The organism is Mycobacterium pinniadriaticum (assembly GCF_026242045.1).
In the GTDB taxonomy this organism is placed as follows: Bacteria; Actinomycetota; Actinomycetes; order Mycobacteriales; family Mycobacteriaceae; genus Mycobacterium; species Mycobacterium pinniadriaticum.
This window is the reverse complement of sequence record NZ_JAPJDO010000045.1, coordinates 1-44,167: the sequence shown is the minus strand read 5'-3', so window position 1 is coordinate 44,167 and position 44,167 is coordinate 1. Positions and strand designations below refer to the sequence as shown.

Annotated in this window: 43 protein-coding genes and 3 pseudogenes; 28 read left to right on the top strand and 18 right to left on the bottom strand. The window is 63.4% G+C overall.

Annotation, left to right across the window (positions count from 1 at the left end):
* Together ORI27_RS28890 and ORI27_RS28885 are read right to left on the bottom strand one after the other, a co-directional pair.
* A partial coding sequence (locus ORI27_RS28890) for a helix-turn-helix domain-containing protein (protein ID WP_266074034.1) occupies positions 1 to 181 on the bottom strand: 181 nt, incomplete at its 3' end.
* A 201-nt stretch (positions 182 to 382) separates the two neighbouring features.
* A complete protein-coding gene (locus tag ORI27_RS28885; protein WP_266000533.1) occupies positions 383 to 1,972 on the bottom strand; it encodes an AMP-binding protein in 1,590 nt (529 codons plus the stop codon).
* Positions 1,973 to 2,342: 370 nt separating this feature from the next.
* On the opposite strand from ORI27_RS28885, the gene ORI27_RS28880 reads away from it, so the two are divergent.
* The 6 genes from ORI27_RS28880 (at position 2,343) to ORI27_RS28855 (ending at position 7,379) form a co-directional block, all read left to right on the top strand.
* Entirely contained in the window at positions 2,343 to 3,845 is a 1,503-nt protein-coding gene (locus tag ORI27_RS28880) for an aldehyde dehydrogenase family protein (protein ID WP_266000534.1), read from the top strand.
* Positions 3,842 to 5,047 carry a thiolase family protein gene (locus tag ORI27_RS28875; RefSeq protein ID WP_266000535.1) on the top strand — a complete coding sequence of 402 codons (1,206 nt, stop codon included), beginning with the start codon at positions 3,842 to 3,844 and terminating at the stop codon, positions 5,045 to 5,047. The genes ORI27_RS28880 and ORI27_RS28875 overlap by 4 nt, the downstream gene beginning before the upstream one ends.
* Positions 5,047 to 5,487: a Zn-ribbon domain-containing OB-fold protein gene (locus tag ORI27_RS28870; protein ID WP_266074033.1), complete on the top strand. Its 441-nt coding sequence runs from the start codon at positions 5,047 to 5,049 to the stop codon at positions 5,485 to 5,487. The genes ORI27_RS28875 and ORI27_RS28870 overlap by 1 nt, the downstream gene beginning before the upstream one ends.
* Positions 5,484 to 5,681, top strand: coding sequence for a ferredoxin (locus ORI27_RS28865; RefSeq protein ID WP_266000536.1), 198 nt, complete (start codon positions 5,484 to 5,486; stop codon positions 5,679 to 5,681). The genes ORI27_RS28870 and ORI27_RS28865 overlap by 4 nt, the downstream gene beginning before the upstream one ends.
* An 89-nt stretch (positions 5,682 to 5,770) precedes the next feature.
* Positions 5,771 to 6,046 (top strand): cytochrome C oxidase subunit IV family protein, encoded by a 276-nt coding sequence (locus ORI27_RS28860; RefSeq protein WP_266000537.1) that lies wholly within the window; start codon positions 5,771 to 5,773, stop codon positions 6,044 to 6,046.
* A gap of 175 nt (positions 6,047 to 6,221) precedes the next feature.
* Positions 6,222 to 7,379: a CaiB/BaiF CoA transferase family protein gene (locus ORI27_RS28855; protein WP_266000538.1), complete on the top strand. Its 1,158-nt coding sequence runs from the start codon at positions 6,222 to 6,224 to the stop codon at positions 7,377 to 7,379.
* A gap of 422 nt (positions 7,380 to 7,801) precedes the next feature.
* Here ORI27_RS28855 and ORI27_RS28850 read toward each other — a convergent pair.
* Positions 7,802 to 8,056 (bottom strand): annotated as a pseudogene (locus ORI27_RS28850) (IS256 family transposase); the annotation flags it as partial.
* 122 nt (positions 8,057 to 8,178) lie between these two features.
* Between ORI27_RS28850 and ORI27_RS28845 the strand changes: the two are divergent.
* The 8 genes from ORI27_RS28845 to ORI27_RS28810 all read left to right on the top strand — a co-directional run bounded on the left by ORI27_RS28845 (position 8,179) and on the right by ORI27_RS28810 (position 17,669).
* Positions 8,179 to 9,285: a tyrosine-type recombinase/integrase gene (locus tag ORI27_RS28845; protein ID WP_266000539.1), complete on the top strand. Its 1,107-nt coding sequence runs from the start codon at positions 8,179 to 8,181 to the stop codon at positions 9,283 to 9,285.
* Complete coding sequence (locus tag ORI27_RS28840) at positions 9,282 to 11,351, top strand: tyrosine-type recombinase/integrase (protein WP_266000540.1); 2,070 nt, start codon at positions 9,282 to 9,284, stop codon at positions 11,349 to 11,351. The genes ORI27_RS28845 and ORI27_RS28840 overlap by 4 nt, the downstream gene beginning before the upstream one ends.
* Before the next feature lie 27 nt (positions 11,352 to 11,378).
* Positions 11,379 to 12,551, top strand: coding sequence for a tyrosine-type recombinase/integrase (locus ORI27_RS28835; protein ID WP_266000541.1), 1,173 nt, complete (start codon positions 11,379 to 11,381; stop codon positions 12,549 to 12,551).
* A gap of 51 nt (positions 12,552 to 12,602) precedes the next feature.
* Positions 12,603 to 13,873 (top strand): IS3 family transposase gene (locus ORI27_RS28830; protein WP_266000542.1). Its coding sequence is split into 2 segments (ribosomal slippage): positions 12,603 to 12,876 and positions 12,876 to 13,873, totalling 1,272 coding nucleotides; the frame shifts between segments, so codons are not numbered across the junction.
* Positions 13,874 to 13,986: 113 nt separating this feature from the next.
* Positions 13,987 to 16,500, top strand: a complete 2,514-nt coding sequence (locus ORI27_RS28825; RefSeq protein ID WP_266000543.1) for a site-specific integrase — start codon at positions 13,987 to 13,989, stop codon at positions 16,498 to 16,500.
* A 17-nt stretch (positions 16,501 to 16,517) separates the two neighbouring features.
* Positions 16,518 to 16,988 (top strand): SRPBCC family protein, encoded by a 471-nt coding sequence (locus tag ORI27_RS28820; protein ID WP_266000544.1) that lies wholly within the window; start codon positions 16,518 to 16,520, stop codon positions 16,986 to 16,988.
* Between the two features lie 11 nt (positions 16,989 to 16,999).
* Positions 17,000 to 17,242 (top strand): integrase, encoded by a 243-nt coding sequence (locus tag ORI27_RS28815; protein WP_266000545.1) that lies wholly within the window; start codon positions 17,000 to 17,002, stop codon positions 17,240 to 17,242.
* Positions 17,232 to 17,669: a DUF6262 family protein gene (locus ORI27_RS28810; protein WP_266000546.1), complete on the top strand. Its 438-nt coding sequence runs from the start codon at positions 17,232 to 17,234 to the stop codon at positions 17,667 to 17,669. The genes ORI27_RS28815 and ORI27_RS28810 overlap by 11 nt, the downstream gene beginning before the upstream one ends.
* Before the next feature lie 96 nt (positions 17,670 to 17,765).
* On the opposite strand, the pseudogene ORI27_RS28805 reads toward ORI27_RS28810, so the two are convergent.
* Positions 17,766 to 18,017, bottom strand: a pseudogene (locus ORI27_RS28805) (transposase); the annotation flags it as partial.
* Between the two features lie 166 nt (positions 18,018 to 18,183).
* On the opposite strand from ORI27_RS28805, the gene ORI27_RS28800 reads away from it, so the two are divergent.
* From ORI27_RS28800 to ORI27_RS28790, 3 genes are read left to right on the top strand one after another with little or no spacing between them, the layout of a single operon-like run.
* On the top strand, positions 18,184 to 19,395 hold the full coding sequence (locus ORI27_RS28800; protein ID WP_266000547.1) for a site-specific integrase: 1,212 nt from the start codon (positions 18,184 to 18,186) through the stop codon (positions 19,393 to 19,395).
* On the top strand, positions 19,392 to 20,315 hold the full coding sequence (locus ORI27_RS28795) for a tyrosine-type recombinase/integrase (RefSeq protein ID WP_266000548.1): 924 nt from the start codon (positions 19,392 to 19,394) through the stop codon (positions 20,313 to 20,315). Before ORI27_RS28800 ends, ORI27_RS28795 begins: the two co-directional genes overlap by 4 nt.
* A gap of 57 nt (positions 20,316 to 20,372) precedes the next feature.
* A complete protein-coding gene (locus tag ORI27_RS28790) occupies positions 20,373 to 21,293 on the top strand; it encodes a tyrosine-type recombinase/integrase (protein WP_323055690.1) in 921 nt (306 codons plus the stop codon).
* Positions 21,294 to 21,374: 81 nt separating this feature from the next.
* Here ORI27_RS28790 and ORI27_RS28785 read toward each other — a convergent pair.
* The 8 genes and pseudogenes from ORI27_RS28785 to ORI27_RS28750 form a co-directional block, all read right to left on the bottom strand.
* Positions 21,375 to 22,181 (bottom strand): annotated as a pseudogene (locus tag ORI27_RS28785) (IS256 family transposase); the annotation flags it as partial.
* A gap of 233 nt (positions 22,182 to 22,414) precedes the next feature.
* A complete protein-coding gene (locus ORI27_RS28780) occupies positions 22,415 to 22,714 on the bottom strand; it encodes a hypothetical protein (protein ID WP_266000549.1) in 300 nt (99 codons plus the stop codon).
* A gap of 16 nt (positions 22,715 to 22,730) precedes the next feature.
* Positions 22,731 to 24,227: a class I adenylate-forming enzyme family protein gene (locus tag ORI27_RS28775; protein ID WP_266000550.1), complete on the bottom strand. Its 1,497-nt coding sequence runs from the start codon at positions 24,225 to 24,227 to the stop codon at positions 22,731 to 22,733.
* 71 nt (positions 24,228 to 24,298) lie between these two features.
* Entirely contained in the window at positions 24,299 to 24,949 is a 651-nt protein-coding gene (locus ORI27_RS28770; RefSeq protein WP_266000551.1) for a CoA transferase subunit B, read from the bottom strand.
* Positions 24,946 to 25,710 (bottom strand): CoA transferase subunit A, encoded by a 765-nt coding sequence (locus ORI27_RS28765; RefSeq protein WP_266000574.1) that lies wholly within the window; start codon positions 25,708 to 25,710, stop codon positions 24,946 to 24,948. Before ORI27_RS28765 ends, ORI27_RS28770 begins: the two co-directional genes overlap by 4 nt.
* Before the next feature lie 448 nt (positions 25,711 to 26,158).
* A complete protein-coding gene (locus tag ORI27_RS28760; protein ID WP_266000575.1) occupies positions 26,159 to 26,494 on the bottom strand; it encodes an acyl-CoA-like ligand-binding transcription factor in 336 nt (111 codons plus the stop codon).
* A 132-nt stretch (positions 26,495 to 26,626) separates the two neighbouring features.
* The gene (locus ORI27_RS28755) at positions 26,627 to 27,484 is read right to left on the bottom strand and encodes an IclR family transcriptional regulator (protein ID WP_266000552.1); all 858 of its coding nucleotides are present in this window, start codon (positions 27,482 to 27,484) and stop codon (positions 26,627 to 26,629) included.
* Between the two features lie 309 nt (positions 27,485 to 27,793).
* Positions 27,794 to 28,405: a TetR/AcrR family transcriptional regulator gene (locus tag ORI27_RS28750; protein WP_266000553.1), complete on the bottom strand. Its 612-nt coding sequence runs from the start codon at positions 28,403 to 28,405 to the stop codon at positions 27,794 to 27,796.
* A gap of 407 nt (positions 28,406 to 28,812) precedes the next feature.
* Between ORI27_RS28750 and ORI27_RS28745 the strand changes: the two genes are divergently transcribed.
* The 4 genes from ORI27_RS28745 to ORI27_RS28730 all read left to right on the top strand — a co-directional run bounded on the left by ORI27_RS28745 (position 28,813) and on the right by ORI27_RS28730 (position 32,596).
* Positions 28,813 to 29,967 (top strand): acyl-CoA dehydrogenase family protein, encoded by a 1,155-nt coding sequence (locus ORI27_RS28745; RefSeq protein WP_266000554.1) that lies wholly within the window; start codon positions 28,813 to 28,815, stop codon positions 29,965 to 29,967.
* 172 nt (positions 29,968 to 30,139) lie between these two features.
* Positions 30,140 to 31,483, top strand: a complete 1,344-nt coding sequence (locus tag ORI27_RS28740) for an aromatic ring-hydroxylating oxygenase subunit alpha (RefSeq protein WP_266000555.1) — start codon at positions 30,140 to 30,142, stop codon at positions 31,481 to 31,483.
* A gap of 83 nt (positions 31,484 to 31,566) precedes the next feature.
* Positions 31,567 to 32,064 (top strand): aromatic-ring-hydroxylating dioxygenase subunit beta, encoded by a 498-nt coding sequence (locus tag ORI27_RS28735; protein ID WP_266000556.1) that lies wholly within the window; start codon positions 31,567 to 31,569, stop codon positions 32,062 to 32,064.
* Positions 32,065 to 32,176: 112 nt separating this feature from the next.
* Entirely contained in the window at positions 32,177 to 32,596 is a 420-nt protein-coding gene (locus ORI27_RS28730; protein WP_266000557.1) for a nuclear transport factor 2 family protein, read from the top strand.
* On the opposite strand, the gene ORI27_RS28725 is transcribed toward ORI27_RS28730, so the two are convergent.
* From ORI27_RS28725 to ORI27_RS28705, 5 genes are all read right to left on the bottom strand, one after another.
* Positions 32,579 to 33,289, bottom strand: a complete 711-nt coding sequence (locus ORI27_RS28725) for a tyrosine-type recombinase/integrase (protein WP_266000558.1) — start codon at positions 33,287 to 33,289, stop codon at positions 32,579 to 32,581. The genes ORI27_RS28730 and ORI27_RS28725 overlap by 18 nt on opposite strands.
* The gene (locus tag ORI27_RS28720) at positions 33,276 to 34,181 is read right to left on the bottom strand and encodes a tyrosine-type recombinase/integrase (protein WP_266000559.1); all 906 of its coding nucleotides are present in this window, start codon (positions 34,179 to 34,181) and stop codon (positions 33,276 to 33,278) included. The genes ORI27_RS28725 and ORI27_RS28720 overlap by 14 nt, the downstream gene beginning before the upstream one ends.
* A gap of 211 nt (positions 34,182 to 34,392) precedes the next feature.
* Positions 34,393 to 34,845 carry a tyrosine-type recombinase/integrase gene (locus ORI27_RS28715; protein WP_266000561.1) on the bottom strand — a complete coding sequence of 151 codons (453 nt, stop codon included), beginning with the start codon at positions 34,843 to 34,845 and terminating at the stop codon, positions 34,393 to 34,395.
* Positions 34,846 to 34,858: 13 nt separating this feature from the next.
* Positions 34,859 to 35,533 carry a tyrosine-type recombinase/integrase gene (locus tag ORI27_RS28710; protein ID WP_266000563.1) on the bottom strand — a complete coding sequence of 225 codons (675 nt, stop codon included), beginning with the start codon at positions 35,531 to 35,533 and terminating at the stop codon, positions 34,859 to 34,861.
* Between the two features lie 48 nt (positions 35,534 to 35,581).
* Positions 35,582 to 35,920 (bottom strand): hypothetical protein, encoded by a 339-nt coding sequence (locus ORI27_RS28705; protein ID WP_266074032.1) that lies wholly within the window; start codon positions 35,918 to 35,920, stop codon positions 35,582 to 35,584.
* Positions 35,921 to 36,450: 530 nt separating this feature from the next.
* Between ORI27_RS28705 and ORI27_RS28700 the strand changes: the two genes are divergently transcribed.
* The 6 genes from ORI27_RS28700 to ORI27_RS28675 all read left to right on the top strand — a co-directional run bounded on the left by ORI27_RS28700 (position 36,451) and on the right by ORI27_RS28675 (position 41,956).
* On the top strand, positions 36,451 to 37,095 hold the full coding sequence (locus tag ORI27_RS28700; RefSeq protein WP_266000565.1) for a TetR/AcrR family transcriptional regulator: 645 nt from the start codon (positions 36,451 to 36,453) through the stop codon (positions 37,093 to 37,095).
* Between the two features lie 219 nt (positions 37,096 to 37,314).
* On the top strand, positions 37,315 to 38,070 hold the full coding sequence (locus tag ORI27_RS28695; protein WP_266000566.1) for a hypothetical protein: 756 nt from the start codon (positions 37,315 to 37,317) through the stop codon (positions 38,068 to 38,070).
* A 67-nt stretch (positions 38,071 to 38,137) separates the two neighbouring features.
* Positions 38,138 to 39,379 (top strand): cytochrome P450, encoded by a 1,242-nt coding sequence (locus tag ORI27_RS28690; RefSeq protein ID WP_266000567.1) that lies wholly within the window; start codon positions 38,138 to 38,140, stop codon positions 39,377 to 39,379.
* Positions 39,376 to 40,191: a hypothetical protein gene (locus tag ORI27_RS28685; protein ID WP_266000568.1), complete on the top strand. Its 816-nt coding sequence runs from the start codon at positions 39,376 to 39,378 to the stop codon at positions 40,189 to 40,191. Before ORI27_RS28690 ends, ORI27_RS28685 begins: the two co-directional genes overlap by 4 nt.
* Entirely contained in the window at positions 40,188 to 40,988 is an 801-nt protein-coding gene (locus ORI27_RS28680) for a hypothetical protein (protein WP_266000569.1), read from the top strand. The genes ORI27_RS28685 and ORI27_RS28680 overlap by 4 nt, the downstream gene beginning before the upstream one ends.
* A complete protein-coding gene (locus ORI27_RS28675) occupies positions 40,985 to 41,956 on the top strand; it encodes a DUF7065 domain-containing protein (RefSeq protein WP_266000570.1) in 972 nt (323 codons plus the stop codon). Before ORI27_RS28680 ends, ORI27_RS28675 begins: the two co-directional genes overlap by 4 nt.
* Here the strand turns inward: ORI27_RS28675 and ORI27_RS28670 are convergent.
* Positions 41,939 to 42,679, bottom strand: coding sequence for a TetR/AcrR family transcriptional regulator (locus ORI27_RS28670; RefSeq protein ID WP_266000571.1), 741 nt, complete (start codon positions 42,677 to 42,679; stop codon positions 41,939 to 41,941). The genes ORI27_RS28675 and ORI27_RS28670 overlap by 18 nt on opposite strands.
* Before the next feature lie 85 nt (positions 42,680 to 42,764).
* Here ORI27_RS28670 and ORI27_RS28665 point away from each other — a divergent pair, with 85 nt between their 5' ends.
* Positions 42,765 to 43,928: a spirocyclase AveC family protein gene (locus tag ORI27_RS28665; protein ID WP_266000572.1), complete on the top strand. Its 1,164-nt coding sequence runs from the start codon at positions 42,765 to 42,767 to the stop codon at positions 43,926 to 43,928.
* Positions 43,929 to 44,167 lie beyond the last annotated feature (239 nt).

Here is a 44,167-nt window from a genome sequence, read left to right as displayed (position 1 = left end):
AGATGTAGTGATAGAGACTCCCTTTGAGGACCCCTACCGCGTCACCGATGTCTTGCAGAGATGTGTTGTCGAAACCCCGCTCGGCGAACAACTCACCCGCCGCATGCACAACACTGTCGTATCGAGCGTCATGTGCAGCCCGCGTAGACATGTTGGTTGGCGCACTCACCTCCTCAGCCATGCCGCCATAGCGCTCCTCCCGCGTTCGGTAACGTCACGCTCCACCGAACAGTCTTTCGGCAATCTGCCGCACCAACCAGCGGCAGATGTACTCAGCACGGTGCGCGGTCCCCGCGTGCGCTGGGCAGACACCGGTCGGCATGACATGCAGCGATGAGAATATCAAAAGGCAGGTTGCGCAGTGCTGGGCTCATTGGTCGGGCTAAGTTGGCGAGGCAATCGTCGCCAGTCCATTGCGTGACACCCGATACCCGTGGGCTTCTCTGTCCCATGTCGCCTGGCTGTTGCCCCGCTGGCGAAGCTCAACCTTCTTCACCCGCATGGTGTCGGTCAATGGTAGGTCCGGGGTGATCTCGAAGTAGCGTGGAACCATGAAGTACGGCAGCCGGTCGACCGCGAACCGGAGCAGGTCTTCGAAATCAACCTGTGCACCGTCCTCCACAACGATCCAGGCTTTCACTTCATCCTCCACCCAGGACTCTTCGCGGTACGGGACGCAGGCAACTTCGGCGACTCCGGGGAAGCCACGCAGCTCAGCCTCGAGCTCACGTGCCGAGATGTTCTCGCCACGGCGGCGCATTGCCTCTTTAATCCGGTCCACGAAATAGAAGCGTCCCTGTTCATCGGCGCGCATGAGGTCGCCGGTATGAAACCAGCCGTTGCGCCACGCAGCCGCGGTTGCTTCTGCGTCGTCGAAGTAGCCACTGGTGATCATCCACGGGTGCTCGGCGCGCACGATCAGTTCCCCGGACTCACCGGCCGGCACCTGCACGTCGTTGTGGTCTACCAGGCGACACTGGAAGCCCGGACGCTGGTGCCCGCAATAACTTCCGGTGACGGTGTCGCCAGTCTGTGAAGTGATTGGAGTAGGCACCTCGGTCAGTCCATAGCCCGTGCGCAATTCAGGAATTGCGAATCTCTCCATGAAGGTCGTCAAATCCTTCGGCGCGGGACTGGCGGTCATGAGACGGATTCGATGTTGACGCTCCGCTGTCCGTACCTCCTGGTCGAGCAAGAAGGGAACCATCGTGCTGAGTAGCAATGCCAGGGTGATGTCGTTGTCACGAACCACTTCCCAATATGTGCGCATTGCCGGCGCCCGGCGCACCACCATCCGCGTTCCGTTTGCGAGCGCACAGCTCGCCCACCAGAAGGCCGCGGCATGGAACAGCGGAAGGTCGAGCAATAATACGTCTTCGCGGCCGCGGCCGCCGTCGCAGATCAGCCACGAGCCACCCAAATATGCGTGAATCGCGCTATTGACGACGAGTTTGGATGACCCGGTGGTTCCAGATGTCATGATGAGTACTGCGGTGTCGTGCAATGCCGCCGGCCGCTCCAGTTCTGGAACGCGCGTCGACAGACCCCTTATTCGGTCTGGTTCGACGCAAGTGATTCCGGATGCCTGCAGTCTGTCTGCGTCAACCGGGCCGAGGGTGCTGGCGTTGGCGACCAATATCTTCGGCCGGCTGAGGCCGAGGGCTTTGTCCAGCATGACACCCCGGTAGGAAGTGTTGATCGGAACAAGTGTGGCGCCGAGCAAGGCAGAACCGAACATCACCCTGAAGAAATCGGCACCGTTCTCCAATAGAACTGCAACCCTGTCATCTTGGTGCACGTCGAGCGAACCAAGCTGTTCGGCGGCGCCGCAGGCTTCCTCCAGGGCCTGCTCCCGGGTCCAGGAGGTACCGTCCTCGAAGGTCGCAAACACCTCGTGCGGCCATCGTGCGGCGTTGCGTTGCAGGGCTTCACGAACAAGGATGTCCCGCGGGTCGGGGAGCCTAACCGTCACTTTGCATCGCTTCGAGCATCGCACGTTCCTCCATCAAACGCTTCGTGCGGTTTTTTTGACCGCGCGCCTCTCGAAATCTATCGCGCGAACCAACCGTTTGGCTAGCCCTCGGAACGGCTGAGAACGCAAACAGGGGATTAAGAACCGCACGGTGTCAAACTGGCATGTGAGCCAACCGAAGTACTCGCCGCGTGACGGTATTGGGGAGCCAAGTGGCCAACTATGGCGTCGGGGTGCTTGCGATGGCAGCCTTGGGCGCGGGACGCCGAGGCTGCGCTGGTACGGCCGGCACTGGCCCGGTGATTCTCAGAGCCAACGTGGTTGGCTGGATTGCGTTGCGCCACTGACTCACACAACTCGGAGACGTGCGATGACTGAACTGCCCGTGTGGTGTAGCTACGTCAATGGGCAATGGATTCAGACCGGCAAGCTGGCTGAACTCATCGACCCATCCACCGGCCAGGTTTTCGGCTACGTCGACCAGGCCGGGCGAGACACGGCGCGGCAGGCCATCGCTGCAGCGCGTTCGGCCTTCGACGACGGCCGATGGAGTGGGTTGGCACCAGCCACCCGACGCGGAATGCTGACCGAGGTGGCGCAGGAACTCGCACGTCGGGTACCGCAGTTCGCCGAATGGGAGCGCGAGAATGGCGGACAGACGATCCGCATCGCTGAAACCATGCACGCCGGAGGCGCGGCTGCGCACCTACAAATGTACGCAGACGCGGCGGAGCGGTCCTTCCTTGAGCCGCTGCCGCCTGGGCAACCGCCCCTCACGTCGCTGAATTACGTTCTGCGGGAGCCTGTCGGCGTGTGTGCAGCCATCGTTCCCTGGAATGCGCCGCTGTTGTTTGCCGTGTGGAAAATTGGTCCGGCGTTGGCGATGGGCAATACGATCGTCCTCAAACCGGCACCGAACACGCCGGTTTCGGCGTTGGAGCTGGCGAAACTGTTCGACGAAAGTCCCATCCCACGGGGCGTAGTCAATGTCGTGACCGGTGACGCCGAGGTCGGTGACGAGCTGGCCACCAATCAAGGCGTGGACAAAATCTCGTTCACCGGCTCCACGGCCGTGGGCCGCAAGATCATGGCGGCCGCCTCTCCCACGATAAAGCGCGTTTCGCTCGAACTTGGCGGAAAGTCGGCCAACATCGTGCTCGACGACGCCGACATCGACCTCGCTGTTACCGGCTCGCTTTGGGCCTTCCTCGTCGGGTCGGGTCAAGGATGCGAGTCGGGAACCCGGCTATTGCTGCCACGGTCACTGCACGACGACTTCATCGACCGCATGGTGGAGCGGGCTCGGCGCATCAAGATTGGACCGACCTCGGATCCGACAACCGACATGGGCCCTCTGATCAGTGCGCGGCAGCGGGATTCGGTGCACGCCTATGTCGAGGCCGGACAGGCCGAGGGCGCAAAGCTACTCTGCGGCGGCGGCATTCCGGCTCACATGACTGGAGGGTTCTACTACGAGCCGACGATCCTGGTCGACGCGCGAAACGATATGAAGGTGTGCCGGGACGAGATCTTTGGCCCAGTCCTCACCGTCATCCCTTATGACGAGGAACGCGAAGCAATTGAGATCGCTAACGACAGCGAGTACGGGTTGGCCGGCGGCGTGTGGACTAGTGATGTTGGTCGCGGGATGGCAGTTGCAGCCCAACTCCGGACGGGCACGGTCTGGATCAATGATTGGCATCTGTTGTCGCTCAACGCACCGTTCGGCGGCTACAAACAAAGTGGAGTGGGCCGCGAATTCGGCGAGGAGGGCTTCGATGAATATCTCGAAAGCAAGCACGTGCATGTGTCGATCGGCCCGGCGAAACAACGGATGTTCGGGCTGTTGGTGACCGATACACCGGGGGTATGACCATTACCGCGTCAGCTTGTCGCGGCCGCGCTCCCCAGGCCGCGATCGCGAAGGCCTACGAGATCCCTCCGGGCCGATTTCCCGCCGATGACTCCCTTGGCATGTATCGGCGGATACTCCACGGTGCTCTTGAAGAATGGGGTCTCCGGCCGTCCGATGTCGATGGTGTGTTCGCACCGCCCGCGGGGATCGCCCTCGGAGGGCCCTCGGAGCTGTTCACTCACGAGAAGCTCTGCGAAGAGCTGGGAATCAATGTCCGAGTTGGCGAGACAATCAGTGCTGGCGGAGCGACGTTTTCGCTCATGGTGCAGCGCGCAGCGCTACTCATCACTGATGGTTATGCTGACGCGATCTTGTGTGTGGGCGCTGGGAAGTTTCCCGATGTCGGCGCTGGCGCGGCTGAGTCGATGGCGAGGATCGTCAGCCATCCTGACTTCGAATTCATATATGGCGCTTTCATTCCGGCGATATATGCGCTCGCCGCGTCGCAGTATATGGCTGAGACCGGTGCAAGCGAGTATGACTTGGCTCGCGTCGCGGTCTCGGCGCGGCGCTGGGCACTGCGTAACCCCGATGCGGTGATGCATTGCAAAGGTGAGATCAGTGTCGACGATGTAATCTCCTCGAGACCCATCGCCAGCCCGTTCCACCTGCTCGACTGTTCAGTACCATGCGAGGGTGGGGGAGCGGTCTTGGTCACGGGCGTCGAGAGGGCTCGGCAACTAGCCCGCCAGCCCGCCTACATTCTCGGCTTCGGTGAATATCACACGCACAACTGCATCAGTCAATGTCGCGACCTCGTCCGTACGGGTGCAGGTCCCGCGTCGCGACAGGCCTTCGAGCGGGCGGGGATCACGCCTGCCGAGATCGACATGGTGCAGCTGTACGACGCGTTCAGCGTCAATCCCCTTATCCTGCTGGATGATCTGGGATTCACCCGACGCGGTCAGGCAGCAGCACTGGTGAACAGTGGCGCCACTGACCCTGGTGGTGCGCTGCCGATGAACACGAACGGCGGACTGCTGTCCTTCGGCCACACCGGGGATGCTTCAGGGATGTCGGTCCTCGTCGAGGGAGTGCGACAGGTCATGGGCTCGGCCGGCGCCCATCAGGTCGACGGCATCGAAACCACGTTCGTCCACACCTACGGTGGAATGATGGCTGAGCACGCAAGCCTGGTGTTGGGGCGGACCGCACCGTGATGTCCAAACCAGTGCCGAACGTCAACAGCTTGACCGAACCCTACTGGTCGGCGGCCAGCCGCGACGAGCTGCACATCCAGCAGTGTCCGCGGTGCAACGGGTACTCGCTCTATCCGACACCGTGGTGCCCACACTGCTGGTATCCGCGGCCACAGTGGACGCGCGTCAGCGGCCGTGGGTGGGTATTCGCCTTCACCATCGTCCATCAATCTCCACTGCAGTCATATTCGGGCGAGCTGCCGTACGTTCTGGCAATTGTTCGACTCGACGAGGGCCCGCAGCTCATGGCGAACATCGTTGGGTGCGCTCCTGATGTTGTTCGCGTCGGCCTGCCGGTGACGGTGGTCTTCGAACAACGCGCCGGTATCAAAGTTCCGCAATTCACTCGGGCCCTACCCACCCATGAAGCAAACCCACCCGACCGGAAGGCGTCATCATGAGAGTGCTACTAGATTTAGCGAAATGCCAAGGCCACTTGCGTTGCCACGAGGCCGCACCGCAGGTGTTCGGATTTGACGATGATGGACTGGCATTGCTTCTGACAGAAGAGGGCATCGTGCCGGCCGGGCTAGAAGAAGCGGTCAAGCTTGCCGAGAGTAACTGCCCGGAGCGGGCGATCGACGTCGTCGACTGACGCTGGCGACGTGTGGATATGATTGTGTATCAACAGGTTCACTCACTCTCCTGCCAATCCGGTCGCCATCTGAGCGAATCGGCACTCGCATGACCGCCGCGGCGCGTTTCGTACGAGGTCGCTCTGAAGTAGTGTGGGCCATCCTCATTGGCGCCACTGTCGTGTCTCTGCTGCTCGGAGAGCATTCCTATTCCAGCAGCTCGCTCGCCGGCTCGGCAATCCTTGTCATCGCATTCGTCAAGGTCTACCTCGTAGGTGCCAATTTCATGGAGCTGAAAGAGGCGCCCACCGCGCTGCGCGCGGTATTCAGTGCTTACTGCATCCTGGCATGCGCGGCGCTGGTCGGCATCTTCACTGTGATGTGAGGACGACATCCCGGCGACCTCAGGACGTTTCAACGATTCCAACCGTGCGGATCTCTGTCGAACCGGAAATCTTGACGTGATCGCCGGGTCAGGTTCCCGTGGGCGGCGCTGAATTGTTCTCCACCGCGGGTGATCTCAGGGGCCAGTTGCGCACACACGACGAGGAGGGATTCCAGTGGTAGATCGGGGACCGCTTGCAGGGCTGCAGGTTGTCGAACTTGCCGGAATCGGCCCGGGTCCATACGCGGCGATGCTGATGGCGGACATGGGTGCGGACGTCATCAGCATTGAGCGACCCGTATCTTCGCAGACGGCGAAGGCAGCGACGGATGACTTGCTCAGACGAAGCCGGCGCTCGGTCATCGTTGATCTCCAGCAGCAGCGCGGAGCTACGACCGTATTGTCACTTGTGTCAAAGGCAGATGTTCTGATCGAAGGCTTTCGTCCAGGCGTCGCCGAACGCCTGGGGCTCGGCCCCGAAGACTGCTGGGAGGCCAATCCCCGGCTGGTGTACGGCCGAATGACGGGGTGGGGTCAGTCAGGTCCGCTCGCTCCAAGCGCGGGCCACGACATCAGCTACATCGCGGTCACGGGCGCCCTCGGATCGATCGGCCAGGCCGGGCAACCGCCGGTACCGCCCGTCAACCTCGTTGGTGATTTCGGCGGCGGGTCTTTGTTCCTCGTGATGGGAGTATTGGCTGCCTTGTGGGAAGTCCAACGTTCAGGACTGGGTCAAGTAGTCGACGCCGCAATCGTCGACGGCACCAGTTCGCTGTTGACGCTGCTGCATGGGCTGCGGGCCTCGGGGAGCTGGTCAGATGACAGGGGCACCAACCTCATTGACACCGGTGTCCCCTGGTACGACACGTACCAGACTGCGGACGGGGAATGGATGGCAGTTGGTGCCCTCGAACAGAGGTTCTACTCCGATTTCATTCGACTGCTTGGGCTTCCTGACGACATGCTCCGAGGGCGACACGATCCCTCCAATTGGGCTCGGATGCGTCTCGCGATTTCAGAGAGGTTCGCGACTCGCTCGCGTGCGGAGTGGACCGCAATTTTCGAGGGCACTGACGCCTGCGTCGCGCCGGTGATGTCGTTATCGGAGGCCCCGTTGCACCCGCACTTAGCGTCGAGAGAAACTTTCATCGACGTCGGCGGCGTGACCCAACCCGCACCAGCGCCTCGATTCAGCCGAACTCCTTGTGCTACCCCGGAGCCGCCGAGGCGGCGGGGTGCCGACACCATCGAGGTCCTACGCGGCAGCGGGATTGGCCATATAGACCGACTTCTCTCCGAGGGCACTGTCCAAGGGGTTAGCGGCAGCCCTTAGAAATGGGGCCGTGAACCGTGGTCCCTGCAGGATTGATGTCTCGGATGGCCGCTTCAAAGATGGGCACAGGTCCGACTTGTAGAGCCCAACGGATGCCAGTTGGCCGTGCGATCCGCTTCCGTCGAACAAGCTCGCACCAAGCCCCGTGCGCCGCAGCGCGGACTCGCGCAGTTGCTTCGAGCATCCGCGATCTGCGGATCTGAAGTTCTCGACGACTCGACTGCGACGCTGCATCTGCTGACCCCCGTCAGCTGGCACAACACCGCGGCTGTCCAAGCCATCGTGCCGATGGACCATTTGATAACCGACACCGCACCAAAGTCGCACAGTGGGAGGACTTTCAGCGCATTGGGCTGTATCTCGACGACATCACCAACACGCCGCTGCCGCGAGGAATTGTCAATACCTGTGGATGGGGTGTTTCAGGCGACCTCCGTTCCGGTTGATTCGGGCGGGTTCGCCGCTGGGGTGATGTCGGTGGGGCGTTCGAGCAGTTTGCCTTTGTGGAACAGGGCGCCGGCTCGGACGAGTGCGACCAGATGTGGTGCATTGACGGCTCGCCAGCGGGCTTGTGCGGCGTCGATCAGCTTGTAGGCCATGGCAATCCCCGCGGCACGCGATCCGGGGCCCTTGGTGACCTTGGTGCGCAGCCGCACGGTGGCGAACGTCGACTCGATCGTTATCTGGGGTTCGTTTGGCGGCGTCCTCGATGTCCGACACGTGGGGTCGGGGTCGCTGGTTCTGCGTGCTGGATGTGGTTATCTGCAGTTGTCCAGGAGGCATAGCCTGCGGAGGGCCGATGCACGTTGCTCGGGTCATCTCACCGGTCTCGTCGCGTGAGTCGTGGACGGTTCTTGGTGAGGACGATGTTCCGATCGCACCGGTTGATCGGTATCTGGGGTATCTGACTGATATCGAGCGGTCGCCGAATACGGTCAAGGCCTACGCGCACGATCTGAAGGACTGGTTCGGCTTTCTGGTTGAGCGTGGGCTGGACTGGCGGGCGGTGCGGCTCGAGGATGTCGGCGAGTTCGTGGCCTGGCTGCGGTTGCCGCTGCAAGCGCGCGACGGGTGTGTCGCGGTGTTGCCGTCGGTGCCGCATCATTGCACGGAATCGACGGTGAATCGGAAGCTTTCGGCGGTCAGTGCGTTCTACATCTACGCTGCACGTGATGGATTGGCTGTCGGCGAACTGTTGACGTCGTGGCAGGTTCGCGGGGGCCGTGGCGGGTGGAAGCCGTTTCTGCATCACATCAGCAAGAGCGCGCCGAGGTCGCGGCGGGTGATCGCGTTGAAGACGCCCAAGAAGCTGCCGCGGGTGCTCACTGCGATCGAAGTGCAGATGGTTCTGGACGGCTGCGACCGGCTGCGGGACCGGTTGCTGTTCGCCCTGCTGTATGACACCGGGATGCGGATTGGTGAGGCACTAGGGTTGCGACACAACGATATCGCCGCCGCTGAGCGTGAAGTGACGGTGCAACGCCGTGACAACGCCAACGGTGCTCGCGCGAAGTCGCCGACCGCGCGCACGATCCCGGTCGGTGCCGAGTTGATCCGCTTGTATGCCGACTATCTGCACCTTGAGTATGGCGACCTGGACAGTGATTACGTGTTCGTCAACCTGTGGGCACACCCACGCGGGCATCCGCTGACCTATGACGCGGTGTATGACCTGGTGCGGCGACTGCGCCGTAAGACTGGGCTCGACTTCGACCCACACTGGCTGCGGCACACGGCGGCGACCCGGCTGCTGCGCGACGGCGTCGGTATCGAGGTGGTCGCGCATCTGTTCGGGCATGCGAACGTGGCCACGACGTCCGCGATCTACGGGCACCTCACCGTGGAGGACGCTCGGCGGGTCATGGAGCAGGCCGGCTGGTTCACCGATGGACAGGTGCGTCGATGACCGCGCCGTCGGTGACGCCTGCCGGATCCTCGGGGCTGCTGAGTAAGCTGATGGGCTCGGTACGCAGCGAATTCCGCAGCGATGTACTGGAATTCGGGCCCACGGACCCGGTGTTCGGTGGAGCCGCATGCCGGGTTACCGGGTGCGAGCGAGCTGCTCGCGGCCGCGGCCTGTGTCAAGGGCATCTGCAGCGCTGGAACGACCAGGGACGCCCGGACCAAGCACGATTCGCCGCGTCGACCGATCCGCGGTGGCGGCGGCAACAGCCCAACCAACGGTGCCGGGTGCCCGACTGTTATTTCGGCTCTGCGCGTGGCGGCATGTGCGGTCTGCATGCACAACGATGGGAACGGGCCGGGTGCCCCGACCTGCACGCGTGGCTGGCCCAACCGCAGCCATTCACACGGCCGACCGCGGGCGCGACCTGCCGCATCTCACACTGCGAGCTCTGGCCGCAGGCGACCTCGCCGTTCTGTCAAACCCACACCAACACCTGGAAAGTCAACGGCCGACCCGACATCGACGAGTTCGCCGACCGCTTCGCCACGAACACCCCGCTGGCTGGCGAGGTGATCCGGCTCGACCGGCTGGCCGGTCAGCTGAAACTGGAGATGCAGTACGTGCTGCAACGCCGCCACGACGATCGGCAGGGCAAGCTCACTCCCGACGTGGTCATGCGCGTGGTCCGGGCCCTGGCCGCCGCGGAGGTGGGCTCGCTGCTTGACCACGGCGAGGACGCCTGGCGGGAGCGAACTCGGCTGACGATCAACGACAGCCGATCCCGCGGGTTCCTCGGCTACGCCTGCCGGGTGATCACCGACCTGGCCCAGGGCGGCGGCTGGGAAGCCGAGTACTCCAGCGACGTTTGGCGGATGCGCCGACTCGGCTACGACGGCGACCGGACACTGCGGTTCACCGCGATCAGCCAGCCGTGGCTGCGCGAACTAGCCAAACGGTGGGTGCGGTGGCGGCTATCGACCGGAATGGGCCTGGAAGCTGGCGGCGGCCGGCCCGTCGTCGTGCTCACCCGCTTCGCCGGGTTCCTCGCCGACATCGGCGTCGAGCGCATCGACGGAATCGACCGGTCCGTGCTGGAACGCTACCTCGCCGACCTGCGCGGCGATTCCCTTCATGCCCAACGCCGCGGTGCCCACATCGGGCTGCTCAACCGGTTCTTCGCCGCCATCCGCCAACACCGTTGGGAAACGGCTCTTCCCGCAGACACAATGTTCTTCACCGAGGACTACCCGAAACGCGAAGAACGGTTGCCGCGGGCGCTAGCCGAACAGGTCATGGCCCAGCTCGAAGATCCGGCCAACCTCGCCCGATTCGCCGACCCGGCCCACCGGCTCATCACCATCATCCTGATGCGTTGCGGACTGCGGATCACCGACGCGCTGCGGCTGCGCAGCGACTGTGTAGTCGCCGACGCCGAAGGCGCGCCCTATGTGCGCTACTTCAACCACAAGATGAAGCGCGACGCGCTGGTGCCCATCGACGAGCAGCTGCCGGAGCTGATCGCCGAACACCGCATCCGGACTACCGAACGCTGGCCAGCGGGGACTCCAGGGTTGTTCCCGCGACCAACGAAAAACATCGACGGCGCCTACCCCATCGCCAGCCCCACCTACCGGATGGCGCTGTTGCGCTGGCTGTCGGTCTGCGACATCCGCGACGCGCACGGCCAACCGGTGCACCTGACCCCGCACCAGTGGCGCCATACCCTGGGCACCCGGCTGATCAACCGCGACGTTCCCCAAGAGGTCGTGCGACGCATCCTCGACCACGACTCCGCTCAGATGACCGGGCACTACGCCCGCCTGCACGACACCACCGTGCGGCGCCAGTGGGAAGCCGCCCGCAAAGTTGACATCCACGGCGCCACAATCTCTTTCGACCCAGACGGGCCGATCGCCGAGGCCTCCTGGGCCAAGCAGCGCCTCGGTCGCGCCACCCAGGCCCTGCCCAACGGCTACTGCGGGCTGCCGGTTCAGCAGAGCTGCCCGCACGCTAACGCCCTATTGACTGAACTAACTCGCCCAACCGCGTGGCGTGACGCGGCGTAATGCGTCGGCCCCGATAGCTTCCCGGCCATGGACCAAGAGCCAGCACAAACCAGGGATGTAGCCCATCTTGTTGTGCCCCGCTGTGGGCAACTCACCTCAACCGGCGATATGGGTGAGCCTTACCGGTTGATCGACGCCGAGGGCGCCGTCGTGGAATCAGTGGCCGCGTTTCTGCGGGAGCTGCTCGCGGCCGGTCGATCGCCGGCGACGTTGCGTTCCTACGGCATGGACTTGCTGCGGTGGTGGCGATTCCTCGGCGCGGTCGATGTCGATTGGCACCGCGCGTCCCGGATCGAAGCGCGCGACTTCAGCTGTTGGATTCAGCTGACGGTCAAACACCGGCGAAGGCCATTGTCGGACCAAGCGGTTGCAACAGTGGAGTCGGTTGGGCCACCCAACCCGGTAACGGGCAAGGCCGCGCTTGGCCCTGGGTATGCGCCAGCGACAATCGCTCATAGCGAGACGGTGCTACGTGGCTTCTACGACTTCCAGCGTGACATCGGTACAGGACCGATCCTGAATCCGTTTCCGCTGGATATCGCACGTCGGTCGGAGCGGGCGAATGCCCACCACAACCCGATGGAGGCATCGAAGCACGACCGCGTAGGCCGATATAGACCCAAAGTGCCGCAGCGGATTCCGCGAGCGATACCCGACGATCGGTTCAACACGCTGTTCACTGCGCTCCCGTCGAATCGGGACCGAGCCATGGTTGCATTCTGGATCTCGACAGGAGCCCGCGCGTCAGAGCTGCTGGGGGCGCGCCAGTGCGATGTCGACCCAGGGCAACAACTGATCACGGTGGTGCGTAAGGGTTCCCGCGCGATCCAGCAACTTCCCGCGGCGGCGGACGCGTTTGTATGGCTCCGCCTGTATCAGCAAGACGCGCAGGCCAATGTGCCGCGTGGCCGGACCCAGCCGCTGTGGTGGACACGACGCCGACCACACCGTCCGCTGACCTATCACGCCGCGCACAGGATGTTCGAGCGGGCCAATGCCTGCCTGGGCTCGGATTGGACATTGCACGACCTCCGGCACAGCGCCGCGACACGGATGGCGCGGGATCCGCAGATGACGTTGAGCGACGTGCAGTGGGTGATGGGCCACGCCCACTTGACCACCACCGAGTTGTATTTGACGCCCACCAAAGAGGAGGTCGTGGCGAGCGTGCTGGCTCACCACGCGCGACAGGCGATGTGAACCACCCCGGGTTTGATGCACACCTTCTTTCAAGGGAAGGTTGTTCGCATCATGCCGAGGAAGTACGACGACGAGTTCAAGGCCCGGGCGGTGCGGTTGGTCACCGACCATGCCGAGGAGTACGACACCCGCACGGCCTGTATCATCGCGGTTGCCAAGCGGTTGGGAGTGTCCTACGAATCGCTACGCCGCTGGGTCAACCAGGCCGAGGTCGACACCGGTCAGCGTGACGGAGTGTCCACCGATATCGCGCGGGAGAACAAAGAGCTCAAACGCAAAAATCGTGAGCTCGAGGAAACCATCGAAATCCTCAAGGCAGCAACAAGTTTCTTCGTGCGGGAGAGCGACCCGCGACACCACTGATCTGTGCGTTCATCGCCGAGCATCGTGCTCGGTTCGGGGTCGCTCCGATCTGCCGCGTGCTCACCGAGCACGACGTCACGATCGCCCCGAGAACCTTCTACGCCTGGCTGACCCGGCCCCCGTCAGCGCGGACCCTGTGGGACACCGTCATCACCGAGGTGCTGGCCGGCTTCTACGAGCCCGACGAACACGGTCGCCGCAAACCCGAGTCGCTGTACGGCGCGACCAAAATGTGGGCTCATCTGCAACGTCAGGGCATCGCAGTGGCCCGATGCACCGTCGAGCGACTGATGCGGGCCCAGGGCTGGCGTGGGGTCACTCGTCGCAAGAAGGTCCGCACCACCGTGGCGGATCCGGCCGCAGCGCGGGCCGCTGATCTGGTCAAACGCCAGTTCCGGGTGCCCGCCCCCAACGTGCTGCTGGTGGCGGACTTCACTTACGTCCGCCTGGCCAACGGAGCGTTTGTCTACACCGCGTTCGCGATCGATGCCTACGCCGGCCGGATCGTGGGGTGGACCTGCTCGGCCAGCAAGGAGGACCGCTTTGTGCGCCGAGCGATCCGCCAGGCTGCCCAACTCCGCATGGACGAGGGTAATCCATTGTCGGGCAACACTATTCATCACAGCGATGCAGGCTCGCAATACACCTCCGTGCGGTTCGGCGAGACCCTCGCGCTGTCCGGGCTGGTGGCCTCCATTGGCACCGTCGGGGATGCCTTCGACAACGCTCTGGCAGAGACGACGATAGGGCTCTACAAGACCGAAGCGGTCCGCGATGACTCGCCGTTCCGGCGGGGCCCGCTGCACCGTCTGACCGATGTTGAGTTGCTGACCGCCGAGTGGGTGCACTGGTACAACACCCACCGGCTCATGCATCGCCTGGGCCGCATCCCACCGATGGAGTACGAGACCGTCTACTACGCTACAAATACAGCCCAATCAGAGGCTGCACACCAGTAACCAGGTGTGCATCAAACCCGGGGCGATTCAATGCAGCGCGAAGACCCGGTTCCACCGCCGCCGGCGCCGGGCTACGACCCGCAATCGCTGAGCGTGCTGTTCGGGAGGTCGATGTGACCACGATCGCCAAACACGTTGCGCGCAAACCACTTGCCGTGGCCAATGCAACGAAGACCCAGATCAGCGGGCGGAACAAACAGCTGCGCGAACGGTTCCCCGCCCGTCAGCCCGAGCATTGCGGGGCACACGCCGCGGGAACCGCCGAGGACACCATCGTCAGGCTGACCTCCGGATTGTTTACGTCGGATGTCAAGACGACCCAGGCTGGTCGACGACGCGGTGTGACCAAGCTGCTGGACTGGCTGGCGACGTTTCCGGGCGACACCTGGCAACAACGTTGGGAACTCAGCGGCGTCGAGCAGCATCCCGGCAAGACCTGGACCGGGCTCCCACTGACGTGGCTGCAGGAGCGCGGACAGAACGCGTCCTACGACGCCGACGATCTGGCCTCGGGCCTGCTCATGTTGATCTGCGGGGACGTCATCCGTCCCGGTGTGCCGTGGATGCTTACCCGCACACACGCCCATCTCGCCGGCGCGATGGCGCACACCAGAGACCCGCAAGGGTTCGCCCAGCTGCAGCGACTCGCCGAGACCCAACCGGCCAGCTCCGCCGTCGACGCGCGGGTCGCGGCGACCAGGATCGCGACCATCCTCGCGTGCAAGGGCGGACGCGTCGCCGACATCACCGTCGGCGACTGTGTCGAACTGGTCGACACCCTGCGCCAGGTACACGCTCGAGGCGGACAAAAGAAGGTCGACTTCTACCTACGCCTGCGCACGATCGGCATCTTCCCCGACGACGCGCCGCACACGATCCGCGCCTTCGGACAAGCCACCGGGCGGCTCACGATCGAAGAATTGGTGGATCGATACCCGTTGCGTTGCAGACCCATTCGCGACCTGCTCGTCGACTACCTACGGGAACGCCAGCCGTCGCTGGACTTCGCCAGCATCGACGCCATCTCCCGCAGCCTGGCCGGGCTGTTCTGGGCGCGCATCGAAGCCATCGCACCGGGCATCGACACCCTGCAGCTGCCCCAGGACATCATCCGAACCTGGAAGGAAGACCTGGCCACCAAGAAGCGAACGATCACCAACGCCGCCGGCGAGCAGATCGAGGTCGCAACCCCGCGACTCAACGCCAAAGACGAACTACTACGCGTGCGAGCGTTCTACCTCGACATCGCCCAGTGGGCCGTCGACGATCCCGCCCGATGGGCCCAGTGGGCGGCTCCCTGCCCGATCGGCGACGCCGAGATCCGCCGAGCCAAGGAACGCAAACACCGCAAGGCTCGGATGGACCAACGCACCCGCGAACGACTGCCGGTGCTGCCGGTGCTGGTGCGCACCGCCAACCAGCGCCGCCGCACCGCACAACAGTTCTTGCAGGCCGCTGACCAGACCTCGCCTGGCGCGCTGATCCCCGGCGCCGACGCCAAATTGCGAAAAGCGCTCGTCCCCAAGGCCATCGGCCGACACGTCTGGGCGGAAGACACGGCCACGGGCAAACGGCGCAACCTGTCCTACGAGGACGACGAGGCGTTCTGGGCGTTCGCGACGATCGAAGTTCTGCGACTGACCGGCATCCGCTGCGAGGAACTGCTTGAACTCAGCCACCACAGCATCACCGAATACCGCCTGCCCTCCAGCGGCGAAGTTGTCCCGCTGCTGCAGATCGCCCCCTCCAAGACCGACACCGAACGCCTGCTGCTCGTCAGCCCTGAACTCGCCGACGTGCTCAGCGCCATCGTCACCCGCCTACGCGCACCCAACGGTGCGATACCCCTGGTGCCGTCCTACGACATCCGGGAGCGGGTCTGGAACCCGCCGATGCCGCTGCTGTTCCAACGCGCCATCGGCAACGAGCACCGACCCTTCACACCCAGTGCGATCCGCAAACTGCTCATCGACGCACTCGCCGCCAGCGGGCTCACCGACGCCACCGGCGAACCACTGATCTTCTCGCCCCACGACTTCAGAAGGATCTTCGTTACCGACGCCATCATGAGCGGTCTACCACCGCACATCGCCCAAATCATCTGCGGGCACAAAACAATTGATACAACCATGGGATATAAAGCCGTCTACCCCATGGAAGCAATCGAAGCCCATCGAGCGTTCATCGCCCGCCGACGGGCGACCCGACCCAGCGAAGAATACCGGACCCCGACCGAGGACGAGTGGGACGACTTCCTCGCCCACTTCGAGAAGCGCAAGGTGTCGGTCGGGACGTGCGGCCGGGCGTTCGGAACGCCGTGTTTTCACGAGCACGCTTGTGTCCGATGTTCGCTTCTACGGCCGGACCCAGCGCAACGACCACGCCTGGAAGAGATCCGGAGCAACCTCGAGGACCGAATCAGCGAGGCCAAACTTCATGGCTGGCTCGGCGAAGTCGAGGGACTCCAAGTCAGCCTTGCCGGCGTCAACGACAAACTTACCCAGATCGACACAAGCGACCGCGGCGCCGTCGACATCGGAACCCCCTCCCTCCCAACCAAGTCCGGAGCCAATGAATCAGCGATGAGTACGGGCCGCACAACCAGTCTTCATACAAGGGCCCAGTGAGTCATGGAGGTGCTGTCATGCCCACGCAAATACGCCGCATCGAGGTGTCAGGCGTCATCAACGCTCCCGCGGAGCTGGTCTTCGCGTTTCTGGCCAGGCCCGATAACCATGTCGCCCTCGATACGACCGGAATGATCCGTAGCTCGGCCGACCACCGCACACTGACCGAGTTAGGCACGGTGTTCGTGATGAACATGCACAACAGGATGAAAGGCGACCACCAAGTCGAAAACCATGTCATCTGCTACGAGCCAAGGCGTGCTATCGGGTGGGCCCCAGCTGAGCCGGGCGAAGAACCCGCTGGCCATACCTGGACATGGCGAATGACACCCCTTGGACCGGAGCGGACGCTTGTCACGGAAACGTACGACTGGTCAGCATTCCGCCACACAGACATGCTCGATCACCTGCCCGTCGCCGACCGTAGTCAGATGCAAGAATCGCTACAGCGCCTGGCGGAAGAGCTCGGCCACCGCAGCGAGAATTAGACGGCAACCCAATGACAAAGCAGGCAGCCAAGTTCAGAGAAGCCTGCCTGACCTGCCCAATGTTCCTCACCACTGGCGAGTTCCTGCCCCAGCACCGCGAGCAGCGGCAACAGACCCTGCAGCTGATCACCGCCGCCGAAGCCCGCGGACAACAACGACTCACCGAGATGAACCGCCAGGTCCTGCACAACCTGGACACCATCATCACCGCTCTCGACGATTCAGAAGCAGAGAAGGCCAATCATGCAGACTGACAACAGCATCCACCTCATCAAAGCCGCCAGGCAGCGCCACGAACACACCCGCGCCAAGGCGATCGCCGCGATGCACGAACTCGACCGCAGCGGCGCCGTGCTCACCTTCGAATCCGTCGCCCGCCACGCCGGTGTCTCCCGCTCGTGGATCTACACCCAGACCGACCTCAAAGACGAGATCCGCCGACTCCGCGCCCAGTATCGGCCCGAGCTGAGCACACCGGTCCCCACCGGGCAGCGCGCCAGCGACGACTCCCTGCGGCGGCGCCTCGAAATCGCCAACCAACGCAACCGCGAACTTGCCGACGAAAACCAGCGGCTACGCCGCCAGCTCGCCTGCGCTCTCGGCCAGAACCGCGGCAACGGCCGCGACGCCCCGAGTGAGCAGCCGGCGCATCGCAGTTCGGTCACAATCGGGCCGTCCTGACCAGCGGCCAACGTCCACCTCCACGCGCGTCATAGACACCCTCCACGAAACAAACATGCAGTTCACAGCCCCAATGCCTCCAGCGCTCCAGATAACGATCGGGTTGGTCGTGCGCAGATGAATCCAGTGCTCGGCGGGATACTTGTAGAACTCCAAGAGCACATCGGCATCATCGACGATCTTGGCGACCGCTTTGGGGTATTTGGCGCCGTAGTCGACCTCGAATGCTTTGATCGCGACCTGGGCCTTGTCGATGTCCTCGGCGTTGTAGATGTCCTTCATCGCCGCCAGCGCACTGGGATGCGCTGATTTCGGCAGCGCGGCAAGGACATTGGCCTGCTTGTGGAACTTATGCCGACGTCGGCATAAGTTTCATTACGCCGATGTCCGGATTATGCCGATCTGGGTGGTGTCTGCGCTGGTGGTGGGGCCGGGCGGGCGGCTGAAGTCGGCATAATCAGGCGCTCGGACGGGCGACGCTTTTCTTCTCTGTTCGTAACGAGAAGGAGGCGTCATGGGAAGTCCGGATCGGGTCTGCGTGACGGGGCCGCTGGCCGCGTTCAGCAGTGGTTTTGCTGCCGAGTTGGTTCGGCTGGGGTATCGGCCGAATGCGAGCGCTAATCAGCTGCAGTTGATGGCGCATTTGAGCCGGTGGATGATGCAGCACGGCCTTGCCGCCGATGGACTGACGGCGTCGGTACTGGCGGATTTCCTCGCCGCACGACGCGCTGCGGGTTATCGGTTGTGGTTGTCTCCCAAAGCGTTAACGCCGTTACTCGAATACCTGCGCGGGGTGGATGTGACGCCGGTGGAGCCAGAGCCGCAGCCGGGAGGGGCGGTGGAGACGCTGTTGGCCCGCTACCGCGGCTATCTGGTGAGTGAGCGGGGATTGTCGGCTGCCACTGCCGCGTTGTATGCCCATCTGACGAGGCCGCTGCTCGCGAGCCGGATGGCCGGTGGTGAACTGGATGTGGCGTCGCTGACCGCGGCCGATGTCATCGGGTTCGTGCGGGTGTCGTGCCCTGGACGTGCGGTGGGAACGGCGAAGCTGATCGTGACCGCGGTGCGGTCGCTGCTGGGCTTTCTGCACGTGGAGGGCGTGATCGGCTCGTCGTTGGCATCGGCGGTTCCGTCGGTGGCCGGCGGGACAGGTCTCGGCGTGCCGCGGGGCTTGGACCCCGACGCGGTCGCACGGCTGTTGGCTTGCTGCGACCGCAGCAGCCCGATGGGTCGGCGGGATTACGCGATGCTTGTGCTGCTGGCGCGACTGGGGTTGCGTCCGGGTGAGGTCTGCTCCTTGCGGCTTGACGATATCGATTGGCGCGCTGGTGAACTCGTCGTCACGGGCAAAGGGCATCGGATTGAGCGGCTGCCGCTGCCGGTGGACGTGGGCGAAGCGGTGGCCGATTACCTGCGCGACGGCCGTCCGGCGACCGCTGATTGCCGCACAGTGTTCGTGCGGTTCCGTGCCCCGCACCGGTCCTTGTCGGTGTCCGGCGTGACCGACACCGTCCACCGGACAGCCGCGCGAGCCGGGCTGGGCTGCATCAGAGCACGGGTGTTACGGCACACCGCGGCCACGGCGATGGTGCAGGCGGGAGCAGCGCTCCCCGAAGTCGGTCAGGTGTTGCGCCACCGCCGCCTGTTGACCACCAGCGTCTATGCCAAGGTCGACATTGAGGGCCTGCGTGAACTGGCTCGCCCCTGGCCCGGCGGTGCGGCATGAACCCGCTACGACAGGCGTTGGTCGACTATTTGAGCCTGCGCCGATCCCTCGGCTACGCGCTGCAGCGTCCCGAGAAGCTGCTCAACCAGTTCCTCGATTACCTCGAAGAGCGCAACGCGGCGGTAATCACCACCGATCTGGCGTTGGCGTGGGCGCGGCTACCACAAGACGCCAGCGCCCTGTGGTGGGCGCATCGCCTCACCGTCGTGCGGGGGTTCGCCGCTTATCTGCATGTCCTCGACGAGGCGCATGAGGCGCCGGCCACCGATGTGTTGCCGTGGAAATCCCACCGTGCCAACCCGTATCTCTACACCGACGGCGAGATCGCCGCGCTGATCGCCGCTACAGCCACGTTGCGATTTCCGTTGCGGGTGGCGACCTACCAAACCCTGATCGGGCTGTTAGCGGTCACCGGGATGCGGGTCGGCGAGGTGATCGCCCTCGACGTCGACGATTTCGACGCTGAGCGCGGGGTGCTGCTGATTCGGCACGCCAAAGGCGGTGGCGCACGGCAGCTGCCATTGCATCCCAGCACCACAGCAGCCGTACTGACCTACCTGCAGCGCCCCGACCGACGATCAACGGCCCACACGACGGCCCTGCTGATCTCCCCGGCGGGCACCAGGCTGCTCTACTGCAACATCCAGTGGACGTTCCAGAAACTGTTGCGGCAGGCCGGCATCGGACCCCGGTCGTCGTCGTGTCGGCCACGCATCCACGATGTGCGGCACAGCTTTGCCGTGTCCAGCCTCCTAGACGCCTACACCGGCGATCTGGACATCGATCGCCGACTGACCCTGCTGGCAACCTATCTCGGCCACCGCAGCCCCGCAGGCACCTACTGGTATCTGTCGGCCGCGCCCGAACTGCTCGCTGCAGCCCTGCACCGGCTTGACCACAAAGACGAGGATCGGTCATGACCGCGCTGGCTCCAACCTTGCAGGCGTTCTTCACCGACCGGCTCCGCCAACAACGCCATGCCAACTGTCCGCGCCTACCGCGACGCCTGGAGGCTGCTGCTCGGTTTCGCCGCCGCGCGAACCGGTAAGCAACCCTGCTCGCTGGACATCGACGACATCGCCAGCGACCTTATCGCCGCGTTCCTCGATCACCTCGAGCACGGTCGGCACAACAGCGTGCGCACCCGCAACGCCCGGCTCTCGGCGATCCACTCGCTGTTCCACTTCGCTGCGCCGCGCCACCCTGAACACGCCGCCACCATCAGCAGGGTCCTGGCCATGCCGTCCAAACGCTTCGAACGAGCTCTGGTCACCTACCTGACCACCGAGGAGGTCGACGCCCTGCTCGCGGCACCGGATCCGACAACCCGAACCGGACGACGCGATCGGGCGCTCATCCTGCTGATGGTCCAAACCGGCTTGCGCATCTCCGAACTGATCATGCTGCGCGGTAACGACATCCACCTCGGAGGCGGAGCCCACGTCGCCTGCCACGGCAAAGGACGCAAAGACCGGATCACACCGCTGACCAAACCGACCGTCAACGCCTTACGCGACTGGATGGCCGAATCCTCAATCAAGCCAACAGATCCGATCTTCTCGACACGATCCGGGAAACCACTGAGCCGCGACGCCATCGAGCGCAGACTCGCCCATCACCAACACACCGCCGCCCTCGCCTGCCCGTCGATGAACGCCAAACACGTCACCGCCCACGTGTTACGGCACACCGCGGCCATGCGACTGCTCGAAGCCGGCGTCGACACCACCGTCATCGCGCTGTGGCTGGGACACGAACGCGTCGACACTACCGCGATCTATCTGCACGCCCACCTCGACATCAAGGAGAAAGCCCTCGCCCGCACCACCCCACCGCATACCCGGCCCGGTCGCTACCACCCGCCGGACGCGCTACTGGCGTTCCTCGAAGGACTCTGATTATGCCGACTTCAGCAGCCCGCCCGGCCCCACCACCAGCGCAGACACCACCCAGATCGGCATAATCCGGACATCGGCGTAATGGAACCAGCAACGCTGCTCACGGGTCGCCGGGAACACTTCCCGGACCGCTTTCCAGAACCCGAGGGCGCCGTCCCCGACGGCCAACACCGGAGCAGTCATCCCGCGACGACGGCAATCCCGCAACAGGTCAGCCCACGACTCGGTGGACTCCCGATACCCGTCGGTGATCGCGACGAGCTCCTTGCGGCCATCGGCACGCACCCCGAGCATCACCAGCAAGCACAGCTTTTCCTGCTCAAGGCGCACCTTGAGATGAATGCCGTCGACCCACAGATACACGTAGTCGCTGCCGGACAGATCCCGGCCGGCGAACGTCTTGGCCTCGTCCTGCCACTGGCTGGTCAGCCGGGTGATCGTCGTGGCCGAGAGCCCGGCACCGGAGCCCAGGAACTGCTCCAAGGCCGGCCCGAAGTCACTGGTCGACAGGCCGTGCAGATACAGCAGCGGCAGCACCTCGCTCATCTGCGGGGACTTGCGTGCCCACGCCGGCAGGATCTTCGAGGAGAACCGCTGCCGCTCACCGGTATCGGGGTCGAAGCGTTTGTCGTTGACCCGCGGTGCGGTGACCTCGACCGCACCGGCTGCGGTCAGCACGTCGCGGGCCTGGTGATAGCCGTTGCGCACCACCAGCCGGCGACCGTCGTCATCAACCTCGTGGGCGTGAGCGTCGATGTACGCGGCCACCTCGGCGCGCAATGCCGCGGCCAACATCTGCCGTGCGCCGTCGCGGACGATCTCATCGAGCAGCGACCGCCCGTCAACGCTATCGTTGGCCGATTCCGGATCGTGAACTACCGTGAGCATGGGCGTACCTTCCCAACCAGCGCGCCAACGCCGGTCTTGATCGAATACCTGATTCCGTGATGATCATCCTCGGGAAGGTGCGCCCACTTTCAGGCCACCTCGCCGAGCCTCATCCACAGGTATCGATCATTGCTCCCGCTGCCGCGGCTCCCACAATGTATCGCTGAGTCCAGATCCGAAGTCCACTGCATTCCGGGACGCTATCCCCACGCGGTGATCGAACGATGTTTACATCAGTCGCTAGCCGGCAACGGCTGGGCATCCTTGAGTGTTAGTGCGCGCTCGCCGATGCTCAGCGTTCCTGTGCCGGCTTTGGTCACCAAGATCTCGGCCCCGGCATCATCGACGTAGCGCTTGCCCATCACGTTGCCATCAGCGAAGGCGGGGTCAGGGTCGCCGCCGGATCGCGTGTCGCCGAGCACGACCATGGGAATACCGCCGCACCGCAGCTCTTCCAGGCTGTCGGCGGTCTTCACCACGATGACCTGGGTATCGCACACTTGGCTCTGCAGGCGCGTGCCGTTCTTGATCATGTTTGGTCGTTCCTCACTACTCGGCGGTTGCTGGGTTGAATTCCTCGGCCAGCGCGCGCCGCAGGATCTTGCCGGTCGCGTTGGTCGGCAGTTCATCGCGGAACACCACCCGGTCGGGAGTTCGTGATCCGCGCAGGCTGTTGCGGACGTGTTCGCGCAGTTCGTCGGGGTCTGGGGTGACGTTGGGTTCTGGGACCACCACGGCGACGATGATCTGTCCCCACTCTGGGTCCTCGGCGCCGACGACGGCGACCTCGTGCACGTCGGGGTGCTCGATGAGGATGTCCTCCAGTTCGGCTGGAGCGATGTTCTCCCCGCCGCGGATGATGGTGTCGTCTGAACGCCCGGTGATAAACAAGTATCCGGCCTCATCCATGCTGGCGATGTCGTTGGTGGGGAACCAGCCGTGCGCATCGAGCACCGACCCCAGCTCGGCATACTTGCCTGACACCTGTGCTCCGCGCACGAACAACTCGCCGCGGTACCCCGGACCCAGGACCGCGCCGTTGGGGTCGCGGACCTGCAGCTCGATTCCGGGTACCGGCAGGCCGACCGAGCCGAGCCGCCTGGCCGCGGCTGGATCGGTGGCACCGTGGGCTCTGCGGTGGTCATCGGGAGTCAGCACTGCAATGGTCGAGCTGGTCTCCGTGAGTCCGTAGGCGTTGACGAACCCGACGTGCGGCAGGAGATCCAGCGCCTTGCGGACCAGTGGCAGTCCCACTCTGGATCCGCCATATGCTAGGTTGCGCAGCGTCGGCAACTCGGCAGGCTGGCGTTCGAGCACCGATACGATGCGGTCAAGCATCGTCGGCACCACCGTAGCGGTTGTCACCCGCTCGTGACCGACCAAGCGGATCCACTCGTGGGGGTCGAACCTACGCAGGTACACCATTTTCCGCCCGGCGTAGAGGTTGGTCAGCGCCGCGCCGACGCCAGCGATGTGGTATGGCGGTACGCAGATGAGCGCAGCGTCGTCGGCTGCCGCGGAGCCGAACTCGACTGTCCCGGTGACATAACTCGTCAGGTTGTTGTGGGTCAGTTCAACGGCTTTCGGGCGCGAGGTGGTGCCTGAGGTGAACAGCACCACCGCCACGTCGTCGGCCTCGGGGAAGCGCGTGGCGCGTGGCGCGTGGCGCGCGGTGGTCAGGAATGTCTCCGACGTCATCACCCGGTCGGCAGCGCCGGCCACGGCGTCCAGGTACGGGCTGTCGGCAATGACAATGGGCTGGGCCAACCGGCGTATCAACGACTGCAGACCTTCGGCGCTGAGCCGATAGTTCAATGGCGAGAAGGGCAGCGCGGCTCGCGCCGAGGAGAGCATCAGCAGCGGGAGATTGACGCCGCCCGTGCCCACGTAGACCACGTGACGTGCACCCGACGCGGTGATCACTCCCGCGCCCCCATCGGCTAGTTCGCATAGCTCGGTGCAGGTCAGCGCCACGTCGCCGTCGATGACCGCAATGCGTTGCGGATCGCTAGACGTCGCCATCTCCAGTAACAGCGAAATACTCAACTCAACCCTTCAGACTCGAGATAAAGGCCATCAGCGTGGGCGCGACACCCGGAGGTACTCGGAAACGGCGGTTAGGACAGCAGCATGGTGGAGCGCCGCATCAGCGGAGCCTCGGTCTTTTCACACACCTCGTCCTCGCTTACGCCGGGGGCCGTCTCGAGCAAGACGAGTCCTGACCCTGTCACGTCGATGACACCCAGGTCGGTGAAAATCGTATTGACACAAGCCTTTCCGGTCAGCGGAAGGGTGCACACTTGCACGATTTTGGGGGTGCCGTCGCGAGAAACGTGCTCCATCATCACCAGTACGCGGCCGGCACCGTGCACGAGGTCCATCGCACCGCCCATGCCCTTGACCATCTTGCCGGGGATCATCCAATTGGCCAGGTCCCCTGCGGCGCTGACCTGCATCGCCCCCAGTACTGCGATGTCGATGTGACCGCCGCGGATCATGGCGAACGAGTCGGAGGAGTCGAAGAACGAAGCCCCGGCCCGGACGGTGACCGTTTCCTTGCCCGCGTTGATCAGATCGGCGTCCAGTTCGTCTTCGCGCGGGTACGGACCGACACCGAGGACCCCGTTTTCCGAGTGCAGGACCACGGTGAGGTCATCAGGAATGTGGTCGGGCACTAATGTCGGCATGCCGATACCCAGGTTGATGTACTGGCCGTCCCGGAACTCCGCGGCTACCCGCGCGGCCAGTTGGTGGCGATCCAGGCTCATCGGGCTGAGTCCTGTCTCGCGCGGATCGTGGGTCGTTCGATGTGCTTGACCGGCTCTGGCGCGTGGACGACGCGCTGGACCTGGATTCCAGGGGTATGGATGTGCTCGGGGTCGAGCTCTCCGGGCTCGACGAGCTCTTCCACCTCGGCGATGGTGACGCGGCCAGCCCCCGCGCACGCGGGATTGAAGTTGCGAGCAGCGCGCCGGTAGACCAGATTGCCGTGTCGATCACCCCGCCAGGCGTGCACCAACGCGAAATCAGTGGTGATACCGGTTTCCAGAACGTAGAGGCCACCGTTGAACTCACGTTGTTCCTTTGGCGGGCTGGACGTCATCACCTCGCCTTCGGGTCCATAGCGCCACGGCAGGCCGCCGTCGGCCACCAACGTGCCCACACCGGCTGGGGTATAGAACGCCGGGATGCCGGCTGCTCCGGCGCGTAAACGCTCGGCCAGCGTGCCTTGCGGGGAGAGTTCGACCTCGAGGTCACCGCAGAGATACTGGCGGGCAAACTCCGCGTTCTCCCCAACGTAGGAGCCGGTTGTACGCGCGATGCGGCCTGCTCCCAGGAGCAGACCCAGGCCGATCCCGTCGATTCCGCAGTTGTTGCTCACCGTTGACAGCCGCGTCGAACCTTGCGCGTAGAGAGCTTGGATGAGTAGCTCCGGTATCCCGCACAAACCAAAGCCGCCCACCGCAATCGATGCACCGTCTCCGATATCGGAGACTGCTTGTGCAGCGGTTGAAAACACCTTGTCCATGTTTGCCCTCGCCGATCGTTCACTCTGCGCGCCACCGGCCACACTGACAGCCGAGTCCTACCCAGGCCGTCGCCACCCGTCGTGTGTCGATCGACCTATATTATACGACGCATTAGTTTTTCTGGTTCAGCGGCGCTGGCACCCCGTCGCCTGGTCTGCCACCCAGGCTCGACGCCATCAGCACAGCTCAACCCTGGCGGCGCAGCACGACGCACATTGTGAAGGCTCGTTCGACCACAGGCCGTCGATGGCCGTGCGGTCGTGGACTGTGATGCTCCGGAATGTCGTTATCCCAGGGGATTAACGGCAAGGTGCCCCGATTGACAGTTATTAACTGACATCTCAATACTTACCTGTGAACGCCGCGGTAGCCTGCGCCTAGACGTTGATGCGCCTTGCATTCTTTGACGGTGTCGGGCCGGCCCCAACTGATCACGCGATTTCGGAATTATGTGCCGGATTCGATCGGGACCGACAGATGACCATCAGGCTGATCCGTTGTTGACATCGCGGCAAGGACGTCGAGTGCCTGACCAAACAGGTCAATAAGTTCGTCATCGCCTCCTTGCGTCGTCCACCGGACGAACGCTGCGTTGAGGGCGCCCAGGATCGCGACGCCAAGGACGCTCGGCCGGAGGTCGGTCGCGGGGTCGACGCCCAGCCGCCGGGCGATCGCGCCCACAATCGTGTCGGTCAGTCGGACGTCACCGATAATCCGATGCTCCAGAGTGGGGGTCAGCTGGATGATTCGATGCAGTAGTTCAGCCGCCGCTACGCCCAACACCGAAAGGAGCAGCCCAAACCAACCTGGGAACCACCGCACGGGGTGGATACTTTCATCTGGCCACCAGCGGATACTTCAACTTGGCCATTGACACGTGACTGGGGCATCTCTGGTGAGCAAGACTGGGGAGGTTTAGTGAGCATCCTCCGTTAAAGCTCGGAGCCGCAGTGACCAAGGGTCCCGCGTCGCGACTATCTGCGAAACCGCAGTCGCTGTCGCACGAACCGCCGCACCAAGACTGTCTGGCTGGAACTGGCGCGACCGTGTGGCAACCGAAATGGCGGCAATAGCCCGTCCATCGGGATGCCGGATCGGGCTGGCGACGCTACTGATGCCGAGGTGGCATTCCTGATGGTCGGTGGCGATCCCGGTCGTCCGCACGCTCGCGAGCTGCTCGAGCAATAGGTCAGGTGCAGTGGTCGTGTAAGGCGTCCTGGCAGCCAACGGACCAGCGAGGGTCTGCTCCACGAAGGCCTTGCTCGCAAACGCGAGCAAGGCCTTCCCTGACGCCGTGGAGTGCATGGGGCGGCGTCGGCCGAGGGCCGGTTGAACGGTGGCCGAGCGGTGACCAACCGTTCGCTCAACACACAGCACGTCGCGACCGGCGAGGATGTCCAGACTCACCGCTTGGCGAGTCGCCTCGTGGAGATCGAGTATATAAGGAAGAACGAGGTCACGAAGGAGGTTGGGCCGTGGCATCGAACGACCCATCTCAAACATCCGGATCCCGATGGAGAACCTGCCGTTTCGCTCATCGAGAGCTTCCCATGCGCAGAGTTGTTTGGAAAGCCGATACGCAGTTGACTTCGGAACCCCGGTGAGCCGGCATATCTCGGCGAGAGTCAACTCGCGGCTAGCAGCGACCGAGTCAAGGATGGCGAAGCACTTGCCGAGAACAGACTTCGGTATTGCGTCGTTGACGCCGCCGGCATCAGCTGCGAGACGGCCGCCGTGGCCACGGTGGACGATGTCGTCAACGACTGCTGTCACAAGTTGGTACCTCCCGGCTCGCCATCGATCTAGTTTACAAGTGGCACATTATATGTAGCGAGTGTGCCACACAACGCCGGCTGAAGGAACCATCCCCTGGGAAAGGTGGATAGAGACATCACGGCGAAAATGCCGTCGCAGGGATTCACCGGATCATCGGACACCGAGGCCGAGGCCAGCGTCTAAGAAGAATCCACCCGCCGACACACGCACCCCCCGCCGAGCGAGGGCAGGTTAGGGGAGCAACCGGCCGAAACGGGTCGTTCAGGAACGCAGAGCACGACTCCCGGATTTGGGAGATGCCAAACGCTATTGCTGGCCAGCCCGCCGAAGACCCGAGCCCTTAGTTGGGTCCTGTCCGACCGGGACCGGGCGATGGTCGATCAGCTCGGCGAATACCTGAGCCAGCCGTTCGGCCCCGTCGGATTCGAATGCGAACATCGACATGCCCAGGCGGAGTACGATTTCCGCCACTTCCCACGTGGTCACGTCCCCGGATCGGACCACTGTCCACTGTTCGGTCGACGGTGCGATTGCCCCGCGGACGACGGCAGTGAATTGGTGAATCCTCGCCTCCAAGTACGGCAGGGCAAACGTAGGTTCGGCGCGAAACACGTCGCGCGCGATCGGGTAGTAAACGCCGAAGCGCGCAGTCGCAGTCAGCACAACCTCGATTCGGCGGTGGAGCCCCGGATCGCTGGCGACGGCGTCATCGATTGCCCGGCCATAAACCTCACCGACGTGTTCGGACACCGCCTCAAAGACCGCATTGCTGTTCGGAAAATACCGGTACAGCGTCCGCCGAGATACGTGCGCCTCGCGACTCAGGCTCGCCATGGAAAAGCCTTGCGCACCCTGGCGCGCGAGTGTGCGCAGTGCGGCATTGAGGATGAGGCTCTCGGTATCTGCAGCCGGAGGCATGCGCCAAACCTACTGCACCACCTCGACGTCTTGTGCCACATGACCGTGCCTGATGCCACCCAGCCTGCGACACCTGGGGCAGGCAAGGCCGGCGAGCCATTCGGAGGGTGAGCGCCTCGGCGCCCAGCCGCTCATCGGCCGGGTCGTTACAAACTCCCAACCATGTAGGAGGGAAACCCGCCGCAGCCGACCAGGCCACGTCGGTGAGAACGGGTGAATCCCAGCATTTTCAACCTCAGTTTCACTGAGTGAATTTGCGTCTCGACCTCTGTTGGCCGGCCTGGCAGCGTGCCCACCGTCATCGATGTTTTCTTCGACTATCAGCTGAGCCGGTGTGGTGGGCCACAACCCCGAGTCGGTCGCCTGTGGAGGTTTTTGTGAGTACTACGACGCTGGAGAACACGAGTGTGTTCGCTGCCGTTCGCGCCCTGACACCGGAAATCACGGAGAGGGCCAGCGAGGCGGAGGAGAAGCTGGGGGTGCCCCCGGATATTCACCAGAAGCTCACCCACGCGGGTGCCTTTCGCATGTACCTGCCGAAAAGTGTTGGTGGCGAGGGTCTCACCTTGGCTGAGGGCATGCGGGTCATCGAAGAGGTTTCGCGAGGTGACGGTTCCACCGGCTGGAGTGTGATGGTGGGTGCAGTCTGGGGAATTCTGTGGACTCACTTCCCCGCCGCGTTCGTCCACGATGTCTTCGCCGGCGGTCCAGACGTTCTTGCCCGGGGGGCGGTAGCGCCCAAAGGCACCGCCGAAGTGACTGACGGCGGCTACCGGGTGAAGGGGCGCTGGCCCTTTGGCAGCGGCAGCTACGAGAATCAGTGGGTCTGGGCCAACTGCATCGTGACGCAGAACGGAATCCCCAGGATTGGGCCTTCGGGTGTGCCTGAGATGCGAATGGTGGTGCTACCTGCCGAGCAGGTCGAATTCCTCGATACCTGGAACGTCGTCGGGATGAGGGCGTCGTCCAGCGATGACTTCGTCATCGACGACAAGTTTGTGCCAGCGGAGCACACCGGCGACATTTTCGATGGGGCGGCCTCAACGTTCGACGGCCCACTGTATCGGTTGCCGTTCCGCGTATCGTTGTCGCCGACCCTGTCGGCAATAGTGCTCGGCGTCGCCGCGGGAGCGCTGGAAGACCTGAAGGCGTTGGCCAAGGTCAAGCGGCCGTCGTTCAATCCCGCGATCACCATCGCGGAAGACCCTGTGGTGCAGTACAAGATTGGGCAGCTGGAGGTCCGTCTGGCTGCAGCTCGTGCTTTCAACTACGAAGCGGTCGAGGAAATTTGGGGGCGGGTCGCGGCCGGCGCCCACCTTCAACCTATCGAAGGTGTCCGGGTCCGAGCCATGGTCGCCCATGTTCACACCGAATGCATGGCCATCGTCAATGAGGCGTTCAGCCTCTCAGGCAGTAACGCCATCTACAACGCCTCGGCGTTACAGCGACGCTGGCGTGACGTGCGCGCAGCGTCGCAGCATCTCGGGGCAAGTCCCGAAACCTTCGGGATCTTGGGTGCCCTCGAGCTTGACCAAGATGTTTCGCCCATGGCCACGGATTAGTCATGGCCAGACCGAACAAGCGTCCGCTTCCGAATCGCTTGATCCACGAAGTCGATAACCCTGGGTTCACCGGTGGTATCGCGGCCGAAACTGTCGGCAGTAAGGAGGTGCTGTAATGGTGTTGCAGCAGAGGCCCCCGACGGTCGCCGCCGTTCTCACAGATGGAACGCGGATGTCGGAACTGATTGACACCGAGTACCGCGAAGTCGCCATGCGAGTTTTGGACGACGAAGAGCTGTACCGGCTGGAACTGAAGCATATATTTGCCCGGGCGTGGACAGCCGTCGCGCACGAGGACGAGATACCCGACGTTGGCGATTATGTGCTCCGGTATGTCGGCGAGGACGAGCTCATCATCAGTCGGGGGGAGAACGGTGAGATCACCGCCGCCCTCAATGTATGCAGCCATCGAGGAGTCAAGGTGTGCCGGTTTGAGGCCGGTAATGCCAAGACCTTTCAATGCTCCTACCACGGTTGGGTGTACAAGTCTGACGGCAGCTTCCGTGCCGCCCCGATGGCACGAGAAGTCATGCAGGGGACCTTGCGCTCGAAGGCTGAGCTGTCACTTCTGCGGGCACGCACTGACACATACCTCGGCATGGTGTTCGCAACGTTTGACGAGTCGGCTCCATCGCTGCGTGAATACCTTGGGCCCATCGCTTGGTACACCGACTTGATGTTCGGCCGTACTGACAGTGGCATGACCGTCCTTGGCCATCCACAGCGTTTCACCATCCAGGCGAACTGGAAAAGTGCTGCCGAGCAGCTCGCCGGCGACGTTCTTCACACCGGGTTTCTTCACCGGGCTTTGACTGAACTCGGCATCGTAACGATGAACGACGAGATGCCGGATCATATGCTCGGGGTCAGTGCCAGCTTCCAGGGCCACTTCTCACGCTGCTTCGACCTGCGCAAGGGGCACTACATCTCTGGTCAGAGCGGAAAGGATGTCACCAACCTTAGTCTGATGGAGCGGCTTCGCCTCATACCTCCGCCTGGCATGAGTGTCGACATGGTCGACCAACTGGAATCCAGATTTGACGAGGGGCAGCTGCGTGTCCTCGCGGAATGGACTCCTCAGGAATGCGTGATATTCCCGAATGTCGTTGGCCTGGCAATGCCGTTCCAGATGGCGGACGGCAGCGCCTCCGCCTTCTTCTCCTGGCGATCGTTAGTACCTAAAGGGCCCCACCAATTCGAGATCGTCCACTGGACGATGGTGGAGCGCGACGCCTCGCAGGAACTTCGTGATTCAGTAAATATGATGACCACCACCACATTCGGTTCCGGAGGGTTCATCGAGGCCGACGACAGCGACACCTGGCCGCAGCAGGCCAAGAGCGCTCGCGGTGTCATGGGCGCGCAGCGCAAGCTTCGCTACCAAGCCATCACGGGCGAGAGCCGCCCACACGACTGGCCCGGTCCAGGCCAGATCTATCCAGGAATTGCCAAAGACGACGCGCAGTGGAACTGGTGGCTGCGCTACCTCGAATTCATGGAAGGCAGGCCGTGGTGACCGCCAAACTAGACGCCACAAACGGCGAGAGTGCGAAGCCGAAGTGTTCGTACTATCCGTCGCCTACAGGACAGCGCATTCCGATGACGGACCCTCGGCATACCGAGATCGTCGAGTTCCTCGAGACAGAGTCGACCCTACTCGACGACGGCGAGTTACCGGCGTGGCTGGAGTTGTTCGCGCCCGACGTCGTGTACCGGGCGCCGGTTCGGCTGGCCCGCGCCAATGGCCAGCCGCAGTTCGACACTGAACAGTTCCATCTCAACGAGAACTACATGATGCTCGCGCTGAAAGTGCTGCGCATGGCACACACAGAGTCTGCTTGGTCCGAGAACCCCGCATCACGCACCCAACGCATCGTGCACAAGATCCGCGCATACGACACCGACACCGACAACGAACTCGAGGTACGCAGCTCCATCGTGCTGCTCCGTTCGCGCTGGGATGAGACAACATTCGAACTCACTGCCGGCCGCAGAATCGACATCATTCGGTGCCAAGAACCGTGGAAGATTGCCTCCCGCACGATCTACTTCGACCAAACTGCGCTCGGCGCCCCGAATCTGAGCAGCTATCTGTAGGGAAGTTAACCCAACAGGTCCGGAGAATCATGTCCGCGGCGGCCTTTTGCGCGCGCGAAACGCGGGGGGTCCCTACTACCACAACGATTGACCTAGATGAAGGTGAAATACGATGGACGCGATCGCTACCAACCAGAAGTACGAATCAGAAGTGCTTCATACCGTCAACCAACTCTTCGCTGCACTCGAAGCCGGCGACCTCTCCGCGGCGAAGGCGCTGTTCCACAACAACGCCGTGGTCTGGCACAACACTGACATGACAGAGCAGGCTGCCGATACCGCCCTTGCGCCGCTTGGCCTCCTGGCGACCTACAACGCGCGATTCGATATCGTCAGGCGCTACCTGGTCGAGGATGGCTGCATCCAGCAGCACACCGTGCGCCGCACCACGACCACAGGTGAAATCCTCGAAGTCTCGGCCATCCAGCGAATTTGTGTCGACGACGGGCTGATCAGCCGGATCGAGGAGTACCTGGACACCTTCCAGGCGATGCGCTTTCTAACCCCGGATCCACTAGCTCAGATACCGTAATTTGACCCGATCGGACACGGTATAGACCCCACGCAGTGCCCACGGAAGCCAACTGAAGAAGTTTTCGATCTCATCACTGGCGACGTAGTCGGGGTTGAGATCCATGTGCAATCTCCGACCACGTGGGGTCCGGCGGTGCTCACATCGATCTTGCCTGCGGCATCGCGCCGGACAGCGTCCCGACAGATACCAGTAGGTGTCGGCGGGGCTGACATGGCCAAGGTAGGTCGACAGGGTTGCGATGTGCTCGTCGACGCTGAGCTCGGATCGCTGCCACCGGATCCGGGTGTCCACGGCAAAGCTGTGTCTGGGGTCATGTGCCCGCGGGTGGACGGTCTCGGTGCGTATCCCGAGCGAGGTGGTGATCTTCCTGAGGGTCTTGCTCACGCCGCTGCGATCGAGCCTGGGGCCCGCGGAGGAGACGAAGAACGCTCTCGCGCAGGGTCTGGGGCAGAGGCGGTCGTGCTCGGCGACGTAGCGCGACAAGGCTTCGGTGACCGTCGGGTGCAGCGGTACCAGCCTGGAGCGGTCGAACTTCGCGTGGCGGATCGTAGTGACGTCGCGCCGGTGGCCTCCAGGTAGGCGACCAGCTGCGGGAGCAAGTGCCCGGCCCGCTCGAGCTTGAAGCCCAGTGCCCGGCGCAGCTGCAGGTAGTCGGCCACGTGTCCGCTCAGCGCGCTCATCGCCGTGCACCTTCGGGCCATGGCGCCGAGATTAGCCGTAGCCGATCGAGGTCGACGCGGGCGTAGGCCGCTGTGGTCTGCAGGCTGTGATGACGCAGCACCTGCGCGATCTGTGTCAGCGGCACCCCGATTGCGACCATCTCGCAGGCCACGGTGTGGCGCAGTCGGTGCGAACCCACCTCAGCTACCCCTGCTCGCCGGCACGCCCGACGCACCACCAGCTCACCGGCCGGCCAATCGACGTCATCGATATGGAGGGTGGCCACCTCGCTTCTGCGCAAGCCCAGCCGCAGCAGCGCGATGATCAGCGCGTAGTCGCGCCGCCCGAGTGCCGAGCGTCGATCACAACTCTCGAGCAGGGCCTGTGCCTCGGCCCGGGTGATCCATTGAGGCAGCGCCGAACGTCGCCGTCCGGTCACCGGCAGCGCCGCCTGGGACAGGTCAACGTGCATCAGCCCCTCGACAAAGCAGAAACGCAGCAGCGCCCGCAGCCCGGCGACGAAGTTTTGCGTCGCGCTCACCGAGACCGCCCCGGACTCGCGCAGCACTGCCCGCGTCACGTCCGCTGCCGTCACGTCGGCAAGGTCGCTGGGCGACAACCCGGCCAGGAACCGGGCTGCGTGGCACACGTAGCCACGAGCAGTACCAACCGCCAGGCCGCGCTCGGCAAACAGGTAGCGCTCGAAAGAGTCCAACAGCACATCCGTCGGCGAGCCGACCCGGAGCGGCTCCTCGGCAGCCAATCCCAGCCGTTGCAGCACGTCGAGCAGACACAGCGGGCCCGGACGTGACCACTGAGCGCGGTGACGCCCGGCACCACGTTGGAAGGCAAGGAACTCCTCGACACGCTCGCCGGTCAGCTCAGCGACGCCCAGCCTCCGCACCTCGAGCCAGTTACTCATCCGCGCTACCTGCCGCAGCTGGTTCACTGACGTCAACGACGTGTAGCACCGATGCTTCAACTCCATTCGCGTACGCGTCCGCGAATGGAGCCAGTGGCCCCGTCATCAAGACCTTGCTCACCCTGCTCGTTGGCCTGACCATGCTCGTCTCCTTCTCGTTGCGAATGCGAAGGAGACAATGATCGAATGCGGCGTTGTTATGCCAACCCCATCAGGCGGGATTCCCTGCGCCACAAGGGCGATCGCACCCAGGTCGGCATAACGCAGAGGTCGGCATAATCGTGAAGCCGCGGCGAAGAGGCCGCGTGAGCTCCGATTCCTGCACTGTCGCAGAGGTTTCGGAACACGGCATGGATCGTTTGATAGACCATCCTGTTGCCCCAGTAGAGACGAAGCAGCTCACCGTCGTCGGTTCGCGGTGAACCTCGTCGCGCAGACGGGCATAGCGTTGCAGCGCGGCCAGCACCGATGGCTGCAACGGCACCAAGCGTGACTTGCCGAACTTCGACTCGCGGATCGTCAACGTCGCGTCGGTTTCGGCGACATCGCCGCGGTCGAGTCGGATGGCTTCACCGACCCGCATACCCGTGGCCGCCAACAGCCCAATCACGGTTTCATGTGTTGCCGAAGCGAACCAGGTCCGCAAGCACTGCGCGCCCGTCATCAGCGCGCCGATGTCATCGATGCTGAAGATGAACGGCTCGTGACGGCGTCGGCGCGAACCGACCAGCCCGAACGGCGGAATCTCGGTGCGCGCCGTCGAGTCCGGCCATGTGCCGGGCGAACCCGCGGGCGATGGTCATCCGGTGGGAGGCCACCGTGCCCGACGGGTCGACGTCGGGTGCCGTGACCCACCCCAACGCGGCAGCAACGGTCACCGTCTCCAAGCCGGCATCATCGAGCAAGGCGACGAACGCGACAACAGCCGATGGTATTCGGCGAGCTCGTGGCCCAGGCGATTGCGCAGCCGCAGGTAATCCGATGCGGCATCGGCCAGCGCGCTCATCGTTCGCCGGCCAAGGCAGGGCGATCGACCGCAGTGTTGCCACGTCGACCGTCGCGTAGAGCGCGGTGGTGGCCAGATCGCGGTGACGCAGCACCTGGCCGATGTCGACCAGCCTCACTCCGCGACGCAGCATCTCGGCGGCCAGCGTGTGCCGCAAACGGTGCGCGCCGACCCGGGGCGGTCCGGCCCGGTCGCATGCCCGGCGCGTCACGTCACTGACCAGATCCGGCACGATTCCCCGCCTGGGGGCCTTGCAGGAGTTGAACACCGAGCGCAGCAAGGTCTGCGGCCGGACGTCGGCGAGGTATTCGGCCAGCGCTCGACCGACATCTGTTGGCAGCGGCATCCCGTCTTCACGGGACCCCTTGCCGCGAACAATGATCCGGCCGCCGCGCTAGTCGACGTCGCCCAACTCCAGCCTTGCCACCTCAATCGAGCGCAAGCCCAGCCGCGCGACCAGCAGCAGAATCGCATAGTCACGGACCTGGACCGGATCCCCGTGATCGCAGCTGTCCAGCAGCAACGCCACGTGGCCGGCGGGCAGCGCCTTGGGGATACGTGTTTCGCGCCACCCCGCCACCGGGGGAACCGACGTGGTCAACAAGCGCGGTGTCAGCCCGCGCACGCATAGGAACTTCAGCAGGGACCGCAGTTGGGCCACCCGGCCCTTGGCTGAGCCGACGCTGATCCGCTCGCTTTCACGCTGCAAGAACCCCACTTCAGCCCCGGTCAACGCGCCGCGGCTTCATCACTGTCACCGACTGAGTGCAGCTCAAGGAACCGGCGTGCGAGACGCAACTTCGACGTGTGGCACAACTATGCCGTTGTCGGATCCGCCACAATGATGAGAAAACGCGTCCGCGATCTTGATGAGAGTCTTGCAGAACCTGCAGGTAGGTAGCCGCGAATCGCCATCATGTTTGAGGACCGACATCGGAGGTGTCGGTTGTCAAACTTTGGGGTGGACAGATGGCGGATCCGCCACGAAACTGATTTCTCGACAGACTTATCGTGACACTGCGCGCCGACTCGGATGTCGTGATGAGGTGGCGGTGGTCGGTGGCGTAGGCCAAGTTCTATTTCACGTTAAATTTAATTGACCTGGGGCCATCGTGAATGGCGGCTGATGCGCCAGGCGATCCGCTGTACGCTACAGTTGCCGCCGGGCTCGCGGGTCCTGCTGAAACGCGCTGGTCAGTACCGCATTTCGGCGGTAGGTCCGGAAAGTCGCGAAGGTTTGACGACAGGTAGGTGCACTGCACGATGACAGTGACGACCCGCAAGGGGAGGGTCAGCCGCGCGACGAGGCGAGAAGAGATCGCCCACCGGCTGTTCACCGCAGCTGAACGAATGCTGGACGATGGAACCAGTTTCGCGGCCATCAGCGTCGAGCAGCTCATCACCGGCGCGGAGATCGCCCGGTCCACCTTTTATGTGTACTTCGAAGACAAGGGCGCTTTGGTCCTGGAGCTGGCGGACCGCGTCACTCGTGAAGTGGGAGAAGCTGCCTCGGCTTGGTTCAACTTGCAGCCGGGAGCAACTCGTGGTGACCTCAAGGCGGCACTCGGCAAGATTGTCAAAGAATACGTACGGCACCGGCACATGATGGCCGCGGTCGTCGAGGCGGCTGCCTACGACGAGCGGGTTCGGGCACAGTACGCCCGTGTCATGCAACACCGTTTCGAAGACATGGCCACCAGTTTCCGTGCCCAGCAACGGGCCGGAGTCATCGCGGCTGACCTCGATATCGAGTCCGTGACGTCCTGGTTGGCCTGGATGATCGAACGCGGGTTGTATCAGCTGTCGAGTGAAAGTGACGATCCGCCAGCCGACCGTCTCGACGGGATGACGACCATCGTCTGGGAGACGCTGTACGCACGCGCAAGTCGCGACGGGGGAGCTTCGTAACAGACGCCACTGCAATGACATTGGCGCTTCTCAGAGTTCGCGCGCGCAATTGCGGCACTAAGTCCAGGCGCATCATCACTTGCCGGTGCTGTGATTGACACCACAATCAAGCTCGTACATACTGTTCGAATAGCTCGTATGAGATAGTCGAGCGGGTCGGTGGTGAGCAGCCGCGAATCGGTCGGCAACGGGCAAGTGCCACGGCAGGAAAGGTGATCGATGAAGCGTGCCACCGAGTTGGCGTGCGCATGGGGCGGAATCGCCTTCTCGGTGCTGTTCTTCGTCGGCTTCGTGGGCATCGCACGCTTTTTCCCGCCGTTGAGCCCGGCGGACACGGCCGAGCAGACCGCAGCTATCTACCGGGATCACGCGAGCGCCATCCAAACCGGACTGCTGGTGGCCTACGTCGGAACGATGTGCTTCCTGGCATTCGGCTCCGGAATCGTCGGCCAAACGCGACGAATCCGTGGCGTAGCGCCGGCAGTCACGTTCTTCCAGGTTTCCAGCTACGCCTCGGCTGTCCTGCTCATCATTTTGCCGCTCATCTGTTGGTTCACCGCGGCGTTCCGGCCGGAAACCCGGTCCGCTGAGTCGATTCAGTTGATCAACGATTTCGGGTGGATCGGCTTCGTCATCGGCTTCCCGCCGTTCGTCACCTGGGTGTTCTCCACCGGACTGGCCATCCTCTCCGACGAGTCGGAGCGGCCGTTGTATCCGCGTTGGTCAGGCTATCTGAGCCTGTGTATGGGCCTGCTCCAAGTGATGGCCCTGTTGCTGGTGTTCTTCAAGGTGGGCCCGTTCGCGTGGGACGGGTTGTTCTCCTGGTACATCCCCTTTACTGACTTCTTCGCCTGGTTCGTGGTCATCACCGTGCTGACGATCAAGGCGATCAACAATCCGGGGTACGAGGCGTTGGCGGATGCCCGCTCCGATCAGACGCCCGAACTCGCCCTCAGCCGGCGCGCCGAGGCGTAGTCCGCGTGCGGTTGTCTCAGCTACGACGTTCGCTGTTCCCACCTTAGTTCTGTCTCAGGAGAGTGAAATGACCGCTACGACATCTATATCCGCGACGGTACCCACGCTGCGGTTCGATCACCACTCCGCCTACACGTCGAACCATCGTGACGACGTGTTGGCTCAGGTTCGTCCCCACCCCATCTTCTGGACTGAGAGTCACGGCGGGTACTGGGTCGTGACGTCACACAGTCTGGTCAAGAGAGTTCTTCGTGACCCCGCCTTGTTTTCGTCGCACAAGACCGAGGAGATGACCGGCGGTGTCACAATCCCCACCGTCATCGGGCCGCGGATCATCCCCGCCGAGATCGACCCGCCCCATCACATGAAGTTGCGGAAAATCCTTGCTCCGCAGTTCAACCGCGCGGCAATAGAGCGAGTCCGACCACGGCTGGAGGAAATGATCTCCGGCATAATCGACGACGCTGTCGCCAAAGGCGACTTCGACGTCGTACACGACATCGCCGATCGGATTCCGGCCGGTGCGATCGTGGAGTACCTGGGCTTCGCTGAAGAAGAGCGAATTCCGTTCATCGCTTCGGTGCATGCGGCGCTCAACGTGATGCCCTACGCATCCGATCCGGATTTCGTCAACTCACCGAAGATGCTGGAAGGTATGACCGCGCTCGGACACGCGGTCGACGTGATCAAGTCGCTCATTGCTCAGCGGCGCGCAGACCCGACCGACGATGTCGTCAGTCACCTGGTTTCGCCCGAGTTCGAGCTAGAAGACGACGAAATTCTCTGGGTGACTTTCACTCTCATCGTCGGCGGGGCGGAGAACCCGGCTGCCATGATCGGCAACTCACTGCTGTACCTCTCCCAGGACGCCGACCTGCGCGCTCGGCTGGTGGCGGACCACAGCCTGATTCCGGCGGCGTGTGAAGAACTCCTGCGTCAGACGTCGTCGGCGGTCTCCTTGGCGCGCACCGTGACTCAGGATATCGAGTTGGAGGGGGCGCAACTGCGGCAGGGAGATCGGCTGCTGGTCTGGCTTCCGGCGGCGAACCGAGACGCCACCGTATTCGAACGGCCCGATGCCGTCGATATCGACCGACCTTCCTGCCCCCATGTGGCATTGGGTGACGGACCCCATGTCTGCGTCGGCGCGGCGATGTTCCGCGTCTGGTTCGACATCATGATGCGCGAGATCCTCACGAAGATGCCGGATTTCACCGTCGACCTGGATCGTTCGCAACGTTTCGACGATGCCGCGACGATGTGGGGTTGGCGCTCGATGCCCGCCACCATCAACAGTGCACCGGCATGACGAACCTGCCCTACGCCCTCGAAGCCCACCCGTTCTTCAGTTGGGTGTTCACAGCGGTCGGCGCGGTGTTCTTTGTGGCGTCTGCGGTGTGGGCGCTCACCTCGTCGCGGCGACTGTCCACCGCCATTCCCGTTCTCGCACTTGCCGGCGGATTCATCGCGGCTCTGGAAGAGCCATGGATCAACACCATGATCCAGCTCTGGTATCCCCGAGACAGCCCGCTCATCGCCTTCATCGCGATGGAGCATGCCCAGCCGCTGTACGTCTTCCTGGTGTATCCCGGGTTCGTTGGATTGGGTGCTTACGTTGTCTACCGCAGCCTGGTCACCCACCCGGACGGTCGCCATCTGTGGCGATTTTTCGCCGGGATCGTCCTGCTGGATCTGGTGTTCGAGCTGCCGACGACCGCCGCAGGCGTGTTCTACTATTACGGCGATCAGCCGATGCAGCTTGTGAGCAACGGGTGGCCGTTCTGGGCCGGACCCATCAACGCCGCAGGCCCTCTCCTCGCTGGCTGGCTGATGTACCGGCTGGTGCCAGTGTTGTCGGGGGCGCGCCGCATATTCGTCGTCGTCGCGCTGCCACCGCTGGCCTACGCGGGTATCTACGGTGCCGTCGGCTGGCCGGTCTACACGCTGCTGAAGACCGATGTCCCGATGGCGGCGCGATGGGCCGCGGCTGTGGTGACGATCGCGCTCTGCGTCGGCACTGTCGCGATGATCAAGCTTTCGCTAAGCCGAAGCGCCGATGAGACAGTGCGATTCGGCGATGATGCGCCGCACATGGCGATCGACAAGGCGGAGCAGCGATGAACAAGATGACTCTGCGGTGGTGCAACTTCAGCGGCGTGGCGTTCCTCGTCATGTGGCTGGTGGGCTTCTTATTCTTTGCGCGCGTTGTGCCACCACCGTCGCCGGATGCGAGTGCGACGCAAGTCGCCCAATTCTTCGCCCAACACACCGGTGGAATCCGCTTCGGCATCATGCTGACGCTGTTCGTGTCACCGCTGTACGCGTCATGGTCCGCGGCCATCGCGGCTCAGATGAAGCGAATGCCGGGCGTGTATCCGGTGCTGGCCGATCTCCAACTTGTGCTCGGGGGCCTCACAGTACTGGTCTTCATGATCCCGGCGCTGCTGCTGGAGGTGGCTGCCTTCCGCCCGGATCGCGCACCGGGGGCCATCCAAACGCTCGATGACATCGCCTGGATGATGTTCATCGGCATGGGTGCCACCGCGATCCTGCAGCCGGCCATTATCGCGGTGGCCATCTTCCAGGACCGTGGCGAGAACCCCGTCCTTCCCCGCTGGGTGGGCTACCTCAACGTCTGGACGGTGCTGCTGTTCCTTCCCGGCCCGTTCTGTGTGTTCTTCAAGACCGGCCCGTTGGCCTGGGACGGCGTCTTCCCATGGTGGATTCCCTTCGTTGTCTTCGCGCTGTGGATGCTGGTCATGATTATCGTTCTGCACCGCTCCATCAACCGCTATGAAGGTAGTCCGATCACATCGGCGGCCGTGGACGCCGAAATCTCCCAGCGGATCACGGAAATCGTCGACGCGAAGATCGATGCGCTGCGTCTCGAGTTGACCCGGACGGACCGTTCAGCGTGATCGGACCGGAAGATGATTCCTTACATGATCCGGGCGAAGAGTTGTACTGGAACGAGAGCGCCTGGTTCCCGATCAGCATTCCGGAACGACTGTTGAGCGGATGGGTGATGGTTTTCCATCGGCCCAACATGAAGCTCTCGGTCGGCGGGATCGCACTATGGGATCCGTCTGGGGAAAACCCCTATGACTGCCTGTATTACGACTGGGGTGATCTGTGGGCGTTCCACCCGTCGTGGGATATGTTCGACTGCGCATTGCCGAATGGCCTAACGGTGCGGATGGTCGCCCCGCTGCGCGAGTTCTCGATCACCTATGACGGCAATGGTTGCCGGGCGGACCTGTCGTGGACCGCGACGGCTGAGCCGTTTCATTCGAAATGGTCCAACGGTAGCGCGGACGCCTGGGGCAGCGGGCATTTCGAGCAGCCCGGACTGATGACCGGAACGATCACACTGGGTGGTGAGCGGCTCGAGGTACGGTGCCGATCGAACCGGGACCATTCCTGGGGTCCGCGACATCCAAAGCAGATCCCGAGGGCTGATTTCCCTTGGGGCCTGGACGACAACGGCGACGGCTTCCACTTGTTCGTGGTGGCTGATCAGCCGCCAGACCGTGATCCCATCGATGGAACAACCGAGACCCTGCTGTTCGGTTGGCGGCGAGCCGATGGGGTGACGAGCCCGCTGGTGACGGGGGAGCGCCGGGTCGTCGAGCGCGGCCCAGATGGACGTCCATTGCGGCTGCAGCTCCGGGGAATTGATCAGCTGGGTCGCCAACTGATCGCCGACGGCGAGTGCGTGAACTGGCTGCGCTGGCAGGGCTATCCCTTCACATTCCAGTGGTGGTGCATGGTCCGGTGGGATATCGATGGCAGCCCCGCCTGGGGGGAGCTGCAAGAGTTCTACCCGTTGCAGCAGAGCCGCGAGTACTTCCGGGCCGAGCGTGACTCGTCAGTCATCGGTTCGTGATGGGGGTTGTTCGGGTGGTTGAGTGCGCGGTTTGCGTTCCAGCCCCCACAAGGCGAGTTCGGACATCGCCTCAACGAGCTGCTCTGCGCTGGGCTGCTTTTCAGGAAGGATGATCCAGTCGTAGGCGTTGGCACCCATCACCATCGCCATCAGGATGCGCAGAGTCAGATCGAGTCCGACGGGGGAGAACCATTGGCGGCGTTCTGCTTCCAGTTCTGCCATCAGCCGAAACTGCGCGAAGAGGTTGTCGAATGCGTCGCGCAGTCTGGTGACGATATCGTCGCCGAGCTCGTCGCGGGCCAGCGCCAGCCCGTGTAAGGCGTTCTTGTGTTCAGCAAGGCTGTTGAACATGTCGTTGATCATCAGCTGCATCAGCGGGGCGTCCGCGAGCGGTTGATTGCGCTGATGAAGCCAGTCTCTGTGCGTGCGCTCGAGCAACTCGACGAAAGGGACCAGCACCGACGCCGCGAAAAGGTCGGCTTTGGTCTCGAAGTGCCGGTCGAGAACAGACATCGCCACCCCGGCGTCGCCGGCGATGATTTTCTTGGTGGCCCGGGCATAGCCATGAGTCGCGAACGTCTCCGCGGCGGCGTCCAGGAGCAGTGATCTGACTTCGGCTGGTCGCCTGCGTGTGGCGGGTACAGCCGTGCGCTTCGCGGACAGTGCCTGCCTCCTCGATATGACCGGTTTCGCCCAGTTTACGAGGACGGTGTAGAGGTACATAGTACCCTTGACAGAGGGTGTTACACCCTTTAATGTCTCGAACGCGAGCCCAGACGCGGCTCCTCACTTCTGAAGGAGTTGGTGTATGACCCAGGTGGACCGTACGGGCCTCTCGGCGCCGGGTCGGCCGCCGCAACTGGACACCAGCCAGCCCAAGGCGACATTGCCTGTTCAGGTGTGGGCGACGATCGGCGGGCTGGTGCTCGCGTTCATCGTCGTCATCTGGACGAAATGGGTTATGGGCCCGTACTTCACGCCGGTGCCAAGCGGACCGAGTCGCCAGCCCACCTGGATGACGAACCTGCAGTTCGTGTGGCAGATCGCTTTCACGGGTATCGCGCTGTGGTTTCTGTACTGGTTCCTGGTGAGGCCGTGGCGTCGGGACGGCCGCCCGTCCACCGATGGTCTGCTGTGCGTTGCGATCGCCCTACTGTTCTTCCAGGACCCGCTGTCGAGTTTCACCGGGCATTGGTTCACCTACAACATGAACCTGTTTCAGTACGGCTCGTGGGTTAACGAGATCCCCGGCTGGATGGCGTATGGAGCACCCGGGGCGAACGTCGGCGAACCTCTGGTCTTCACCGGCGCCGTGTACATCTGGGCATTTTTCGGCATGACGTTGATCGGGTGCTGGATCATGCGGATGGTGAGCCGGCGGTGGCCTCGCCTCAGTAAGCCGTCCCTGATCGCGATCTGCTTCTCAACCCTCTTCGTCGCCGATGTGATCCTCGAGGGATTTATTTGGCTACCACTGGGTTTCTTGACCTATCCCGGCGGGCACTGGAATCTGTTCGCCGGCAGCTGGCATCAGTACCCGGTACACGAAGCGATCTTCGCGGGTGCGCTCTTCACCGGCCTGGCCTGCCTGCGCTACTTCGTCAACGATCGTGGCGAAACCATCGCCGACCGCGGCCTGGAGAAGCTGAAGGCTGGTTCCGGGGTCAAGACCACGCTGAAATTCCTCGCATTCATCGGCGTAACGCAGGCCATCATGATGGTGACCTACAACATCCCGGTTGCGGTACTGATCGCCGCCAACCCCGCGGAGTGGCCGAAGTCGATCCAAGAGCGCTCGTACTTCACCGATGGCGTGTGCGGGGCCGGAACGACTCGGCTGTGCCCGCAGCCCGGCGTGCCGACAGTCGGCGTCGGTGACGTCGAAATCGGACCCGGTGGACGGTCGAACGTTCCCGCTGGTGTCTCCGTGCCGACGAGTTTCGTGCCGTTCGTCGACACGCCCACCGGCTAACCACGAATCTTAGTCTTTACCAACAGCATTCGTGGTCGAAGTATCACCAGGCTTGAAGGCGTTCGCCACCTTCCTGCCGACGAACTGCGGTCCCAACGGAACCTAAGGGGAAGCGCATGAACCGGAACGCGCAGCTCGCTTGTGCGTGGTGCGGCGTGATCATGGTGGTCATCTGGGTGGTGAGCTTCATCGTGCTGGCGGGATTCATTCCGCCGCCGTCGCCGCAGAGCAGTGAGCAG

What these genes read in the sequence shown, in the direction of transcription:
- ORI27_RS28880 (WP_266000534.1), top strand. Translation starts at nt 2,343, where the DNA reads ATGACTGAACTGCCCGTGTGGTGTAGCTACGTCAATGGGCAATGGATT.
- ORI27_RS28875 (WP_266000535.1), top strand. Translation starts at nt 3,842, where the DNA reads ATGACCATTACCGCGTCAGCTTGTCGCGGCCGCGCTCCCCAGGCCGCG.
- ORI27_RS28870 (WP_266074033.1), top strand. Translation starts at nt 5,047, where the DNA reads ATGTCCAAACCAGTGCCGAACGTCAACAGCTTGACCGAACCCTACTGG.
- ORI27_RS28865 (WP_266000536.1), top strand. Translation starts at nt 5,484, where the DNA reads ATGAGAGTGCTACTAGATTTAGCGAAATGCCAAGGCCACTTGCGTTGC.
- ORI27_RS28860 (WP_266000537.1), top strand. Translation starts at nt 5,771, where the DNA reads ATGACCGCCGCGGCGCGTTTCGTACGAGGTCGCTCTGAAGTAGTGTGG.
- ORI27_RS28845 (WP_266000539.1), top strand. Translation starts at nt 8,179, where the DNA reads ATGCACGTTGCTCGGGTCATCTCACCGGTCTCGTCGCGTGAGTCGTGG.
- ORI27_RS28840 (WP_266000540.1), top strand. Translation starts at nt 9,282, where the DNA reads ATGACCGCGCCGTCGGTGACGCCTGCCGGATCCTCGGGGCTGCTGAGT.
- ORI27_RS28835 (WP_266000541.1), top strand. Translation starts at nt 11,379, where the DNA reads ATGGACCAAGAGCCAGCACAAACCAGGGATGTAGCCCATCTTGTTGTG.
- ORI27_RS28820 (WP_266000544.1), top strand. Translation starts at nt 16,518, where the DNA reads ATGCCCACGCAAATACGCCGCATCGAGGTGTCAGGCGTCATCAACGCT.
- ORI27_RS28815 (WP_266000545.1), top strand. Translation starts at nt 17,000, where the DNA reads ATGACAAAGCAGGCAGCCAAGTTCAGAGAAGCCTGCCTGACCTGCCCA.
- ORI27_RS28810 (WP_266000546.1), top strand. Translation starts at nt 17,232, where the DNA reads ATGCAGACTGACAACAGCATCCACCTCATCAAAGCCGCCAGGCAGCGC.
- ORI27_RS28800 (WP_266000547.1), top strand. Translation starts at nt 18,184, where the DNA reads ATGGGAAGTCCGGATCGGGTCTGCGTGACGGGGCCGCTGGCCGCGTTC.
- ORI27_RS28795 (WP_266000548.1), top strand. Translation starts at nt 19,392, where the DNA reads ATGAACCCGCTACGACAGGCGTTGGTCGACTATTTGAGCCTGCGCCGA.
- ORI27_RS28790 (WP_323055690.1), top strand. Translation starts at nt 20,373, where the DNA reads ATGCCAACTGTCCGCGCCTACCGCGACGCCTGGAGGCTGCTGCTCGGT.
- ORI27_RS28780 (WP_266000549.1), bottom strand. Translation starts at nt 22,714, where the DNA reads ATGATCAAGAACGGCACGCGCCTGCAGAGCCAAGTGTGCGATACCCAG.
- ORI27_RS28770 (WP_266000551.1), bottom strand. Translation starts at nt 24,949, where the DNA reads ATGAGCCTGGATCGCCACCAACTGGCCGCGCGGGTAGCCGCGGAGTTC.
- ORI27_RS28765 (WP_266000574.1), bottom strand. Translation starts at nt 25,710, where the DNA reads ATGGACAAGGTGTTTTCAACCGCTGCACAAGCAGTCTCCGATATCGGA.
- ORI27_RS28750 (WP_266000553.1), bottom strand. Translation starts at nt 28,405, where the DNA reads ATGCCTCCGGCTGCAGATACCGAGAGCCTCATCCTCAATGCCGCACTG.
- ORI27_RS28740 (WP_266000555.1), top strand. Translation starts at nt 30,140, where the DNA reads ATGTCGGAACTGATTGACACCGAGTACCGCGAAGTCGCCATGCGAGTT.
- ORI27_RS28735 (WP_266000556.1), top strand. Translation starts at nt 31,567, where the DNA reads ATGACGGACCCTCGGCATACCGAGATCGTCGAGTTCCTCGAGACAGAG.
- ORI27_RS28730 (WP_266000557.1), top strand. Translation starts at nt 32,177, where the DNA reads ATGGACGCGATCGCTACCAACCAGAAGTACGAATCAGAAGTGCTTCAT.
- ORI27_RS28720 (WP_266000559.1), bottom strand. Translation starts at nt 34,181, where the DNA reads ATGAGTAACTGGCTCGAGGTGCGGAGGCTGGGCGTCGCTGAGCTGACC.
- ORI27_RS28715 (WP_266000561.1), bottom strand. Translation starts at nt 34,845, where the DNA reads ATGACGGGCGCGCAGTGCTTGCGGACCTGGTTCGCTTCGGCAACACAT.
- ORI27_RS28710 (WP_266000563.1), bottom strand. Translation starts at nt 35,533, where the DNA reads ATGCCGCTGCCAACAGATGTCGGTCGAGCGCTGGCCGAATACCTCGCC.
- ORI27_RS28700 (WP_266000565.1), top strand. Translation starts at nt 36,451, where the DNA reads ATGACAGTGACGACCCGCAAGGGGAGGGTCAGCCGCGCGACGAGGCGA.
- ORI27_RS28695 (WP_266000566.1), top strand. Translation starts at nt 37,315, where the DNA reads ATGAAGCGTGCCACCGAGTTGGCGTGCGCATGGGGCGGAATCGCCTTC.
- ORI27_RS28690 (WP_266000567.1), top strand. Translation starts at nt 38,138, where the DNA reads ATGACCGCTACGACATCTATATCCGCGACGGTACCCACGCTGCGGTTC.
- ORI27_RS28685 (WP_266000568.1), top strand. Translation starts at nt 39,376, where the DNA reads ATGACGAACCTGCCCTACGCCCTCGAAGCCCACCCGTTCTTCAGTTGG.
- ORI27_RS28680 (WP_266000569.1), top strand. Translation starts at nt 40,188, where the DNA reads ATGAACAAGATGACTCTGCGGTGGTGCAACTTCAGCGGCGTGGCGTTC.
- ORI27_RS28670 (WP_266000571.1), bottom strand. Translation starts at nt 42,679, where the DNA reads ATGTACCTCTACACCGTCCTCGTAAACTGGGCGAAACCGGTCATATCG.
- ORI27_RS28665 (WP_266000572.1), top strand. Translation starts at nt 42,765, where the DNA reads ATGACCCAGGTGGACCGTACGGGCCTCTCGGCGCCGGGTCGGCCGCCG.